Annotated in this window: 53 protein-coding genes (2 of these 53 running past the window's edge); 43 read left to right on the top strand and 10 right to left on the bottom strand. The window is 35.5% G+C overall.

All coding sequences use genetic code 11. The annotated features are described in order from the left end of the window. The 8 genes from E0E32_RS18570 to E0E32_RS18535 form a co-directional block, all read left to right on the top strand. Positions 1–1,267: the 3' portion of a M24 family metallopeptidase gene (locus E0E32_RS18570; protein WP_130860445.1), read on the top strand. 86 nt of this gene lie to the left of the window's left edge; only the last 1,267 of its 1,353 coding nucleotides appear in the window; its start codon lies beyond the left edge, outside the window; its stop codon occupies positions 1,265–1,267. 220 nt (positions 1,268–1,487) lie between these two features. Next, positions 1,488–2,705 (top strand): ROK family protein, encoded by a 1,218-nt coding sequence (locus E0E32_RS18565; protein ID WP_130860444.1) that lies wholly within the window; start codon positions 1,488–1,490, stop codon positions 2,703–2,705. A gap of 22 nt (positions 2,706–2,727) precedes the next feature. Next, on the top strand, positions 2,728–3,603 hold the full coding sequence (locus tag E0E32_RS18560; protein ID WP_130860443.1) for a carbohydrate ABC transporter permease: 876 nt from the start codon (positions 2,728–2,730) through the stop codon (positions 3,601–3,603). A 3-nt stretch (positions 3,604–3,606) separates the two neighbouring features. Next, the gene (locus E0E32_RS18555) at positions 3,607–4,440 is read left to right on the top strand and encodes a carbohydrate ABC transporter permease (protein WP_130860442.1); all 834 of its coding nucleotides are present in this window, start codon (positions 3,607–3,609) and stop codon (positions 4,438–4,440) included. A gap of 29 nt (positions 4,441–4,469) precedes the next feature. Beyond that, positions 4,470–5,744 (top strand): ABC transporter substrate-binding protein, encoded by a 1,275-nt coding sequence (locus tag E0E32_RS18550; RefSeq protein ID WP_434059226.1) that lies wholly within the window; start codon positions 4,470–4,472, stop codon positions 5,742–5,744. A gap of 118 nt (positions 5,745–5,862) precedes the next feature. Continuing rightward, on the top strand, positions 5,863–9,204 hold the full coding sequence (locus E0E32_RS18545) for a glycoside hydrolase family 31 protein (RefSeq protein WP_130860441.1): 3,342 nt from the start codon (positions 5,863–5,865) through the stop codon (positions 9,202–9,204). Between the two features lie 87 nt (positions 9,205–9,291). Beyond that, positions 9,292–10,599 (top strand): sulfatase family protein, encoded by a 1,308-nt coding sequence (locus E0E32_RS18540; protein WP_130860440.1) that lies wholly within the window; start codon positions 9,292–9,294, stop codon positions 10,597–10,599. Between the two features lie 329 nt (positions 10,600–10,928). Further along, positions 10,929–11,228, top strand: a complete 300-nt coding sequence (locus E0E32_RS18535; protein WP_130860439.1) for a hypothetical protein — start codon at positions 10,929–10,931, stop codon at positions 11,226–11,228. On the opposite strand, the gene istB is transcribed toward E0E32_RS18535, so the two are convergent. After that, positions 11,229–11,948, bottom strand: coding sequence for an IS21-like element helper ATPase IstB (istB, locus tag E0E32_RS18530; RefSeq protein ID WP_130859135.1), 720 nt, complete (start codon positions 11,946–11,948; stop codon positions 11,229–11,231). Next, positions 11,945–13,447: an IS21 family transposase gene (gene istA, locus E0E32_RS18525; protein WP_130859134.1), complete on the bottom strand. Its 1,503-nt coding sequence runs from the start codon at positions 13,445–13,447 to the stop codon at positions 11,945–11,947. The genes istB and istA overlap by 4 nt, the downstream gene beginning before the upstream one ends. A gap of 143 nt (positions 13,448–13,590) precedes the next feature. On the opposite strand from istA, the gene E0E32_RS18520 reads away from it, so the two are divergent. The 8 genes from E0E32_RS18520 (at position 13,591) to E0E32_RS22520 (ending at position 20,302) form a co-directional block, all read left to right on the top strand. Beyond that, entirely contained in the window at positions 13,591–14,184 is a 594-nt protein-coding gene (locus tag E0E32_RS18520) for an ABC transporter permease (RefSeq protein ID WP_130860438.1), read from the top strand. Then, the gene (locus E0E32_RS18515) at positions 14,160–14,957 is read left to right on the top strand and encodes an ABC transporter ATP-binding protein (protein WP_130860437.1); all 798 of its coding nucleotides are present in this window, start codon (positions 14,160–14,162) and stop codon (positions 14,955–14,957) included. The genes E0E32_RS18520 and E0E32_RS18515 overlap by 25 nt, the downstream gene beginning before the upstream one ends. Positions 14,958–15,041: 84 nt before the next feature. Further along, positions 15,042–16,064 carry an ABC transporter substrate-binding protein gene (locus E0E32_RS18510; RefSeq protein WP_130860436.1) on the top strand — a complete coding sequence of 341 codons (1,023 nt, stop codon included), beginning with the start codon at positions 15,042–15,044 and terminating at the stop codon, positions 16,062–16,064. A gap of 170 nt (positions 16,065–16,234) precedes the next feature. Next, positions 16,235–17,704, top strand: a complete 1,470-nt coding sequence (locus E0E32_RS18505; protein ID WP_165445079.1) for an ATP-binding protein — start codon at positions 16,235–16,237, stop codon at positions 17,702–17,704. Between the two features lie 5 nt (positions 17,705–17,709). After that, positions 17,710–18,402: a response regulator transcription factor gene (locus tag E0E32_RS18500; protein WP_130860434.1), complete on the top strand. Its 693-nt coding sequence runs from the start codon at positions 17,710–17,712 to the stop codon at positions 18,400–18,402. A gap of 10 nt (positions 18,403–18,412) precedes the next feature. Next, positions 18,413–19,807 (top strand): sulfatase family protein, encoded by a 1,395-nt coding sequence (locus E0E32_RS18495; RefSeq protein ID WP_130860433.1) that lies wholly within the window; start codon positions 18,413–18,415, stop codon positions 19,805–19,807. Positions 19,808–19,904: 97 nt separating this feature from the next. After that, entirely contained in the window at positions 19,905–20,117 is a 213-nt protein-coding gene (locus E0E32_RS22525; RefSeq protein ID WP_207302300.1) for a VOC family protein, read from the top strand. A gap of 47 nt (positions 20,118–20,164) precedes the next feature. Further along, positions 20,165–20,302 carry a hypothetical protein gene (locus tag E0E32_RS22520; protein ID WP_207302299.1) on the top strand — a complete coding sequence of 46 codons (138 nt, stop codon included), beginning with the start codon at positions 20,165–20,167 and terminating at the stop codon, positions 20,300–20,302. A gap of 126 nt (positions 20,303–20,428) precedes the next feature. Here the strand turns inward: E0E32_RS22520 and E0E32_RS18485 are convergent, their stop codons facing one another. Both E0E32_RS18485 and E0E32_RS18480 read right to left on the bottom strand, forming a co-directional pair. Next, entirely contained in the window at positions 20,429–20,884 is a 456-nt protein-coding gene (locus E0E32_RS18485; RefSeq protein WP_130860432.1) for a type II toxin-antitoxin system RnlB family antitoxin, read from the bottom strand. A 21-nt stretch (positions 20,885–20,905) separates the two neighbouring features. Then, the gene (locus E0E32_RS18480; RefSeq protein WP_286172030.1) at positions 20,906–22,480 is read right to left on the bottom strand and encodes a S8 family peptidase; all 1,575 of its coding nucleotides are present in this window, start codon (positions 22,478–22,480) and stop codon (positions 20,906–20,908) included. Between the two features lie 207 nt (positions 22,481–22,687). On the opposite strand from E0E32_RS18480, the gene E0E32_RS18475 reads away from it, so the two are divergent. After that, positions 22,688–23,974: an IS110 family RNA-guided transposase gene (locus tag E0E32_RS18475; RefSeq protein WP_130859896.1), complete on the top strand. Its 1,287-nt coding sequence runs from the start codon at positions 22,688–22,690 to the stop codon at positions 23,972–23,974. A 507-nt stretch (positions 23,975–24,481) separates the two neighbouring features. Here the strand turns inward: E0E32_RS18475 and E0E32_RS18470 are convergent. Both E0E32_RS18470 and E0E32_RS18465 read right to left on the bottom strand, forming a co-directional pair. Next, positions 24,482–25,183, bottom strand: a complete 702-nt coding sequence (locus E0E32_RS18470; protein ID WP_130860430.1) for a hypothetical protein — start codon at positions 25,181–25,183, stop codon at positions 24,482–24,484. Then, complete coding sequence (locus E0E32_RS18465) at positions 25,176–26,276, bottom strand: AAA family ATPase (protein ID WP_130860429.1); 1,101 nt, start codon at positions 26,274–26,276, stop codon at positions 25,176–25,178. The genes E0E32_RS18470 and E0E32_RS18465 overlap by 8 nt, the downstream gene beginning before the upstream one ends. Before the next feature lie 279 nt (positions 26,277–26,555). On the opposite strand from E0E32_RS18465, the gene E0E32_RS18460 reads away from it, so the two are divergent. From E0E32_RS18460 to E0E32_RS22380, 4 genes are all read left to right on the top strand, one after another. Further along, on the top strand, positions 26,556–26,885 hold the full coding sequence (locus tag E0E32_RS18460) for a carbohydrate ABC transporter permease (protein WP_130860428.1): 330 nt from the start codon (positions 26,556–26,558) through the stop codon (positions 26,883–26,885). A 16-nt stretch (positions 26,886–26,901) separates the two neighbouring features. Beyond that, positions 26,902–28,359 carry an arylsulfatase gene (locus E0E32_RS18455; RefSeq protein WP_130860427.1) on the top strand — a complete coding sequence of 486 codons (1,458 nt, stop codon included), beginning with the start codon at positions 26,902–26,904 and terminating at the stop codon, positions 28,357–28,359. 12 nt (positions 28,360–28,371) lie between these two features. After that, the gene (locus tag E0E32_RS18450) at positions 28,372–28,989 is read left to right on the top strand and encodes a YesL family protein (protein ID WP_130860426.1); all 618 of its coding nucleotides are present in this window, start codon (positions 28,372–28,374) and stop codon (positions 28,987–28,989) included. Between the two features lie 277 nt (positions 28,990–29,266). Further along, entirely contained in the window at positions 29,267–29,431 is a 165-nt protein-coding gene (locus E0E32_RS22380) for a hypothetical protein (protein WP_165445078.1), read from the top strand. A gap of 5 nt (positions 29,432–29,436) precedes the next feature. Here the strand turns inward: E0E32_RS22380 and E0E32_RS18445 are convergent, their stop codons facing one another. Next, positions 29,437–29,616 carry a hypothetical protein gene (locus E0E32_RS18445; RefSeq protein ID WP_130860425.1) on the bottom strand — a complete coding sequence of 60 codons (180 nt, stop codon included), beginning with the start codon at positions 29,614–29,616 and terminating at the stop codon, positions 29,437–29,439. A 55-nt stretch (positions 29,617–29,671) separates the two neighbouring features. After that, positions 29,672–30,460: a hypothetical protein gene (locus E0E32_RS18440; RefSeq protein WP_130860424.1), complete on the bottom strand. Its 789-nt coding sequence runs from the start codon at positions 30,458–30,460 to the stop codon at positions 29,672–29,674. A 582-nt stretch (positions 30,461–31,042) separates the two neighbouring features. On the opposite strand from E0E32_RS18440, the gene E0E32_RS18435 reads away from it, so the two are divergent. Further along, a complete protein-coding gene (locus E0E32_RS18435; RefSeq protein ID WP_130860423.1) occupies positions 31,043–32,851 on the top strand; it encodes a glycoside hydrolase family 127 protein in 1,809 nt (602 codons plus the stop codon). 272 nt (positions 32,852–33,123) lie between these two features. Here the strand turns inward: E0E32_RS18435 and E0E32_RS18430 are convergent, their stop codons facing one another. Both E0E32_RS18430 and E0E32_RS18425 read right to left on the bottom strand, forming a co-directional pair. After that, complete coding sequence (locus tag E0E32_RS18430) at positions 33,124–33,972, bottom strand: CvfB family protein (RefSeq protein WP_066190889.1); 849 nt, start codon at positions 33,970–33,972, stop codon at positions 33,124–33,126. Between the two features lie 636 nt (positions 33,973–34,608). Continuing rightward, positions 34,609–35,379: a DeoR/GlpR family DNA-binding transcription regulator gene (locus E0E32_RS18425; RefSeq protein ID WP_165445077.1), complete on the bottom strand. Its 771-nt coding sequence runs from the start codon at positions 35,377–35,379 to the stop codon at positions 34,609–34,611. Between the two features lie 340 nt (positions 35,380–35,719). On the opposite strand from E0E32_RS18425, the gene E0E32_RS18420 reads away from it, so the two are divergent. The 21 genes from E0E32_RS18420 to E0E32_RS18320 form a co-directional block, all read left to right on the top strand. Next, positions 35,720–36,232: an ureidoglycolate lyase gene (locus tag E0E32_RS18420; RefSeq protein ID WP_130860421.1), complete on the top strand. Its 513-nt coding sequence runs from the start codon at positions 35,720–35,722 to the stop codon at positions 36,230–36,232. Between the two features lie 94 nt (positions 36,233–36,326). Further along, entirely contained in the window at positions 36,327–36,914 is a 588-nt protein-coding gene (locus tag E0E32_RS18415; RefSeq protein ID WP_130860420.1) for a hypothetical protein, read from the top strand. 25 nt (positions 36,915–36,939) lie between these two features. Further along, on the top strand, positions 36,940–37,725 hold the full coding sequence (locus tag E0E32_RS18410; protein WP_165445076.1) for an energy-coupling factor transporter transmembrane component T: 786 nt from the start codon (positions 36,940–36,942) through the stop codon (positions 37,723–37,725). Continuing rightward, a complete protein-coding gene (locus E0E32_RS18405) occupies positions 37,722–38,582 on the top strand; it encodes an energy-coupling factor ABC transporter ATP-binding protein (protein ID WP_130860418.1) in 861 nt (286 codons plus the stop codon). Before E0E32_RS18410 ends, E0E32_RS18405 begins: the two co-directional genes overlap by 4 nt. Continuing rightward, positions 38,573–39,373, top strand: a complete 801-nt coding sequence (locus tag E0E32_RS18400) for an energy-coupling factor ABC transporter ATP-binding protein (protein WP_066190909.1) — start codon at positions 38,573–38,575, stop codon at positions 39,371–39,373. Before E0E32_RS18405 ends, E0E32_RS18400 begins: the two co-directional genes overlap by 10 nt. Positions 39,374–39,430: 57 nt before the next feature. Beyond that, a complete protein-coding gene (locus E0E32_RS18395; RefSeq protein WP_078060044.1) occupies positions 39,431–40,399 on the top strand; it encodes a ribokinase in 969 nt (322 codons plus the stop codon). Between the two features lie 197 nt (positions 40,400–40,596). Next, the gene (locus E0E32_RS18390; protein ID WP_066190913.1) at positions 40,597–41,577 is read left to right on the top strand and encodes an IF-2B domain-containing protein; all 981 of its coding nucleotides are present in this window, start codon (positions 40,597–40,599) and stop codon (positions 41,575–41,577) included. A 9-nt stretch (positions 41,578–41,586) separates the two neighbouring features. Continuing rightward, the gene (locus tag E0E32_RS18385) at positions 41,587–42,384 is read left to right on the top strand and encodes a BtpA/SgcQ family protein (protein ID WP_066191310.1); all 798 of its coding nucleotides are present in this window, start codon (positions 41,587–41,589) and stop codon (positions 42,382–42,384) included. Between the two features lie 437 nt (positions 42,385–42,821). Then, complete coding sequence (locus E0E32_RS18380) at positions 42,822–44,093, top strand: four-carbon acid sugar kinase family protein (protein WP_130860417.1); 1,272 nt, start codon at positions 42,822–42,824, stop codon at positions 44,091–44,093. Then, complete coding sequence (gene pdxA, locus E0E32_RS18375) at positions 44,090–45,061, top strand: 4-hydroxythreonine-4-phosphate dehydrogenase PdxA (RefSeq protein WP_130860416.1); 972 nt, start codon at positions 44,090–44,092, stop codon at positions 45,059–45,061. Before E0E32_RS18380 ends, pdxA begins: the two co-directional genes overlap by 4 nt. 130 nt (positions 45,062–45,191) lie before the next feature. After that, positions 45,192–46,757 carry an extracellular solute-binding protein gene (locus E0E32_RS18370; protein WP_130860415.1) on the top strand — a complete coding sequence of 522 codons (1,566 nt, stop codon included), beginning with the start codon at positions 45,192–45,194 and terminating at the stop codon, positions 46,755–46,757. A 102-nt stretch (positions 46,758–46,859) separates the two neighbouring features. After that, entirely contained in the window at positions 46,860–47,798 is a 939-nt protein-coding gene (locus E0E32_RS18365; protein ID WP_130860414.1) for an ABC transporter permease, read from the top strand. Positions 47,799–47,812: 14 nt separating this feature from the next. Next, positions 47,813–48,685, top strand: a complete 873-nt coding sequence (locus E0E32_RS18360; RefSeq protein WP_130860413.1) for a carbohydrate ABC transporter permease — start codon at positions 47,813–47,815, stop codon at positions 48,683–48,685. A 14-nt stretch (positions 48,686–48,699) separates the two neighbouring features. Next, positions 48,700–49,839 (top strand): sialidase family protein, encoded by a 1,140-nt coding sequence (locus E0E32_RS18355; protein ID WP_130860412.1) that lies wholly within the window; start codon positions 48,700–48,702, stop codon positions 49,837–49,839. Beyond that, a complete protein-coding gene (dapA, locus tag E0E32_RS18350; protein WP_130860411.1) occupies positions 49,836–50,714 on the top strand; it encodes a 4-hydroxy-tetrahydrodipicolinate synthase in 879 nt (292 codons plus the stop codon). Before E0E32_RS18355 ends, dapA begins: the two co-directional genes overlap by 4 nt. Positions 50,715–50,744: 30 nt before the next feature. After that, positions 50,745–51,905, top strand: coding sequence for an iron-containing alcohol dehydrogenase (locus E0E32_RS18345; protein ID WP_130860410.1), 1,161 nt, complete (start codon positions 50,745–50,747; stop codon positions 51,903–51,905). 66 nt (positions 51,906–51,971) lie between these two features. After that, complete coding sequence (locus E0E32_RS18340) at positions 51,972–52,850, top strand: AraC family transcriptional regulator (RefSeq protein ID WP_165445075.1); 879 nt, start codon at positions 51,972–51,974, stop codon at positions 52,848–52,850. Between the two features lie 22 nt (positions 52,851–52,872). Further along, complete coding sequence (locus E0E32_RS18335; RefSeq protein ID WP_130860408.1) at positions 52,873–53,568, top strand: DUF624 domain-containing protein; 696 nt, start codon at positions 52,873–52,875, stop codon at positions 53,566–53,568. A gap of 463 nt (positions 53,569–54,031) precedes the next feature. Further along, positions 54,032–54,880: a metallophosphoesterase family protein gene (locus tag E0E32_RS18330; protein ID WP_130860407.1), complete on the top strand. Its 849-nt coding sequence runs from the start codon at positions 54,032–54,034 to the stop codon at positions 54,878–54,880. Positions 54,881–55,625: 745 nt separating this feature from the next. Continuing rightward, complete coding sequence (locus tag E0E32_RS18325; RefSeq protein ID WP_130860406.1) at positions 55,626–57,401, top strand: cache domain-containing sensor histidine kinase; 1,776 nt, start codon at positions 55,626–55,628, stop codon at positions 57,399–57,401. A 31-nt stretch (positions 57,402–57,432) separates the two neighbouring features. After that, on the top strand, positions 57,433–57,671 hold the beginning of the coding sequence (locus E0E32_RS18320) for a response regulator (RefSeq protein WP_130860405.1). It continues 1,306 nt past the right edge of the window; the window shows 239 of its 1,545 coding nt (coding positions 1–239); its start codon is at positions 57,433–57,435; its stop codon lies beyond the right edge, outside the window.

The raw sequence follows: 57,671 nt of genomic DNA, 5'->3' as shown, positions 1-57,671 counted from the left end.
GAGATGTCGCGAATTTTACACTAAGGCAGGATGTGATTGGCTTGTAGTTTATGCAGATCGAGAACATTTCGCCAATATTCATTATTTATCTGCCTTTGATCCAAGGTTTGAAGAAGCTTTACTATTATTAGGTCCGAACCAAAAGAAATATTTATTATTAGGAAATGAATGTGTAGATTACGCACCTGTAAATAAAATAAACGCCGAGGTAGTGTTGTACCAATCCTTTGGGCTGTTGGGACAAGATCGTACGCAAGCGCCACGATTGGATCATATCTTAAAAGATATTGGTATGACAGCTGCGGATAAAGTAGGAGTTTGTGGTTGGAAGTATTTCGAGGAAAATGAAAAGATTCCGTCATCTTCAAATCTATTTATCCCGGCTTTCATAGTTGATTGTCTGCAAAATCTTGTGAATACAGTATTAGTCGATGTAACAGAATTACTATTGCATCCTACGAAAGGTATGCGTGTTTATAATGAAGCAGAGAATCTAGCGTACTTTGAATGGGGAGCTGCCCGATCTTCTAATGCAGTCGATCAAATAGTGCGAAACGTAGAAGTTGGTATGACAGAACATGAAGCTGTATCCAATATGCAATTTGCAGGAGAAATATTAACTGCTCACGTGATGTTTTCAGCCGACAAGGAAAAAATTATTGGCTTATCTAGTCCTTCCTCCAAAGCAATCGAGTTTGGTGATGGAGTCACAACAGGAGTTGGTTACTGGGGAGGATTAAGCTGTCGAGCAGGGGTTATCGATAAGCAAAATGATAAGTATTTAAATGATTTAGCGAAGCCTTATTTTAAAGCAATTGCTGCTTGGTATCAAAAGGCAACTATTGGTGCAACGGGTGGAGAAATTTGGAATGAGATAGTCTCTATCCTTGATCAAGCAGGGTTGAAGTCAGCTTTAAACCCAGGACATCAAGTAAGTACAGATGAATGGATGAATACCATTATGAAGCCTGGTTCAAAAGAGAAAATTGCCTCTGGTATGGCTTTCCAGTGTGATATTATCCCAACTCCTTTGCCAGATGGCATTGGCTTGAATTGTGAGGACAGTGTATTCTTCGCGGACGAGGAGTTGCGTGCAGAAATCAAACAAAAGTATCCTTCTTTATGGGAGCGCATTCAAAGAAGGCAACAGTTTATTAGAGAGGAAATTGGCATTCTAATCCATGATGATTTACTGCCATTATCTAATAACTGCGCATACTTTAGTCCGTTTTGGTTAACACCGGATAAGGTTTTGGTGGTGGTGTAAAGGGTGTTTAATTAAATAAATATGATAAATAACGACTTAACACTTTTGTTGAGTCGTTATTAAGTTAGAAATGAGAAATAGACGGATCAGAAAAAAAGAAGTAAGAAATCAAAAAAAAGTTTTCAAAAAAGGTTCTTGAATTTTTTTTATAATTCAAGTATTATATAAATAACTTATTTCATTCAATGAAAAAATAAAGTTATGTAATGGAGTGTTCAGTTTGAAAACTTTAAGAAATGGTAGTAAAGAACTGATTAAAGAAATAAATCGTTTTAAGGTGCTAAATATGATTAGGAAGAGACATCCAATCAGACGTTCGGATATATCAAATGAATATAACTTAGGCGCTTCAACATTAAAATATATCATTGAAGACTTAATGAATGTAGGTTATGTAGTCGAAATTGGAGAATCATCGTCAACAGGAGGAAGACGGGCGAAGCTTTTAGAATTCAACAAAGAATATGGCTATACCGCTAGTGTGAAAATTGAAGAACATCAACTATTGTTTGCTTTAACAAACATGGAAGCGGAAATTATTGATTCAGGTTCTGTTAATTTTGAAAAAAAAATTTTGCCTGAAACGATTGTTGGAATAATTGAGAAAAAAATAAATAGCTTGCTTGAAAATAACGGGATTAACCAGAAGAAACTTTTAGGAATTGGTATTCTTTCTTCAGGGCTGGTGAATCGTAAACATGGCATCATTATTCGATCCTCAATGTTGGGTTGGAAGAACGTACCTATCACAAAAATGGTGAAAGAACGGTTTGAAGCAGTTCGTGTATATGTGGATAATAACATAAATGGTTATACTCTTGCAGAGCTTTGGAATGGTTCAGGCAAAGGCTATACTAATTTTCTAGTAGTTTCAATAGGTGCTGGAATTGGTTTGTCAGTAGTTATAGATAGAAAAATATATTATGGCACTGTTGGAGGGGCTGGAGAATTTGGTCATACGACATTAGTAGTTGATGGCTATCAATGTCACTGTGGTCAAAAAGGATGTATCGAAATGTATGCTTCTGAATTTTACTTTAAAAACAAAGGAAATACGTTATTGTCTGATTTTCCTGATTCAAAATTAAAAAACTTCTCGTTTGATGAAGTGGCACAAAAAGCAATGGAAGACGATCGTTTAGCAATCCAACTTTTTAAAGAAATGAGTAATTATCTAGGACATGGGTTAAGAAATTTAATTAATACCTTTAATCCAGAACAAATTATATTAGCTGGTGAAGGAATGCGCTATAGTGATTTATTTTTCAATGATGTGAAACATATTGCGAATAGTAATTTCTTTTCTAAAGTGGAAATTGAAACTAAGATTGTTAAATCTAATTTAGATGATACCTCATGGCTAATTGGCGGGGCCCTCTTGGCAATTGACCAAATTTTTCAAGAACCCATATATGAAAAAGAGCGAGTCTCAAAGTGAAAAAGGAAGGAGTTTATATCTCATGGTCGGAATGAAAAAAAGAAATACATATCTTTGGTTAATAGTTTTTTTGCTACCTAATTTACTAGGTTTTCTTTTATTTATTGGTTTTCCTATTATTTCCTCATTGGGGCTGAGTTTTACACAGTGGGATTTACTAGGAACAATAAACTTTGCTGGATTTGATAATTATATTCGCATGGTACAAGATCCTGAATTTTGGAGAGCTTTTCGAAATACTTTTTTATTTATTTTTGGATATTTGCCTTTAGTAATGGTGTTTGGGCTCGCTTGTGCCTTGTTGTTAAATAAACAAATGAAATTAAGGGCTTTTTTTAGAGCCTCTTACTTTCTTCCGGTAGTAACAAGCTGGGTAGCTGTATCATTAGTTTGGAAATGGCTGTATAACCCTAATTATGGTTTGATAAATTATTTTCTATCCTTAATTGGAATTGAGGGGCCACAATGGCTTCACGATCCATCAACTGCGATGATTGGTATTATCATTGCAAGTGCGTGGAAAGATATAGGCTTTGTTATGGTGTTATTTTTGGGAGGGTTACAGAACATATCTCCTTCTTATTATGAGGCAGCTTCCATAGATGGTGCTGGTAAATTTAGAATGCTTTTAAGAATTACTATTCCTTTATTAGGACCAACAACTTTTTTTGTAACCGTTATTTCTTTAATCAATTCATTTCAGGTGTTTGATCAAGTGATGATTATGACTGAAGGTGGACCGAGCGGTTCTACTACGGTAATGGTTCAAAATATTTACAACTACGCCTTTAAATACTATGAAATGGGTTATGCGTCAGCAATGAGTTGGGCCTTATTTATAGTCATCTTTATCTTCACATGGATTCAGATGAAATTTCAAGATAAGGGGGCAAATTAACTTATGAAATCTAAGAAAAAAGGGTTATTCAAAAAACTATTATTTTATTTCTTATTAGTAACTGGAGCACTTATCATGCTAGGTCCTTTTCTTTGGATGATTTCTACCTCTTTAAAAGGGGATGGGGCAGTTATGGTGTTTCCTCCAGAGTTTATTCCAAAGAACGTGACATTATCAAATTATCAAGAAGTAATCGAAAAGTTTCCAATGATGAAATTTTTGTGGAATTCATTGGTTGTGGCATTTTTAACTACGATAGGTCAGATTATTTTTAGTTCGATGGCAGGGTATGCTTTTGGTCGTATGCACTTTAAAGGCAGAGACAAATTATTCTTACTCTATTTAGCTACAATGATGGTGCCGACACAAGTTACCATGATACCACAATTTATTTTAATTAGGGAGTTAGGGTGGTTAGATTCTTATCAAGGTTTAATTATACCTACCATGTTTGGTGTGTTTGGTACTTTCCTAATGAGACAAGCGATGCTATCAATTCCAAGGGAATTAGAAGAAGCGGCCTTTATGGATGGAGCAAATCATTTGAGAGTTTTTTGGCATGTATGTATGCCATTGCTAAAACCAATGATAGCAACACTAGGTATATTTTCGTTTATGCAGTCTTGGAATAATTTTTTATGGCCATTAATCGTAATTAGTTCTAATGAATTAGCAACACTTCCATTGGGGTTATCTTTATTACAAGGTCGTTGGAGTACTGACTGGGGTCTTATGATGTCAGGAGTGGTTATAAGTGTTGTTCCTATACTAATCGTTTATCTTTTTGCTCAAAAGTACTTTATACAAGGAATGACTATGAGTGGAATGAAAGAATAAAACATATTAAAAGAGGAGAGGTTAAGATGATTAAAAAAAGAATAGGATTATTATTTTTGTTCATGTTTTTGTTTCTATCATTGATAGCATGCTCATCATCAGATGAAGGAGAACAAGCGTCTAGTAATGATCAAGCAGGAGAAGTAGAAATTAGTTATTATAGCTTTTCTGCATCACCAGAGTATGAGGAAGAACTAGATCAAATTATAGAGGCTTTTGAAGAAGAAAATCCAGACATTACTGTAGACAAGGAGTTAGCAGCATATGATGATTATTTTACAAAGTTACAAACACAAATAGCTGGTGGAAATGCACCTGATGTATTTGAATTAAATTATGAAAACTTTGTTCAATATGCGTCTAGAGGTACTTTAGCAGACTTAACATCATTTATAGGAGAAGATAATGCATTTGACCCAAGTCAGTTAAATCAACAAGCGTTTGAAGCCTATCAATATGATGGGAAGCAGTATGGGATGGTAGAAAGTTTTTCTAACGTGCTTACATTTTATAACAAAGATTTGTTTGATGAAGCTGGAGTAGATTATCCTACTGCTGATTGGACGTGGAAAGATGAGTTAGAAGCAGCTAAGAAGTTAACCAATCCAAACGAAAATGTATGGGGAACTTATTCGCCGACTACTATGAATGAATTTTATAAAGTTGCTGCTCAAAACGGCGGGGAAATCTTCAATGATGACGGATCTGTAGCTATCAACTCAGAAGAAAATGAAGAAGCACTAGCATATATGGTGGATAAAGTAACAGAGTATGATGTTACTCCATCTCCAGCTGATATGTCGGGACAATTGCCTGAAGATCTATTCGTAAATGGTCAACTTGCTATTCTTCATACAGGAATTTGGATGTTTGGCACATTTGCAGATGCGCCTTTTGAATGGGATGTAGAATTGGAAGCTGGTAATACTCAGAAAGCCCATCATTTCTTTGCAAATGGCTTGGCGGTTTCAGCTGATTCTGATAAGCAAGAGGCTGCTTACAAATTTGCAGCATTTATGAGCGCAAGTGAAGAAGTAGCAAACATTCGCCTGGATTCTTCTTGGGAACTTCCTGCTATATCGGACGAGGAAGTGTTAGCTCCTTATCTAGAGCAGACATCTCCAGAGAATAGACAAGCAGTATTTGATGCACTAGATACACTTGTAATGCCCCCAGTTGTTGAAAATTGGAGTAGAATTAGTGATGTAACAGATGAGGAACTTGAAAAAGCATTGTTTGGAGAACAAACACCGAAGGAAGTATTAGAAATTTTAGAAAATGAGTATAACAATATTTTAAATTAACAAAACAAAGGATATATGGTCACTTAGGTGCATATATCCTTTCCTTTAAAAAAGTATTTTTTATAAAGGTGAAATTAACTTCACCATATATTAGATGAAAAAGGAGTTATGCTACAAAATGAAATCTTGCCAATCATTCTCATCATTATTATATATATATTTATTGCAACTTAAGAATGGATCAAAGCATGAAATTAATTTATTACTACAGGAATCGCGACCAACATTAATAGAAGATTCTTTTTACAATATTGCGACTTGGTTATGGCTGTATCAGAGAGAAAAAAATTATGGTTCATTAAGTGATGATATAGAGAACATAGATATTGAAAATTACATAACCTATATAGAAGATAATTGGGACAAAGAACATGAAAATGTGCTTGCATTAAGCAGTAAAGATGTTTTTCTGACGAATTTGTCCATGGCGTATGCTGCTTTGTTAGAAAGTAAAAACACTGGCGAACATTCAAAAGTTCAGAGAGTGATGACTAAAATTCGTGATTATGTATTTGAACACTTATTAAGTGGAGGGCTTGTTTTAAATGGTAATCAATCCAGAAGAGTATCAGTTGATCAAACATTAGCTGTATTGCCTTTTGGTTTGTTCTCTCCAGAAGATTTAGTTATAGTAGAAGCTACTAATAAAATGACATCAGAATTATCTCGAGAAACAGGTTTTGTTACTTATACAGGATCATCTGATGCAACTGCAGAGGCTACGATTCTAATGGCGCTTTACCATTTGGAAAAATCAGAAAAAGAAATTGCTAAAAAATACTATGAAAAGGCGTTATTACTACCAAAGAACGATTTATCAGAAGTGTTAACAAAGATATATGAACATTTCGAAAAATCAAATTCGAAAGAAAAAGAGATATTTCTTCATGAGCCATTTGGAAATGAGAATGTATATCAAAAGAAACCCACTGAACGAACACCTCATTATCCTAGCTTAGATGACCCTATAATTATGATTTGCGAAGTGAATATAGAAGAAGTACAGGAAGTAAATGTTCATATCAGTAAGGTTTCTGATGATTGGGAAAAAACTTATCCTATGAAGAAAAAGAATGATCTATATAAATGCTGGGTACAGAAGTTGCCTAGCTTCACTGATTACTATTATTATTTTTCCGCAAAAACCCATAATGGTGATATTGTATTTTCTAAAAATTATCCTTTGAAAATGGTAAACCAATATGTTATCGATTCATTTTATGTAGTGGAAAAATTAGGGGATAAGTTAATATGTGAATCTGACCAAGATAATCATGTATTCACTTTTGAGTTATGTTTAAACGATTTAGGCGCGGAGATTAAATTATTACCAGCAATTAAAACTTATAATTCCTCTAATAGAAAATATGAAAATATTCATTTAGAGTATAAGTTGAATCGTATAGAGATTGCTAGTGAACATGGGAAAATTAAAATAACTAATGGAGACAATAGTATTATCGCTTCACATCCATTACTGCCTTTTATGGAGTATTCCTTAGATACTGAAAGAGTAATAAGGGATGTTAAAGTAAATTGGTATTCTCCTAATTCAGAATCATTTTTTGGATTTGGCGAAAGATATAATTCGACGAACCAAAAAGGAAATGTCATCGACTGTTATGTATATAACCAGTATCGAGATCAGCAAACGAAAACGTATATGCCGATCCCGTTCTATCTAACTAATCAATCTTATGGTTGTTTTGTAAATACTAATGCTTACACATCTTTTGATTTAGGATCCGAATTATATGATAAACACTCTATGCTAATTGACTTTACCAATATAACGGAAGAAATAAGTATCCATTTGTTCATTGGTAATTTAAAAAAACAAATACAAAAATATATGGAGGTTACTGGAAAACCAAAGATGCTTCCTTCCTGGGCTTTAGGCCCATGGATGTCTAGTAATAATTGGGATAGGCAATCTATTGTTGAGAAAGAAGTTAAGTTAACCAATAAATACAATATTCCAGCCACAGTAATAGTGTTAGAACAATGGAGTGATGAAGCAACCTATTACATGTTTAATGATGCAGAATATCCATTAAAAACACCAGGATATGTTCATCAATATAATGAAATGCATTTTCCAAAATGGGGAAGATGGCCAGATCCGCAGCAAATGGTATATGATTTACATGAGCAAGATTTAAAATTGATACTTTGGCAAATTCCTATTCAAAAGTATTTGAATAAACAAAAACATCCGTTAAAAGATCAAGATGAAGAATATATGATAAATAACGGTTATGTAGTTGAAAATGTAGATGGAAGTCCTTATAGAATTCCAGAAAATTGGTTTACTAACAGTTTAATCATGGATTTTACCAATGAAGAGGCAAAACAATGGTGGTTTGCCAAAAGACAGTACTTATTAGATATAGGAGTAGACGGTTTTAAAACGGATGGCGGTGAATTTGTATTTGGTAAAAATTTAGTTTTTGCTAACGGTTCTACGGGTAGTGAAATGCGTAATAAATATCCAAATGATTATATAGAAGCATATTATCAGTTTGCTCAACGAAATGAAGGTATTACATTTAGTCGCGCGGGATATATAGGTGCTCAAAACTTTCCAGCACATTGGGCTGGTGATGAGAGATCGACGTTTGATGCGTTTAAAAGATCTTTAATTGCAGGTATAAATTCAGGATTAAGCGGTATTACTTTTTGGGGATGGGATTTAGCTGGATTCAATGGTGATATTCCAACATCAGAATTATTTATGCGATCTTCTGCAATGGCGGCTTTTTGCCCAATTATGCAGTATCATGCAGAAAGCAAGGCGGAATTTAATCAGGATCGTACGCCATGGAATATAGCGGAACGAACTGGAGTATCAGAAGTAATTGATGTATACCGTTTTTTTGCTAATATCAGAATGAATATGATGCCATATTTATATCAAGAAGCACAAAAATCCAGTACTTCTGGAATTCCAATGATGCGAGCATTAATGCTTGATTATGAGAATGATCCGAGAGTTTATTCGATTTATGATCAATATATGTTTGGCGATTATTTATTAGTAGCACCCATAATTGAAGAAGGAGAAATACTTCGTCAAGTGTACTTGCCAGAGGGGGCATGGACAAATCTCTGGTCTAATGAAACAATCAAAGGGCCCAAATTATTTAAGGTGACAGCAAATGTAGACGAGATCCCTGTATTTGTGAAAAACAATAGTATACTTCTTTTTAATATAGGAGAAACAAAACAACTTGGTTCATCTGTCGGAAACAAACTAGATGGTTTCCAAATGCCGTTATGCAAAATTTATTATGATTCAGACTTTTCCCAAACATTAACTGATCATTTAGATAATAAAATGGATATATTAGTGTATGAAAAATCAGACTATATTAATGTAGAAGTAACGAATCCAATTAAAGACATTGAATTTGAACTGATTGGAACTGATAAAGAATTAAGAATTATTAAAAGAGTTTAATATCTAAGTGGTATGGGTGTGAACAGGTTTGCAATATTGCAATTTTTTAAACTGTGCGGTTAAAGAATAACAGGAGGTTTTATTTTAATGAAGAAACCCAATATCATTATGGTTATATCACACGATACGGGAAGATACATGGAGAATTACGGTCAGCATATTGAAACGCCAAACTTAAAAGCATTGGCTGAACAAGGTATTCAATTTAATCAATATTATTGTTCCCAGCCTCAATGCAGCCCAAGCAGGGGAAGTATTTTAACTGGGATGTACAGTCATAATCATGGCATGATGGGGCTTGCTCACATGGGACATTCGATGACAAAGGAAGTTACCACCATTCCATCTGCGTTACAAAGAGTGAACTATGAAACTTGGTTATTTGGATTCTCTCATGAAGCGATAGATGGGGGAAAGCCTGGGCGTCATTTAGGCTATCAGCATATAACGGAAGTTCATGGAAATGCAGCAAAAGAAGTCACGGTTAAATTAGAATCATTTTTAGAGAAACAGACCGAAGAAGGTAATGATAAACCATTTTTTGCCTCGGTAGGGTTTGAAGAAACGCATTTACCGGTTGACCATTTTGAGCCAGATCCGCTTGGATCAGTGGAGCCGCTTGATTACTTACCTGCTGCAGAAGGAGTCTTAAATGATCTGGCTCATTTCCATGGCTCCGTAAAATCATTGGATCGAGCGGTTGGAGATATCATGACGAAAATGCGGAAGACCGGTCTTGATAAAAATACCGTGCTTATCTACACTACAGATCATGGCATTCCTTTTCCACGGGCTAAAGGCACATTGTTTGATGCAGGTTTAGAAACGGCGTTAATGATGAAATTTCCAGATGGAACATTGAAACAGGGAAGGGAGATCAACGAATTATTATGTAATATTGACTTAATGCCTACTTTATTAGAATTGGCAGGAGCAGATATTCCAGAACATATAGATGGTTCTAGTTTTTTATCCTTACTAAAAGAAGAGAAGTACAAGGAAAGGGATAGTTTTTTCTGTGAACAAACATGGCATGACCGCTATCACCCAATGCGAGGTATTCGAACGAAGGAGTATAAGTATATCCGGAATTTTGAAGATGGTCCTAAGGTTTATTTACCGTTAGACATACATCAAAGTAAAGCAGGACAAGCGGTTAGAGAAGAATTCTATGTACCTAATGCAAAAGAGGAGTTATATGACCTGAAGAAGGATCCATTGGAAAAAGACAATCTGATAGAAGATCCAGATTATGAAGCGGTTGTCAATCAGTTAAGGGAGAAAGTGGATAATTGGATGAAGCAGACACAAGATCCGCTGTTAGAAGGTAAAGTGCCTGGGTTTGAGGCGGAAGAATGGGAGATGGAGAGAAAAGGGGAATTATTTGAGTTTTGAGAGAGTGGGATTTTTTGCAGGGAAAGTCCGTTCCTGACATTGAAAAAAACTGGTTGTGATTTGAACTAAATATACAAAAGACTAAATTTAAACTCTTAATACATGAAGCCTCCCCAAACAGTGACCTGATCAGTGTTTTGGGGAGGTTATTGTACTTTGACTTGCATTCCTCATTACTTCCTTCTATTTCGTATTAGAATGTTTTTAATTCATATTTAGGGTTCATTCTGTCCCAAATAATAAAAGGGTGTAAAAAATTTCATACTACAAGTAATCGCTTTCGTAAGATAACATGAAATTATAATAAATGATGCAAGGTGGTTATATAGATGGGAGTACAGACAACAGTAAATACGGAAAAAAAATCAGGTATTAACACAAGGGGGTGGGTAGATAAAATTTCGAGTAAGGGTTGGGTTGCGATTTCGTTAATAGTTGCCATTATATTTTGGACGATATTATCTTTTATACCTGTAACATCTAGAAGTTTTCCAAACATAATAGTTACAACAGAATCGATTAGTACCATGATAAATAGAGGGGTTTTTTGGAGAGATATTGCAATGTATTTGGCAAGTAAAAAATGTATGAAATGGCATTTAAATTTGTATGCCACTTGCCACCTCTAATTACTCATGTAATAAAGATTCTTTGTAACGGAAACTGTCTCCGGTAAAAAGCAATAAATGCGAGTGATGAATCAATCGGTCGATAACCGCCTCTGTCAGTATTGGGTCGCCAAAAACATGATTCCATTGGCCAAACTGCAGGTTAGTTGTGATGATAATACTTTTATTTTCGTAACACATAGAGATGACTTGAAATAAAAGCTCTGCCCCCTCCTTATTGAGGGGAATATAGCCAAGTTCATCCAATACTAATAAATCCAGCTTCTCAATCTGTTTCATTAGTTTCGTAAGGTTTCCCTGCTGATTAGCGTCGATTAATTTATTCACCAAGGATGCCACAGTGTAAAATCTGACCCGACTGCCAAACCTATGTATGGCATTTAAGCTGATTAACGATGCCAAATAGGTTTTCCCAGTCCCAACCCCGCCATACAAAATAAGGTTTTCCTTTTCACTAATGAAGTCTCCGTTCAAAACTCCCGCTCGGTCAATGCCCTGTGGAATTTGAATATGCTCCCACTGGTAAGGGTTGCTACCTGTCTTGGGTAGTCCAGCTTGCTTTAGTAGTAAGTTTATTTTCCTTTCCTCACGGTTCTGTACTTCATTCTCAAATAACTTCAGGAGGTATTCCTGATCACTATCAGCCTCTACATTGCTGTAGTTCTCTCTAATCCAACTCAGCTTTAAACGTTTGGCGTAAGCTTCTATTTGATCATTCATTGACTGATCCCTCCCTTCTGGAAGAAGGAATCATAATGGGATAACCCTCTTGTCGCATTTGGCACATTAGGTATAGACACCTTTGGTGTAATGGCGGTATGGGCATCGTTTTGGTTAAGTAATGAATAGAAACAATGCTTAATTTGATCAGTATCTGGGTGGCCATGTGTAGAGGCCAATTGTAAAGCCTCATTCAACAATGAAAAGTCATCATTCTTTAAAAGCCCTCCCAATAACCGCAAGGCACTCTTTTGTTCTTCCTCCGTACAATCAAGTAGGTATTCTGTCCAAATTGGCGGGAACTGCTCATAAATCCCTGAATACTTAATTGCCCTAGGGCGTTTCGATAGTAGATTCAAATAAGGCTGCCACACCATTGATTTTCTCTTTATGCCATATAATCTTGGATGTTTTACGATAACCTCATTATTCTCCTCCAAGATGGTTATATCGTTATATGTGATGCATACACGCACGTTCTGTTTGGCGAATCGAGGAGAAGTAGAGTATTGCTTCTTGTCTATTGAAATGAATCCGTATTTGTCTGATTTTATCTCCTCATATCGTGCGCATTCAAATCTTTTCTCAGGTAAGAGAAGCCAATTTTCTTGATCCTCCTTAAATAGTTCTGATTGAAGGATACCTTTCTCATAATGCAAACGATCGCGGTCCTGCTCTGCCATTTCCCAGAGTGTTTCATTGAATGGATCCAGTTCTAAAATTGTATTCTCTGGTAATAAAAAGTTATTTCTCACATATTTAACCATTGCTTCAACATGACCTTTTTCATTACCTTTACCAGGGTTACAAAACTCGTATGTAAAACCATAATGCAGAACAAATCTATCAAAGGTCTCCGTTAACTCACGCTCTCCTTTTGCCCGAACTTTCTTTACTGCTGGTGATAAATTATCAAATCGAATCGTTTTGGGAACCCCTCCCATATGCTGGAACATGCGTTGTAACCCTTCCAGTAAACACTCTGTATTTTCCGAAGGAAAAACCTGAAAGTAAAAAGTATTACTGTTTGGAAAGGATATTACCAGATAAGGAAGATCAATCACTTCGGTATGGTACTTAAATGGTGCTGTCCCAAAGTCAACTTGTGCCGTACCCGGAATTGACTCAAGAGGCAATGCTGCGCTCTCCATATTCTCTTTTAATTCTCGTTTACGTTCTGAAACATAGTTGCGAACAGTACGGTAGGATCCTTTGAAACTATGGAATTTCTCTAGTTCCTGAAACATTCTTTTTGCTGTTCTATGATACTTCCTTTTCTTTTTTAAATCTTCCTTGATCCATTTATCCAAAATTGGCTTCACGGGATCCATGACTGGTGATTTACGTTGTTGCTTTTCTTTCTTCGTGAATTCCTCTTGATTGGCATACTTAGTTACTGTGCGGGGGTCAATTCCCATCCGTCTCCCCACACTGGCGTATGTTTCACCTTTTTGATTTACTTCATGTCTGATATAATCAACTTGTGCCACTGCTAACATCTCCTAATATCCTCCTGTTAAACGTTGTTGGTCCAACGAGGAGTTTAAAGTTATTTGGAGAGGTTGGCAAGTGGCCATTTAATTTATGCAGGGCCCTGCATAAATTAAATGCCAATCCCTACATAATTAGTTTGCCATAAACAATTGCAAGTAGTTTAACGTCTGTTCTATCTGGTTTTGGTATTGGTTTCATCTTATCTTTACCAGTAGCAATCTTGATGGCATGGTATCGACCAGTTCAATATATTTTAGAACCTTGGATTCAATTTATTCGTAATATCCCTCCTTTAGCGTATGTTCCATTAGTGGTAATTTCTGCTGGTGTTGGAAAAACACCACAAATCATTGTTATTACCATTGCTACTTTTTTAACCATGTCTATTACAATTTATCAAGGTGTAAAAAATATTGATCCTACACTTATAAAGGCAGCAAGGGTATTAGGTGCCAGAGATCGAGACATTTTTTTAAAAGTCATTGCTCCAGCTTCATTACCATTTATTTTGACAGCAATTCGATTAGGAACCGCAATTGGTTTAACCTCCTTAATTGCTGCAGAATCTACAGGTGCTTCAGATGGTTTAGGAATGCGTATACGAGCGTTAAATAACACATTTGAGTCTTCGCCCATGTTAATGTATATCATTATCATTGGTATTATCGGATTGATTTTTGAAAAATGCATTAAATTATTAGAACGGAGGTTAACTGGATGGCAAGAGAAGAGAGAAGGGTAAAGGTTAGTATGCAAGATGTAATCAAAACATTTGATTCTCGAAATGGTGAGGTAGTCGCTTTAAATGGAATTAATTTAGATATTATGGAAAATGAATTTATCGCTGTAGTAGGACCATCAGGATGTGGTAAATCTACATTATTAAATATTATTGCGGGATTAGAAAAGCCGACAAGTGGGCAAGTATTGTGTGATGGAAAACACATAGAAGGTACAGGACAAGAAAGAGGTGTTGTGTTTCAACAATATGCACTTTTTCCATGGTTAACAGTAAAAGGGAATGTTGAATTTGCGTGTAAGATACAAAGCAAACAAAAAAGCAAGGCTGAAATAGAACAATTAGCATTGAAATATATCAAAATGGTAGATTTGGAAGACTTTATTAATCATTATCCGAAAGAATTATCAGGAGGAATGAAACAACGAGTAGCTATTGCACGAGCATACGCTGCAAACCCTTCTGTGTTATTGATGGATGAACCATTTGGAGCTTTAGATGCTCAGACAAGAACGCAATTGCAAGAGGAATTATTGGAAACATGGGATAAAGAGAAGAAAACATGCTTTTTTATTACACACGATGTAGATGAAGCCATTGTATTAGGACAAAAAGTGATGATTATGAGTGCTAGGCCAGGAAGAATAAAGGAAATTGTTGATGTGAATATACCATACCCCCGCAATCAGGAAACAAAGATTTCTCAAGATTTTATGGATATAAAAAATCATATTTGGAGTCAAGTATACAAAGAATATTTAGCAGTGAGAAAATAATCTATAGTAATCGGCAAACAAGAAAAATGCAATAGAAGTTTCTCAAAAGAGGATTAACAAATTTATACGAGGAGGAAAGTTCTGATGAAAAAAATAGTGTGGCTTAGTTTTATGATAGGGTTTATGTTAATTGTTAGTGCTTGTTCAGATGATACATCTACAGGTGCGGAAAATAGTGAAGCAGGTTCTGGAGAAAAAACAACAGTATCAGTAGGCTATATGCCAAACTTTGCAAGTGTTAATACTGTAGTAGCTGGTATGCGTACGGGCGCTTTTGAAGAGCAAGACATTGAAGTAGAGTTAGTCGAATTTGCTGATGGGCCAACCATTATAGCTGCATTAGAATCGGGTAATTTAGATATTGGTTATATTGGTCCAGGAGCTCATGTTTTACCAATCCAAGGTAATTCCGTTATTTTTGCGTTTTCACAATTAGGTAATGCGGATGAAGTGATAGGCAATACGTCTGCTGGTGTAGAGACTATCGAAGATTTAGAAGGGAAAACGGTTGCAGTTGCTGCTGGAACTTCAAGTGAAACCATATTAGATTTAACTTTAGCCGAAGTTGGTTTAACAACAGATGATGTGGAATTAGTGAATATGGATGCTTCTGCAATTGTTACTGCTATGACATCAGGTAGTGTAGATGCAGCAGCAACATGGTCTCCAAACACCAATACGATAAAAAATGAATTAGGCGATAAGGCGATTATGCTATCCAATAATTCCCGTTATGCAGATATTTCACCATCCATTTCATCATGGGTAGTTAGTCCAGCTTATGCAGAGGAAAATAGAGATATCCTTTTACGTTATACAAAGGGTTTATTCAATGCAGCAGACTATAGAAAAGATCATTTAGATGAAGTAGCAGGCTGGGTTGCGGAAGAAATTGCTGTAAGTGAAGATTCTGTTTTAGAACAAACAGATGATGGAGAATGGCTCGGTAAAAACGAGATTTTAGAAATAATTGAAGAGGGTACAATGCAAGATTACTACCAAACTCAAAAAGAAAACTTCATTGAAGCAGGGAGTTTAACAGAAGAAGAAACATTATCTGTAGAAGATTACGTGTTATTTGATCTCATGACAGAAGCGGCTCAATGATAGGAGGTGTATTTGAATTACGATATTATATAAATATACGGATTATGATTACTATGAAATGTCTCTTTTTATTGTGAAATGAATTCTTCTTTAGTAATGTTATTATAAGGGTAAATTTGTAGAACAAGAGACGGATGGTTTGTATGCTTCTCATATTAATGCTATTTTTCATGATTATTTCAATAGTTATCTTAATTTTAAAACGAAATTTGGAAGCGTTTTTTGTGACAGGTATGACTTTTAGTCTATCTTTCATGATCATAGGTGTTTTTATTTATATTGCGAAAAAGGGGGGATTGCGAAGCGAAGCAATTGAATTCTTTTATATCAATGATCCAATAAGAATTTTTCTACAATATTATTTAATTGCCTTAGATGATCTTGGTTTTATGATGGCTCTTGGACGAATATTATTTCCGTTGTTTTTTTTATATGCGGCAACACGTTATGCAAAAAAATATAATGATAAGCCATGGAAAATTATCAATTGTATTATATGGATACCTCCTGTGCTATCACTATTAGGGTATTATCCCTCAATATTCACTGAATTTATTAGTAGTCGAACACTTTTAGAGCCATTATTGGTATTTTTTACGTTTGGATGGGTACTAATATATATCGGATTAGGTTTTTATTTATTATTTTCTGAACTAGTAAAAATACGTTTGAAAATTTTCCGAAAAGACTTTTCGTTCATTATCATGTTTTTTGTTTCAATCACTTGTATGTATCTACTATATTTCATACAAGATCCAATCCAAGTTTACCAATTTTATTCCATGAATGTGTATTGGATCAATGATATTTATTATATGACATCTGTACTTCCAGTAACTATATATCGAATCATAGTTGCGCTGAATATAATTTTCTCCATTTTAGGGTTCTATAGTATTTTACGCTATACAAGTGATATATTTGTAAATGACCAACAGCAAATCATCATTGAGAAAAAATTTGAAGCAGTAAATGATGGAACGTCCCTGTTTGTGCATAGTATTAAAAATCAATTATTGACGAATCGGATCTTAATAAAACGATTAAATGTTAATATTCAAGTAAATGATGAAGCAAGTTTATTAAAAACTGCTGAACAATTAAAAAATCAAAATGAGAATATGCTGCGACGGATGGAAGAACTTTATGATACTGTGAAATCTAAGGCGATTAGTTTAGTACCAGTTGGAGTAAAAGAAATACTAGAACAAGCCCTTGTCCGAACAAAAAATAAATATTCTTTAGAAATGGTTGATTTGGATATTCCAGAAGATATCACTATCTTTGCTGATCAAAAATATTTAAGCGAAGCTATATATAATCTCATTTTAAACGCTTACGAAGCTATTGAACAAACTGGTTCGAAAAATGGAAAAATAAGAATTAGCAGTTATCAAATCAAGAATGATACAGTTATCCAAGTAAAAGATAATGGAATTGGTATCAGAAAAACAAATCAAAAAGTGATAATGGATCCATATTTTTCTAGTAAAAATTCTAATCATAATTGGGGAATGGGTTTATATTATGTTAATTCCGTAATTAAAGATCATTTTGGACATTTAAAATATGAAAGTAGGTATGGGGAAGGAAGTACTTTCTATATATTACTCCCCAAATATAAGCCTCAAAAGAAGTGATATGTATGAATAACATAATAAGAATAATGATAGCTGAAGATTTTTCGGTGTTGTTAGAGGATTTAAAAGAAATCATAGAATCAACCAATGATATGCAAGTAGTAGCACTTGCTTCTAGTGGTGACGAAGCTATTAAACTAGCCAAAGAAGTATCATTCGATTTGGTGTTAATGGATATTGAGATGGAACATGCTCATGCAGGGGTTTGGGCTGCAGAGTGTATTCAAAAAATTAAACCAGATACAAAGGTTATTTTTCTAACAGCGCATGAGACGAAGGATATAATCTTAACAGCGATGGGAACGGGCGCCATAGACTATATGGTGAAGGGCCTGAATGATGAAGAAATGCTTGAACATATTCGTAAAGCTTATTATGGAAATCCGATGTTAGACAGCAAAATTCAACATCTAGTTTTTAGGGAATATCAAAGGTTACAAAAATCTGAGAAAAGCTTACTCTATTTTATTAATAATATTGCATCTTTAACACCTACAGAAAAGGAATTGATTGGATACTTGTTGGATGGGAATAAAATTAAAGAAATTGCGAATATAAGAGCGGTTGAAGTTGTGACAATAAAATCTCAGATTAATCGATTATTAAAAAAGTTAGATGTATCGAGGACAAAAGAGATTGTAAAAACCATAAATGAATTAAACCTACAACATTTATTCAAAGATACATTATTTAAATAGGAGGATATATATGTCTGAACAACAACCCAATATTGTATTTATAATGAGTGATGACCATGCTTCACATGCTATGAGCTGCTATGGCAGCCGCATTAATGAGACACCGCAACTCGACAGGATTGCAAATGAAGGAATGCGATTAGATAATTGTTTTTGTACGAATGCTATCTGTACACCAAGTCGAGCAAGCATCTTGACAGGTAAATATAATCATAAAAATGGTGTAAAAACACTAGGAGACGATTTTGATGGCCGGCAAATGTCTGTACAGGAGCTCTTAAAAAATAATAGTTACCAAACTGCGATGATTGGAAAGTGGCATTTAGGGCATGGAGGGCATGCCGATCCAAAACATTTTGATTATTGGACCGTGTTTCCTGGGCAAGGTGATTACCACGATCCAACTATGATTGAGATGGGAGAAGAGAAAAAAGTAAAAGGCTATGCAACAGATATTGTGACAGATAAATCGATGAAATGGCTTGATGAACGTGACACCAATAAGCCTTTTTTCTTAATGTGTCATCATAAAGCCCCGCATAGACCTTGGGATCCAGATGAGAAGCATCTTCACATGTATGAAGATATAGATATTCCAGAACCGGAAACATTTAATGATACGTATGAAGGGAAGGCAGAAGCTGTAAAGGAAGCAACGATGCGAATTGATCGTGACCTGCTTGAAAGAGATGTGAAAGGTACGCCGCCAGAAGGATTAAGCGAACAAGAAAGAAAAAGTTGGTTGTATCAACGATATATCAAAGATTATTTAAGGTGTGTTGCATCCATTGATGATAATGTAGGAAGGTTATTAGATTATTTGGATGAACACAATTTAACCGAGAACACGATCATTATTTATACTTCCGATCAAGGTTTTTTTCTAGGGGATCATGGCTGGTATGATAAACGTTTTATGTACGAGGAATCATTACGTATGCCTTTTATCATTCGTTATCCGAAATCTATTCCACAAGGAACCGTTTCCAAAGACTTTGCGCTTAATGTAGATTTTGCAGAAACGTTTCTGGATTACGCAGGTATTGATATCCCAGAAGAAATGCAAGGTAGAAGTTTGCGGCCCATTCTCGAACAGCATAGACCTGAGAATTGGCAGACTTCTATGTATTATCGCTATTGGGAGCATTTAAGTGTGGAACATCATGTGGGAGCGCATTACGGGATTCGAAATCATGATTATAAATTGATTTATTATTATGGTGAAGCATTAGGTGCAAGTAAAGCAATCGAGGAATATCGGGAACCGGAATGGGAGTTATTTGATTTAAATAAAGATCCATACGAAATGAATAATGTCTATCATGAGAAAAGCTATCAGCGAGTTGTAACAAAATTAAAGGAAGAGCTACAGCAATTGAAAGAACGTGTGGAAGATTTTGAATAGAATGGGCTTATGAAGATTCTTCGTAAGTGATCAATACTCGAGTATATATAAAAATCCCTCCAACACTGCGATAAACTATTCTAGAAAGGAGTACCAAATGACGAATATCAAAGATAAGATAACAGGCTTACAACATGTCGGGATACCAACCCAACGCTTGCAGGGCTCTATCGATTTTTATGAGAGTCTGGGATTTGAGTGTATTCATTCTGTCGAAAGTGGAGCGGATCATCCTACTGTGGTCTTTATGCAATTAAATGCTCTGATGATTGAATTGTACGAAGAGCCAAGCGAGGCGAAAGGTGCTTGATTGATCACATTGCTTTGAATGTGAAGGAGATAGGGTCTCTGTGGGAGATGATGAAAGCGAAGGGGTTTAAGATGATAACGGATGATATCGCGTATTTACCGTTTTGGGAGAATGGGATTCGTTATTTTATTGTTGAAGGGGTTAACGGGGAGAAGGTTGAGTTTTGTGAAGTGTTGGGGGAGTGAGGGGTGAATTTCGGAGGCTGTAAGGACTTTTGGTGAATTGCTTGAATGAAAAGAAAGAGGCGCAACTTTTGTATTCGTTGCGTCTCTTTCATAAGTTATACAATATGTCTAAAGTAGTGAAATGCACTAAGAAATAATTAAATTATCGTTGATTAAATTGTTTCTTATAAGATATTTTTGAGCATCTGGCAAAATACAGTTCTCAAGGTATTCCGGGTGTTCATAAAAATGCTTATAAATATCTTTTAATAAATTCTCTGAAACGTCAGGCAAAACCTCGACAGATTGTGTAATAACCTGTTGTCCATCGAATTCCATCTTCAAGAACCGATTGCTTGCAAAACCGTTACTCAAGAGTAGATCAAATACTAGTTCGCCTTTGTACTGGCTTGACTTGAGCTCATTTGCAATTAAGAATAATTTACTGAGAGGACTGATATAAGAAGTTGAAACTACTACCAGTTGATTGTCGCTGGGGAAATTCACTATATCATAACACTTCATAATAAGTACCTCCAATTTTTTAAGTGGCTGATCTAATGTATGGGTTTCAACACCGTTAAGCAAATCATTTTCAATCATATGTAGGTAAATAATTAAACCTTAATTATCCACATCAATTTCAACTTCTGTATTCAATGATACCTCATCATACACAAAACCATTGCTTTCTAATTGGTGAATTGTCCGATTATAGATATTTTCCTTTTGATCAGGATCATAGATTGTAATAAATACACAAAATTCTGTTTCTAGTTCTTTTTTTTCTCGCATATTTTCTTTTAAAATGTAATCTCTATATTGACTGTTTAGATATAAAAACCAATGCTTGTCATTGTTAATATGTTTTTTATTCGCCTCTGTAAACTCATTCAAGTCACAAGCATATTTTTTTACTGGATAGTATTTATCACCATATTTAATTAACGTTCTTTCATAATTGTAGCCTTCGTTCTCTTTTTGTTTTACTTTGGAATATAGACTTTCTAACAATATATTTTGAGAACCCTTTCTTTTTATTGGGTTAAAAATTGCTCTCTGCCCTTCAGCATCTTCTTTTTCATCAAAAGTTCCAAATTTTAATTCCATATTTGATTGACCATACTCAGACCCTAAGTCTTTTCTTAAATGTGGATCATAAACTAAAGTCACAATCATTCTTCCTTTAAAATATCCATCTTCAACTAAATTAGAAGGGTAAGGAAAATCCATGATATCAATCAATGTTCCTTTTCTTAGTGTTTCTCGAAGCATTAATGTTATGGAATGGTCATTTGGTTCATTAATAATTTGATATGCAGTACTTGGTTTGCCAAATCCCATCTTCTGCAAACAAGTTTCATCGTCTATATTTATTAATTCGCTATATCTAGCCGAATGGATGAGCATGGCCTTAAGCATCAATAGATCTTCTGATTCCGTTAGGCTTTTTAACTCAGAAATATTCTTGGCTATTTTAGGAGTAGAAAAGCTGGTTCCTGGTTCTTGCATTTTTTCACCATTAACTGATATTCCGATGCTATCAACCGTTTCATATTCTTCTCTACCTCTAGGTTCTTCATTTAATGCAAATAAATCTCCGCCATAGTGTACTACTTCTGGTTTGATGATATAAGATGGCCCTCTTCCAATTCTCGAATAGGGAGCAGGATGATCTTTCTTCGTTATATTAAACTTGTCAGTATTTCTATTTAGTGAACCTACTGTTATTGCTCTAACTGAATCAGCACCAATGCTCAATTTTCCGGGTTCACCACCAGTTAAGAACGCAATATCATTACCTGCAGATTTACAAATCAATACATTATAATGTTTTTGTATTCTATCTAATTCTATCGCAAAAGTTGAAAATTCATTCTCCTTAATTTCTCCTTGTATACTAATGGAAAGATTCCATATTTTTATCTCAGGGTTTTTTTCAATGGCCTTTTCTATATTATCTATTAAAATTTTTTCATCAATGTTCCAACTAGGAATTATTGGGACATCCATTATCTTACAACCTTCTAAAGAAAAATCTTCTGTCTTGTTAAGTTTATCTCCATGAACTAATAATGATGCTATATATGTTCCGTGTGCTTTATTTAATTCATCTTCATCATAAGTGCTTCCATTACCTTGAATTACCCAATCTTTAGTGTACTTATTTATTTCAACTCCTGAGTCCAGAAGGCCAATTAATGGATATTTTTTGGATTTATCAAAAGAAACTAAATTTGAAGAATCTAGATGAAATTTATCTACATCCAGAAAGCATTCCTGTATATAAAAAAATATGAAGGTAAGTGGGGCTAGAATCGATTGTACAAAAATAGAGCCCTCTTGGTACGATAGAGAGTGTCATCGCGATGACCTCGAAATTAGATACCAAGGAGGACTCCTACCATGGATTCTACACAAAATAATCGCTTAGAGCAAATCACAGACAAGACACTTATTATCGGAATAGACGTGGCCAAGGACAAACATGTCGCGCGTGCCATAGATGATCGTGGACGCGACCTGGCTAAACGATTGGTGTTTGAAAATAGTCTAACAGGTTTTCAATCATTGTTGGATTGGGCAGAGCATCTTGCTGAGCAACAACAGCGCCCCCATTTTATGTTTGGGATGGAACCAACAGGACATTACTGGCTCAACCTGGCTTATCATTTAAAGGCACAAGGGTTGCACGCTGTGGTTGTTAACCCAACGAAAGTCAAACGCACCAAAGAGTTGGATGATGACTCGCCAACGAAAAACGATACAAAAGATGCGAAAGTAATAGCACAGGTAGTGCGGGCAGGACGCTTTCATGAACCGATTTTACTGGAAGGTCTTTATGCTGAATTGCGGGAAGGGATGAAACTCCATGACATAATGGAGAAAGATTTGACATCTATAAAAGCGCAGGTACAGAATGCGCTAGATCGCTATTTCCCGGAGTTTACAACTGTTTTTAAAGACTGGACGAAGAAAACACCGATCCATTTCTTGAAAAAAGGTTATCTTCCCGTTGATATCGCCTCCTGTTCAGAAGAGGCTTTACTGGCGGAAATCAAAGAAGCGGCGAAGCGTGGCGTTGGAATCAAGCAAGCTCGATCCCTGAAACATGCGGCTGAAACGAGTGTAGGTATGACCGTTGGACTGACCATGGCACGAGAGGAAATCAGCTATTTAATCGATCAATATGTAGCTATAAAGGGACGTATCGAGGCTCATGAAGCACGATTGGAAGAACTTGTTCTCCAGGTGCCCGGTGCCCGTCAAATGATCGCGATAAAAGGGGTTGGTGTCATGACCGTTGCCGGGTTTTTCGCTGAAGTAGGAGATTTATCCAATTATCAAGATCCACGCCAAATCATTAAATTAGCGGGACTTAATCTGCAGCTGAACCAATCGGGCAAATTCAAGGGTCAAACAACGATTACGAAACGTGGTCGCCGTCGATTAAGATCTATACTGTACCTTGCCGCACGCCCTTTATCAGCTAATAACGAAGGTTTCAAACAGCTGCATCATTATTATAGAAATCGCCCGGACCATCCACTGACAGGCAAAGAATCGTTCGTAGCACTTGGCCGAAAGCTTATCAAGATCTTTTATGTCATGGGTACGCGCAACTGTGCATTCGATGGAGAACGCATGATGAGGGATATCCCTTCATTGAGATCCCTGCAGAAAGTAGCTTGATGAGACAGATTGCAGACAGAAACGCGTGAATGCTTGATACAGGCGAATGTAGGATAGCTTGTATAACAGGCTATGCCTCCACCAAAACCAAATAATGCATGATATACAGGAATGTGGCGTGATACAACAGAAAATACGCTGTCTATTTGTTTAAATTCGATGACATCGGAAGCACGGATTAGCCGGTCGGTATCTACTCCGTTAGGGCATAGACCCACTTAGAAAGCATATCCGGCATCCACACATGGTAAGGTTGAACAAAGGAATCTACGCGCACGACGCCGAGAAACATGGGAGGATCCACCGCCATGTTGAATGTGGAGATCCAAAGGTGCAATCATACGGTATATTTTACTTAGTTTTCATAAATATGGATGCTAAGTTCGTGAGGGGCTACTTATTATTTCCATACTTAACCCCCCGGGCGTATACTTTCCTTCACCTTAACCAGATAGCTTCACCAAATGTGGTAGAAAAAGATAGAAAAACAGCGATATTTTAAGGAAATCAAAATAAATTGAGGGAGGGAGACTCCGTTTCTTTTGTAGATTCAATGGATTTAACAGGTAGCTTTTTAATGAATTCCAATTTATCCACGGTGGTTTTTGGTATTTCTAAAACTTGAGTTCCCTTGCCGTAACTTGAACGCTTGAATTTGATGTTTTTTTCATTTAATTTTTGTTGAATCAAATTCCTAACCCTCATATTTACGTTTTCATCTAAAAAGTCCCAAAAAGTAACGTTGTACGTATTACTATCACTTTTTATTAATGTTGGTTCATATCTTTTAATATCCTCTATACCGGATATTGGAATATCGTTTTCACTAAACGAAGAAAAATTTTTAACTGCTTCATCCATTTGATCTAATGAATTTATTTGGACAACAATGTCATCAGACATGCTCATACCAATTTGAGTCGAGTGAGTGTAGTTATTAAACATATTAATTATTTTTTCTTGATGACTTTTTGCCTTAGCTTTGTCAATATAAGAAACTTGAAGAATTCTAGGCGCTTCATTAATTACTTCATCATTCCAATTTTTTTTCAGAGTGCCTAATTGGTTTAAAAGGAATTTTCCATGTTCAACTAAGTCTTCTCCAGATAGAGTGAAACTAGGCTTTTTCTTATTTCCTCCTCCAGGGACTTTAGCATTATCTTGATCCCTCTGACTGAAATTAATAATTGGATATTCATTATTATACATGTTCTTGCACTCCTTTCACTACATTTCTAACTTGTCTTAATGATACATCAAGGATTTCTGAAACTTCTTTTTGTGTTACGTTATATTTTAACATATCAGAAATCAACGCTTCTTTTTTTATATTTATCGTGGACTTACTTATTACTTGATAAACTATCTGAGAATACAGTAATTCATTTCTATTTGTAATCAATGCCTTTTTTGCTACCTTTTGTATCACATTTTTTATATCTGCGGGAGAAAAACCATCCATGATATTAGCGAGTTCTCTCATTTTTCTTTCATTATCAGTATAGTCACTTGGGAGTATCGATGAATACGCAATTATCATTTCTTTTCTTAAATCAAAATCAGGTTCTGTTAGAGATATTATTGTATCAAATCGTCTCCAAACGGCTTCATCCAGTAATTTAGAATGATTGGTTGCAGCGATAATAACACTATCGTCACTAAAAGCGTCTATATTTTGAAGGAGACTGTTTACTACTCTTTTTAATTCGCCAAGTTCATTTTTATCGTCTCTGACTTTAGCTAATACATCAAACTCATCTAAAAATAATATGCAAGATTGTTTGGCTGCAAATTCAAATACTTTTCTAATGTTTTTAGCTGTATTTCCCAACAAAGAGGAGATCATTGCGTCTAAACGGACGGTTATTAAAGGTAAATTAGTTTGCAAACTGATATATTTGGCTAATGATGTTTTTCCAGTTCCGGGTGGTCCGTGTAGCAATAGCCTATTATCTATTTCTAAACCGACCTCTAAAAAATCTTCCTTATTTTGAATAGATAACAAAAAAGTTTCTATTTCTTTTTCAATAATTGAATCAAAAAAAAGCACTTCTCTCGATTCTGTGGGAATGGTCACTTCAACCATTTCTAATTTACTATCTTTGTCAAATGGTTTGGCAGTTAAACTATCTAATGAACTCAATCTAGTGTTATTCGCAGTTAGAATACGATTTATTTTGTTTGAAATATTAATTTGACCTTCATTTTTTAATATTTCTGCAAGTTTATTGGAGTAGTTAATTACTTTTTGACTGTTATTATTTACTCCGCCTTCAATTAATTTTAATAACTCAGCGTACATTTTTTTCACCTCTTCGTTTCATTTTACGACATTTTCGTTATAATTCAAAGCATTTACAATACCTTTATAATGTAAAGATCACATTTTATATGGAGGATAATACCTTTATAATGTTGAAAAATACTTTTAAAATGTTGAAGTTAAAGGCAAGAGGGGCAGATATAAAGATAACAGGGGGCGCAACATATTGAGCTGCCACTAAACGGTTGTGTATATGCTTCGATTTTTATCGTGGTCTATGATTGGAGTGAAAGGACGAGCTTTTGGTGTGCAACATTTATGAACAGGTCTTTACATATGGACGGCTGTTCCTATCCTAGAATATACTGGAGTATATATATGCCTTTAACGATACCTGGTTTAGTTTCCTTGGCCATTTTCGTCGCAGTAGCGTCTTGGAATGATTTCTTGTGGCCGTTAATTATGACGAGTTCATCTGATTTACAAGTGGTGTCTATTGCTATTTCTAGTTTTGTTGGGGAGTATAATACCAATTATTCTTTGATGATGGCTGGGGCGGTTATATCGATTTTGCCTTTGATTATATTGTATTTAATTCTACAAAGATATTTTATTGAAGGTATCGCTTTAACAGGAGTAAAAGGCTAGTGAAAGGAGTAGAACAATGAATCAACCGAATGTTGTACTAATCATGACCGATCAACAAAGATGGGATGCGCTGGGCTGTTATGGTAATGAAGTGATCGAGACACCGAATTTAGATTGGCTGGCGTCACAAGGGACGATTTTTGAAAATGCTTACACACCTAGTCCATCTTGTGTGCCGGCAAGAGCTTCCCTGCTAACCGGTATGGATCCATGGAACACAGGAATTTTAGGAATGGGGATGGGACAAGGACCGATGGGTGTCAACTTTTCTCATACCTTACCTGGTGAACTAGCCAACGCGGGTTATCATACGCAGGGTATTGGGAAAATGCATTTTGATCCACAGCGATCCTTAAATGGCTTCCATCAGACAGTGCTGGATGAATCAGGAAGAGAATTTGACCCTGGCTTTCGCTCGGATTATAAACAGTGGTTTGATAAACATAAAACAGGAGATTATGGCATTACGGATCACGGTATTGGCTGGAATTCATGGATGGCCAGGCCCTATCATGCGCCGGAGTTCTTACATCCTACGAATTGGACCATTAATGAATCGATCCATTTTCTCGAACAGCGTCGTGACCCCAGCAAGCCTTTTTTCCTAAAGACATCATTCGCACGACCGCATTCTCCCTATGATGCACCAGCGTACTATTTTGATTTATATGCAAACAACGATGCTATACCTAAAGCAAAAGTTGGCAGTTGGGCTTCGAGACATGATGTAAAAGAAGAGGCTATGAATCCGGAGGCATGGCGGGGTGTGAGGAGCGAGCGTGATATTCATCGAGCAAGAGCTGGCTATTATGGTTCCATTCATCATATCGATCACCAGATTGGTAGACTACTAACTTATCTTAAGGAAAAGAACCTCTTTGACAATACGATGATTATTTTTCTTTCCGACCATGGCGATATGCTAGGTGATCACAATCTGTGGCGAAAAACCTATGCCTATGAGGGGTCTGCTCATATTCCGCTAATGATTAAATTGCCTGGACAAGCAGGAGCTACTGAAAAATCAGTAAGCGAACCTGTCCTGCTTCAGGATATTATGCCTACCATATTAGAGACGTTGTCATTAGAAGTGCCCGATACAGTGGACGGGCAAAGCTTATTGTCGTTAATGAAGGGCGAGCAAACAAATGGGCGGGAGTATGTGCATGGTGAACACAGCACGTGTTATGCCGAAGAGCAGGAGATGCAATATCTAACAGATGGAAGCATGAAGTATATTTGGTTCCCAAGAATAGGGGAGGAGCAGCTTTTCAACCTTGATGACGACCCTTATGAATTAGTTGATTTATCAGAAGTGGATGAGGCTCAAGTTACCTTAAGAGAATGGCGAAAGCGATTGGTTCACATTTTGGAGAAAAGAGATAAGGGATTGACGGAGAATGGCGAACTAGTATGTCAACAAGGCAGGCCTTTTTTAACCTCGCCTCATTATCAAGCAAGAATAGAGAGGTAGGTGAGAGACATCATGGTGATCAATGGTTGGGCGGGAACAGTCTATAAAATCACATCATACATTATGAAAGCAGCGTATGTAAATTTATTATGGATTCTTTTTTCGCTGCTAGGTTTGCTGATAGCAGGGATATTTCCTGCGACCATTGCTTTATTTACAGTGATGCGGAAGCTGATTTCGGGTGAAGATGTCCATATTCTAGCGGTATTTTGGCAAACTTACAAGTCTGTGCTGATGGAGGGTAATATGCTGGGCTATGCTTTGAGTGGTATCGGCGTCTTGCTGGTCGCTGATTTGTGGTTTCTCAGCCTGCAGAGTTCTGCATGGTCCAGTGTGCTTTATTATATATTAGTCGTATTGTTTGGCCTATATTTGTTGTTGCTAGTGAGCTTCTTTCCAGTGTATGTTCATTATGATTTAAGGCTGTTTGGCTATATTAAACAGGCGTTGTTTCTTGTGATACTGCGTCCGCTGCATTCATTATTAATGCTGTGTTCCTTAGTCGCAGTTTGGGTGATGATGTATTTTTCTCCTGGGCTTATTCTGTTTTTTGGGGTAAGTGCTTCGGCATATTTGTTGATGTTCGTGGCGCTTGGGAATTTTTCGGCTTTGAGGAGGAAGGTTTTGTAGGGGGGCATGACGAAATAGGGATTCTTATAGAGGTGTTTGCTTAGAATTTTTCCAAATGGAGAGACAATGAGCAAGAAGGTGAAGCAGTCGAATGTTTTGTTCGGCTGCTTTTTGGAGTAGGAATGATATTGTTTTATTGAATAAAGGCTATAAAAGATGGTAAAAAAAAGCAACCCTACAGGTACAGGATACAGATAAAATAACATACTTATCATGGTATACAAATCTGGGGAACTGCATAATATAAACTAACTTAAACAGTGGAGGTTGCAGCCTTATGAATAAAGAAGAATGGCGAAAATCTTGGATAGACAATATTAAACATACAAATTGGGAAGAAAAGTCCTTTTTGGTCAATAAGGTACAATTTGATGGTCCGATAAACACCCTGCATCGATTAGCTCCAGAGGTTCTACGAATAATAAAAAAACCTATCAAATAGGTTTTTTATTTGTACATATATTTTTTCAGCTTTGTCATGATTAAGTCATTGTTAAAGTCTTCTTTTTCAACCTTGAAATTCTTTTGCGCAGCCTCCCGATAAGACTGCATTAACTCTTGTTTACGCTTATTTCTATATTGATTATCCATCGATTGTTCTGAACGTTCTTTTAAGGATTGTACCATAGTAATCACACTCCTTTTATTTCATTATATTACAAAGTTAAATTATTGTAAATGCTCACGTTTGATCAGGAGGAATCATCGATATGCTATCACAAATAATACGAGCTATTTCTAACAATGATTGGATGATTTTTACGTCAAAATCTGTAAATTCGTATTCTGAGCTGCTTAATAGGATGTATAACTCTGCTCCTAGTTCCAGTTCTTCTTGATACAACATTAGAATATTACTGCCAAATATAGTCCTATTCCTGATTAGTACGTTATCATTTTCCTGGGTTTTAAGAGTATCCATTAAACGCTTTAGTCGTTTATCGTCAAAGTTTTCCCCATTTCCAGCGTCTATCCATTCAAAATGGAGATTCGTTTTTAATTCGTCGTTAAAGAATACTTCATAGGAATGGAAAAGATGCTCAATAACCTCCCTATAGGGTATCCCGTCTTTTTGGTGGAATTTACCTATAAAGTAGTTATCCTCTTTAAGTACATTTTCTAGGAAGTGCAATTGATTGAATTGCTTATCTTGTATCTTAGCAATCTCTGTAGCTTTTTCCGCGAATTCTATTTCAAATTGCATCACTTTAACCCTTCGCAAAGGAATAGCAATGATGATCGTGGCTAAAAAGAGACCAAAACAAACTACCATTAAAAAGCGTATAATCGCTAACACGAAAGGAGTGAAAATGACACTGAGTAAATCATTTCCACTTTTTATCTGACCCATATCTTGATGATAGTAATATCCTTTAATGGCGTATATTAATCCCATAATAATAAATAATGTGATCAAACTGTAGTAGATAATATTTCTGTTTTTGGTGAAATATTGTATGATTTTCTTCAAATTATCTCCGCATTTCTTTTATATTCTTCAGTTACATGAAATAGAGGCTATGGGATAAGCTTTGTTTCAATGGCCCAATGATAATGTATCATCTAGTTAGAGCTACAGCATTAACAGCTATGATTACAGATTTAATTACATTATTTCCTTACCCAATTTTTTGAGTTATATATAATGCTGTCAAATGATAAGTAATTCACACTTGTCTGATTCTATTTTTGTAACGTAATTATACAATGAATGAATCAATATTCCTATGCATTCGACAAAAATAGTGCTTTTTCGATAGTGCAAACCTTGTTGTAGACATCGTTTGGGTTGAAAATAAGCAGAGCTATATAGTTGGTGAAATAGTGGAGGATGCTACTTTATATTTGTTTTTTTCAAAATCAACAAAAAATAACATGCTGTAAAAGAAAACGAAAATAGTTTATCCTTAAAAAAGGTTTGTACTATTTTTCGCTTAGTTTCTATTGGAACCATCCACTAGTCGCGCCAACCCCATTCTTAAAACATCCTTATGAAGAGATTGTTTAAAAATTGTTGAAGTAACTCCATAAAAACAGGAAGGTGTTGATATTCATGCAAAAACAAGCGTTACCCTTTACACAAGTAAAAATAACCGATCCATTTTGGCAGCCCAGACTACAGACCTTTAAGGATATTACCTTACAGGCTTGTATAGAAAAGTGTGAAAGTACAGGCAGAATAGCTAATTTTTCAAAAGCTGCTGGTCATGAGAGTGGGGAATTTGAGGGGATCTTTTTTAATGATTCGGATGTATATAAGGTGTTAGAAGGTGCGTCTTATTCCTTAATGAATCATCCCGATGAACAGCTTGAACAGAAAGTAGACCAAATAGTGGATGAAATCGCCGCAGCGCAGCAAGAAGATGGTTACTTATTATGCTATTTCATTTTAAATCATCAAGACCAGCGCTGGACGGATATGGATAAGCATGAAATGTATTGTGGTGGACATCTCATAGAGGCGGCGGTTGCTTACTACCAAGCAACAGGAAAAAGTAAACTGTTAGATGTGGCGTGTAAATTAGCGGATCATTATGATCACACGTTTGGTCCAGGGAAACGGAATTGGGTACCAGGCCATCCAGAGATTGAGTTGGCGCTAGTGAGACTGTATCAATTAACAGAAGAAGACCGATATTGGAAGTTAGCATACTGGCTATTGGAACAAAGAGGGCATGGTTACGGAGAAGGTGCTATTTGGGATCGGGAAGATTGGGGACCGGCTTATTGTCAGGATGATAAGCCAGTGCGGGAAATAACAGAGGTCAAGGGACATGCGGTAAGGGCTATGTACTTATACACCGCTATGGCCGATGTGGCAAAAGTAACGAAAGATTCGGATTATTTACGCAGTATGGATGCTGTATGGCATAGTATTGTCGATCGGAACATGTATATTACAGGTGGAATTGGACCATCTCGGCATAATGAAGGTTTTACGGAAGATTATGACTTACCAAATGAAAGCGCTTATTGCGAAACGTGTGCGTCTGTTGGGATGGTATTTTGGAATCACCGCATGCATTTATTACACGGTGATAGTAAATATATAGATGTGCTGGAAAGAGCGATGTATAACGGAGCACTAGCTGGCTATTCTTTGTCGGGGGATACATTTTTCTATGAAAATCCACTAGAATCAGATGGCAGTCATCATCGTGTGGCATGGTTTGATACCTCTTGTTGTCCAACGCAAATATCTCGGTTTATTCCTTCAATCGGTCAGTATGTTTATACATACGCAGAGAAGGAGGTTTGGGTGAATCTATTTATGGAAAGTAAAAGCACCATTCCATTACCAGAAGGATCCCTCCGTTTACATCAGAAAACGAGTTATCCATGGGATGAAAAAGTGGAAATTAGTATAGAAACACAACAACCATGTGACATAAGCCTAAATATCCGTGTTCCGGGCTGGTGTAGGACCTTGAAGTTATTTTACAATGATCAGCTAGTGGATGATTATGTCATGGAGAAAGGCTATATTTCATTAAATCGTCATTGGCAGAACGGAGATAAGCTAACGATCTATTTTGATATGCCTGTAGAAACAATGAAGGCACATCCTTTAGTGAAAGAGAATGTTGGAAAAATAGCACTCCAGAGAGGACCGTTGGTATATTGCGTAGAACAGACGGATAATCAGCTGCCTGTCGAGAACATCGCCGTTCAGGAAGATACTAGTTACGTACTAGAGGATAAGTTGGAATGGTTAAATGGGGGCGTTTTGTTGAAGGGGATAAATAAGAATTCAGGAGTATCCTTCAGCGCTATTCCTTATTATGCTTGGGATAACCGAGAGGCGGGTTCTATGAAGGTTTGGTTGCCTTGTGTGGAAGGGGAGAAGTTGTATGGGAGGTAGTGGTGAAGCGAAGAGTAAAATGAGTTTTAGGGATCGAGAATCTATCTACAGCTTGGATTAAAGTGACATTTTATTATATGTAATGGAAAACTTTTTAAAAGAAATAGCTAACACTTCTATGTCTCACAAGAACAGTTTAGTGAAGTGTTGGTTTTATATACTTTTTGAGTATTAGATACAAAAATCGGTCAATCATTTATTATGGATGATGGACCGAAATAGCATGTGCATTATATGTGAAAGAAATTGTAGGGGCCAAATAAGAAATAGTCTTACTTTGCCTTCAAGTAAGTTTTCCCGTCAAGCTGTTCTACTTTCTTCTCTTTCATCAGTTTACCAAGAGCACGTTTGAATGCTGCTTTACTGATGTGAAATGTGTCACGGATATCTTCAGGGTCACTTTTGTCGGAAAACGGAATCACGCCATCGCTTTTCTCTAGTCGCGCCAATATCATATCGGCATCTTCACCCATGCTGTATTTTTTTAATGGTCGGAGAGATACATTTACTGTGCCATCAGGTTTCACTTCAATAACACGGCCTTGCACTCGTTCACCTAAACGTGGCTCTTCTTTTCGTTCCGTGTGATGGATGAATCCACGGTATCCCTCATCCGTTATACATGCAGCACCTTCTCTATCTGTGCGATAGATGCGGCCATGGATGGTCGCATTCAATAGGTCATCGGGTGCTAACTCAAATATTCTTGAGAGAATGCTTTCTGTTGCAGGGAGGGCAAGAAGGCGTCCTTTCCGGTCTTTGCCTAATGAAACGTAAAGTTTATCACCAATGATGGGCCAGACGTTTTCGAACAATGGCAAATCATCTTTTGATACAAGGATTTCTTTTGCAATACCAATGTTCACAAATACACCTAGGTGTGGCAGGACTTCTACTACTTCAGCCCAGCCATACCTATCGATTTGAATCGTTGGTAATTGTGTCGTTGCCACGGTCTGTCCTTTTTTATCCTGATAAAGAAAAACATCAACAGATTGTTCAGCCTCAAGTTCTGCGTCCGTTTCATTATGGTGCAGGAGGATGTCGTTTTCTAAAACATAACCAGTATCGATTTGTCGTAGTACCTCTAGTGTTTGGATGGTACCTATGTGCTCATTCATAGTAAGACCTTCTTTCATATGTATTGGAAAAGGGGTACTCTTGCGATAAGAGTACCCCTTTGATTGATAAAGCAACACATAAGATTTATGATTTTATTTATATCCCGAATCATTCGGGTGGGAAATTTTATTAATAGAATTTCACTTTACCGCGGTAATTATCCCACTGGGATTTTCTAACTTAAGCAACGTAAGCCCTACCTGCTCTTACGTCCTTGCGACCCCTTAGTCGCGCCAGTGTGAATAAGTATTTTCAAAAATATGAGTAGAATACCAGCTACACTTATTTGTTACTTTAGTTTGTTAACTTTGTTATCATCTCATATATGGAGAGGGATGTCAAGGGGGCTCTATGTGGTGGAGAGGCCTGGAAGAGTTTATAGATAATAATCCACCTTGTATTATTGCTGTATTTTATTTTTGAATAGGATAGGAGAAGAAACTTAAAAGAATGACATTCCATCAGGAGTTGGAATGTCATTCTGTTTAATTATGTAGTTTAGAGTGATATGAACGAAGAGGTTTTTTTCTTATCAGACCTTGTTCAAATAAGTCCACTTATCGTGGTGTTTTCATAGCCAATTAAGATGCTTTATTACTTACATAAAGAATTCTTCTGAAAAAAATGTCTACCTGTCAATCATCCGTCAAAATCACTTCCACATTCTCTTCCTTACAAGTGTTCAAGAATTCCTCGTCTATATCACTATTGGTAATCACCGTATCGATTTCACTTACATGACATAACTCTAAGAAATCTGGCTCGCCTACTTTGGAGCTATCTACTAATACAATCACTTTTTTAGCTTTTTTAATTACGGATTTTTTAATCATTAGTTCATCAACACTAGAGGTAGTTAGAATGCCATTAGGTGTTATTTTGGGGACGCCGATAAAGGCAACGTCAAAATTCATTGAGTTGATCATTAATTCGGCAAAATGCCCTTTACTTGTACCAGTCTCTTTTTCTAAGTCACCACCAATAAACACGACTTGCAAGTTTGGTCGGTTGTTTAATTCAACAGCTGTGGATAATGTACCAGTAACAATTAATAGTCTTTTTTCGTTTGGGATGGAATGGGCAAGGCAATAACCAGTAGTACTGGAATCAATGAATATCTTATTTCCATCACTAATAAAAGAGAGTCCGGCTTCGGCAATTTTTTCTTTTTTTTCTCGATTCATTAATATTCTTAATTCATAGGGGCGTTCAGCGAGTATTTTATCCGAGTGTATGATGGCTCCTCCATGTGACCTGATAGCGATTTGTTTAGTGGCTAATTCGTCTAAATCCCTTCGGACTGTCATTTCTGTCACATTAAACATTCTTGATAAATTGCTTACTTCCACTCTTCCTTTTTCATGTAATATTCTTTCTATTTCTTTTAATCTCTCTTCTCGTAACATTAAGATTCCTCCCAGAATACTCGATCTTATTATCATTATAGCTATTAATAAAGATATTCACAACAATTATGTTTTAAATTGTTCGTTTATGTTTATTTAAAAAATAATATATTGACACAAACGAAAATATACTTTACTATAATGAATAATAAATAGTATAAAGCTTCAAAAAAAGGAGGTTGATTGTATATGTCGTTAAAGTGGTTTTATTAGTTTTTTGTGCATAGAGGTAACGTTTATGAATGAAGAAGATGAAAAGCAAACAGTTATTGCATATTAAGTAAGCGTTTTATTCCTTGAGCTAATTGAAAGAAATTATTATTTATAAGGAGTGGCATATATGTCTAATTATTCAATGGTGAAAGATATTAATTCTGCTGAATTTGAAAGATTCGGAAAGGTCATTGAGATTCCAAACACATCCCCACCCAAAACAGGGGATGGTTGGGATTGTTGGAATTACATTGCGATGTTGGATGTTTCAGAACCTATCGGAATGGGATTAGTTAATACCAAAGAACGGGAACTTTTAGTAGATTCCATGGAACGTCATGTCAGCAGGGAAGAGTTATTAATTGCTTTAGATAATGAAATAATACAACCTGTAGCTATTTGTCAGGATATTAATGATCCAGATGAAGAGCCTGATGTCGCGACCGTTCAATGTTTTCGGATTAAACCTGGACAAGGCATAGTCATTAATAAAGGAGTTTGGCATAGTCCTGCTTATCCAGCCAATAAAGATTGTACGTATCTATTTGCGATTGAAAAGAAACCAGATAAATTTGGGGATGAAATGGTGAATCCTTGGGTTCCTTTTATGGATGGAAAGACGGTAGAAATGAAATTTTAACAGTCGAATACAAGAGAGGTATCCAGCCTCTCTTCACATTTTACAACACAAAATGCCATGCAATCATAACTATATAAAGGGAGGAATACGTGTTATGAAGAATCGAAACATGGGTTTACTAATATTTTTAATTCCGATAGGTGTTGCTGTCAATTTTGTTGGTGGTCAAATTGCCGTATTACTTAAGTTGCCTCTATTTTTAGATACGATAGGAACATTTACAATCGGAGCTATTGCTGGACCTATCCCGGGTATCATTGTTGGTTTGCTTACTTGTTTGAGTATCTCGATTACGAATCCACAATCTTTATTTTACGTCATTAATTTTATGTTAATGGGGTTTTTAGCGGGATACTTGGGTAGAAAGGGGTTTTTTACTACCATTCCAAAAACCATTGGAGCTGGAGCAATCATGGGAATGCTTGTTGGAATATCAGGAAGCTTGATTTCTTATTTCTTATTTAATGGATTTGGTGTCAGTGGAACAGGTGTATTCGGAGGAATTTTGATGGGATCTGGAGTACCAGTATGGGCTAGTGCTTTTATATCAAATATGTCTGTAGATATTATTGATAAGGCTCCTACTGCTTTGGTGGCTTATTTAATCATTAGGAATATACCACAGAAAACACTTGTTAAGCTTCCAAACGGTAATGTCTTTTTAAATGCTTACAAAAAATAAAATGCCTGTTCAGGAGGAATGCAAGATGGACGAGACATTTATAAATTCTTATAGGAGTCCACAATTAAGTAATAATTGGCTTTTGAATGTAAATCCTTTGAACAAAATGAATATCTATGTGGCTTTAGGGTTGGTTACATTATTCTTTCAACATTGGCAAGTAAATGTTGGTATTACGCTCGTGTTTGTTATGTTAGCGATTGCTTCAGGTCGTTTCAAAAATTTTATTGGTCCATTTCTGAAGCTTGGTTTGGTCATTGGTCCTTTTTTCTTCATTGTTCGTGCCATCTTTTGGCCAGGTGAAAATATGATATTTCAATATGCCATTATTAATATTACACAGGAAGGAATCGATTTAGGCATTCAATATGCAACGATTATGTTAGTCGTATGTGGAATACTGGTTCTTTGCACAGTTACGATAAAAGCAGAAGATTTAACATACTCCTTGGAAAAAGTCGGTGTACCGCACAATATCAGCTTTATGATTTTATCATCGTTACAGTTAATTATCGATTTAAAGGATAAAATGAAAGTGATTATGGATTCTCAAAGGTCAAGAGGAATAGAGACAGAAGGTAATGTATTTGTACGAATCAAAGCTTTTGTTCCCGTCTTAAGCCCGCTATTCTTGGGGGCGATTTCTGGAGCAGAAGAAAAGTCAATTGCTATGGATGCTAGAGCATTTTCATCTACCAATCCTAATACGCATTTGCGATTTCTTCGTCCTACACCAGTTGTTGAGAAAGTAGTGGTGATACTAGTGGACATTCTTATTCTAGGTCTCATTATTTGGGGGATAACATTATGAGTTATATGGAATTGAAAAACGTATCTTATCGATATCCACTTGCGGAAGAAGATGCGTTAAAAAGTATTAATTACCATTTTGAAGAAGGTAAGTTATATGGCATTATCGGTGAAAATGGCGGTGGAAAAACAACATTTTGTGATTTAATAAAAGGGCTCATTCCTAGTTTTTATGGAGGGGATTTGACAGGAGAAGTTTTTATTAAAGGGAAAGAGATTCGCGACTGGGAAAGCAGTGCGTTGGCTTCAACCATTGGGTATATTTTTCAGAATCCTTTCACTCAAATCAGTGGAATAAAAGAGACCGTTTTTGAAGAAATAGCATTAGGATTAGAAAATTTAGGTGTGGACAGAGAAGAAATTATTGAAAGAGTCACCAAAGTTGTTAAGCAACTAAAAATAGAGCACTTGATTAAAAATAATCCCAATAAGCTTTCTGGCGGACAACGTCAAAGGGTTGCGTTTGCTTCCATTATTGCAATGGGGACGGATATTCTTGTGATAGATGAACCTACTTCGCAGTTGGATCCTAAAGGTACGTCAGATATCTTTGAGATTATTCATTTGTTAAAAGAACAAGGAAAAACGATTCTTCTTGTTGAACACAAAATTGATCTAATAGCTGAATATGCAGATGAAGTGTTGGTTATTAAACAAGGAGAATTAATTACAAGTGGAACAGCGAGTGAGGTTTTCTCTGATGTGGATTTATTAAATAAGGGCGTTAATATTCCGCAAATTGCGTTGCTCAGTAATGATATGAAAGAGCAGGGACAACCCTTCGGAACCTTTGCTATCACTAAATCACAGGCGATGGATCAAATTTTGAAAAAAGGTAGTGAAAAGATATGTCAATAGAAGTTAAAAATGTTTCATTTGCTTATCCTAATGGATATGTTGCAAATGAAGAACTTAATTTCACTATTGCAAAAGGGGAGCGAGTGGCAATTGTCGGGCAAAATGGCGCAGGTAAAACAACGGCAGTAAAGTTGTTGAATGGTCTGCATAAGCCCACCACAGGAGATGTATTAGTAGATGGTATTAATACTAAAGAGAAGACGGTTGCTCAAATTTCTAAACACGTAGGTTATATTTTTCAAAACCCGGATGATCAAATCTTTAATAACACGGTTAAGGCGGAATTGAAATATTCCTTTAAACACTCCAATCTAACAGATGAAGAGATTAATAGTCGAGTGGAACGTGCAGCTGGATTAACAGGGATACAAAAATATTTGGATATGAAGCCCTTTGATATTCCATATTCCATTAGAAAGTTCGTCACTATCGCTGTCTTTGTCGCATTGGACACGCCTTATTTAATCTTGGACGAGCCGACTGCTGGACAAGATATTAATGGTATACAACGGCTTGCTGAATTGTTGAACATATTGCAGGAGGAAGGAAGAAGTGTGATTACCATTACGCATGATATGGAATTTGTCGCTGATAACTTTTCAAGAGTGATAGCGATGGCTAACAAGCGTATTATTGCCGATGATTCAGCAAGGAATATTTTTTGGAATAATGACATTGTGGCAGAATCTAATATTAGCAAACCTCAAATAGGTGAATTAGCAGAAGGTATAGGTAGTGATAAAAAGATCTTATATAGACATGAGTTACTTGAATACCTTACTCAATCATAGAGATTTTTCCTACTGGAAGTTGCTAGTATAAATACCTTATCTTATACGCAAAAGGGAATGAAAAAAATGGAAAATAAATATGACTTGATTGTTTATGGAAGCTTGAATATGGATTATGTTGGTTACGTGGACAAATTACCGGAACCTGGTGAAACGGTTGCCTCTAGTTCTTTTAATATCGGTCCAGGTGGAAAAGCAGCAAATCAGGTGATTACAGCGGCTAAATTAAAAGCAAAAACGGCAATGGTTGGTCGAGTAGGGGATGATCATATTGGAGAAGTGATGAAAAATGAACTTGCTCTAGCTGGCGTCGATGATGATAACGTATTGATTTCATCAGGTATTCAAACGGGCATTGCAATGGTAAGTGTGGATCAAGCTGGTCATAATTCCATTGTTACCTACAAAGGTGCAAATGCAGTGATAACCGAAGAAGACGTTACGCAATCGTTAGAAAAATTGAAGCGATCAGAAGGGGCGGTTCTTCAGCTGGAGATGGATAAACAAGTAGGAGAACACATTATTCAAACCGCTTCTAATCTTGGAAAAAAAATCATTCTCAATTTAGCCCCAATTGTAGAAATTGATGCTGAAATTCTAAAATTGGTTGATTTATTAGTGGTTAATGAACCAGAGTCTTCTTTTTTAGCAGGAATGGATGTAAACTCTGTTGATTCGGCTAAGAAAGCTCTAGAAATCATTTCTAATATAGGAATCGACAATATTGTCATAACTTTGGGTGGGGAAGGTGCCGTTTTTAAGACAGGAGAGGTAGTCAAACACTATTCTGCTCCAAAAGTAAATGTAGTAGATACAACGGGGGCTGGAGACTGTTTTGTAGGAGCGGTATCTTTTTTATGGATCAGGAGCGGTGATTTAGATATAGCGGTAAAACATGCAGTAAATATAGCTGCTCTTTCTGTGATGAAACAAGGAGCGATCACATCTTTGCCTTCTCTAGAGGAGTACAAGGAATCTATTCATTCAAATGAACTCGATTGGAATGAACTCAATTTTATGGGATAATACAAAGTTTTTGAATAGGGTGCTTTACTAGCAAAAAAAGCATAAAAGAAAAGAGTACTAGGGGGTGGGGCAACCAGATTTGGAACGCCTGCCTCACTTATAAGGTTTCCGATCATTAAGTAACCATAGAAAATACGGAGTGCAAGCTTTCATCATATTTTTGTGCTCGACGCATAGGGAAAGGAATGAATATAAGTATGATAGAAGTAGATGAAGCTAGAAACGTGTTAGATGATGAACAAAGTATTCAAGCATTTGATGATATCGTTTTTCAAAGAGTATTGGGAGCTAGTAAGCATATAAGTATGATAGGCGATATGATTGAGTCTATTGCATGGAATGGAAAGAAAAATAATTTATCCGTGCAAAGTGTAATAGATAGGATCTTAACTATTTCTCAATTCTTTATTGAGACGAGAGGCTCAGCAAGTCAGGCGATTAGTAATGCGATTAATATTATGATCAAAAATATTGAGGAAGTTAGAAATTTAGATAGGGAAGAAGCGACAAGAATTATTATCCAAAAGAAGAACGATTATCTTATGCAATCACAACAAGCAATAGATAAAGTAGTGAAATACGGGACTAAAGTTGCCTCATCTATGAAAACAATCTTGGTTTTTGATTATTCAAGTACGGTAAATAAATGGCTTCAAAACTTAGAAAAAGAGAATAAAACTTATACAGTCATTATACCAGAAAGTAGAATAATTAATGGTGGTTATCCATTTGTACAAACCTGTCAAGACGCTGGTCATCGTATTAAGTTTATACCAGATGCAGCGATTATGTATTATTTAAAGAATTGTGATGGCGCCTTTTTTGGTGCTGAGACATTTTATCCAGATGGAACAGCCTTTAATACGACCGGTTCAGATATCGTCGGGTTAGTATGTAAAGAATTTAATATCCCATTATATGTGCTGACACCGATGATAAAAATGGATATTAGAGCGATGTATGGATATAAAAAAGAATTAAAGATTAATGATTTAACAGAAGAATTAGCTTCCGATTGGGATAAGAATATAAAAAGTAAAATCGATTTTGATTGTCCAGAACTACTAGGCGTTGAATCGAAATATATAACCGCAATTATTACGGAAGAAGGAATCATTCCTGCTAATCAATTATTTGAAAGCAGTAAGAGATTCCATGATCGTTTGAAGGGGGAATAACAATTGAGTATGATACATTCGAATGGTGTAGCTTTATCCATGGTACAACCTGATCCTTTACCAGGTAGTTACCGACATACCAATAAAAAAATAGCTGAGATTATCGACCAAACATTAAAGGAAACCGAAATGGTGTTGGAAAATGGTTTTGACGGTATCGTGCTGCAAAATATGAATGATATGCCTATCAAGCAATTCTCTTCACCAGAGGCTATTGCGTATATGACTAGAATAGGGGAAGCGATAAAAAGAGAATTCCCTAATCAAATATTAGGTGTATTAATGAATTGGGATGGCGTAGCAGGTTTATCGGTGGCAGATGCGATTGGAGCAGACTTTGTAAGAGTAGAACATTTATTTACTGGTGTGGAAGTAACAAGTGCCGGGCTACTAGAAGCACAATGTGTAGAAATTAATGAACTTAGAAAAAGAATTAAAAGCAATATTCCTGTATTTGCTGATGTATATGAAGTACATGGAGTGCCGTTAGGTAAAAAGCCTATTCAAGATGCTGCTTGGGAATCAGTGCATGAGGCATTTGCAGATGGCTTATTTATTGCTGGTAAAAATCCGAGTGAAAGCTTAGACTTAGTCAAACAGGCAAGAACGAAAGTGAAAGACACACCAATCTTTTTAGGTGGAGGCGCAACAGGAGAGAATGTATATGAGCTTTTGCAACAATATGATGGTGTATGTGTTGCAACATGGATTAAAAATGGAGACATGAAAAATCCAATAGACCCTGAACGCGCCAAGATATTTATGGATGAAGTCAAGCGTGCAAGAGAAGTAGTGAGTAGGGTGTAGGTTAAGAGAGCTTAGTTTGATATTTTTATAAATGCGCGGCAAAAAAGTCGGAAAACCATAAGTGTTAATAGAATTTATCTTGAGCCGATGTTGAAAGAACTCATTGCTTGCATTGCTACAATTTTAATTGATTCATTGAGCATATCAAAAAAAGTAACAATTATCCCGTCAAAAAGGGCTAATTGTTACTTTTTGTATTAGGGAAATAAAGAGTAGACTTAGTTCAGTGTGTATTTCCATATAAATGTAGACATTATATAAAATCTATCTCTATAGATGATTAATTTCTTCATATCCCCTTCCAGATTATTTCGACATTATTATACAAAATTCCAGATAAAGAGCACAAAATTTTATGTATCTCTGATGGATTTCTCCTTATAATTTAACTACATTGTGCAGCGCAAAATAATTCCAGCAGTTGGAGATGAGACAAAATGAAGACATTATTAATTGCAGATGATTTAACAGGAGCGCTAGATTCAGGTGTTCAATTTTCTAAAAAAAAAATATCTACCACGGTCTATTTAGGGATAGAAGAAAGCATTAATTCCTACTCTGAGGTTGTCATAATTAACTCAAATAGTCGTCACGACAATCCACAAATAGCTTATAACAAAGTAGCAAATATACTAGAAAAACATGCCAATCAATTTGATTTAATCTTTTTGAAAACGGATTCTGGTTTGAGAGGGAATATATCTGCCACGCTTAAAGCAGGAATTGATGTATTGCAAGAAACATTAGCCTTTGTTCCAGCATATCCATCTGTTAATCGAAAAACAATTGATGGAACTCATTATATAAATGGACAATTGCTACAGCATTCTATCTTTAAAAATGACTTATCTCGATTATCTTCAAGCCATGTCATAGATATTATAAATCAAGATTATCAAGTTCCTGCACAGTTGATTGGTAAGAATGAAGTATACAGCTATTTAGTACAAGGTCAAGGGAAAAATCTAGTGAATGTTTATGATTGTGATAGCTTGAGCCATTTAGAATCTATTGTGAAAACATTACAAACCAAAGGTCGTTTAACCTTTATCGCCGGTTGTGCAGATTTAGCGCATATTATTTCAGAAAAAATATATGCCAATATTGCCAATCGTGAAATAGTTGGCAATGTTCTCAATGGACCGATGCTGTTAATCAATGGAAGTATTAATCAGGTTTCCTTATCACAGATAAACAAGGCAAAAGTGCAAGGTAAAGCCATTATTAAAGTAAATAGTGATCTGCTGTTTCATAAAGATATTAGTATACCTTTTAAAAAACTTAAAGATGAGTTGGTTAACGAATTAAGACAAAGCAAATTTGTACTACTAACTTCCGTAATGAATGAGAAAGATATAATTCAATTGAAACAGTTGGCTGAAAGCTATCATATATCAGGCAGAGATTTGGCTGCGAATATTCAGAAAAAAATAAATATGATTGTAAAAAGTGTTTATTCAGAAATCTTTATTGAAAAACTAGTGATTTTTGGTGGGGAAACAGCAATGGGAGTCTTAGAGACCTTAGAAATCAAGGATTTAATTCCTATAGGAGAAGTTAGCATGGGTATACCCTACGCCATAGCAATGCATGGTGAAAATAAAATTCGAATCATCACAAAATCGGGAGCACTGGGAGAAGAAGATATTATAAATGATATTGAACAGTATCTTAATCAATTCTCCAGCTTTATGGAGGGGACGATATGATAGGAATCACAATGGGGGATGCAAATGGTATTGGTCCAGAAATTATTCTTAAGGCTTATCAAAATAAGCAGTTATCAGGTGAATTTATAGTGATAGGAGATTTTACTGCTTTAGAGTATTGTAATAAGCGATTGAACTATCAGCAATCTCTTCATTTGATCGATCATGTGGGCGATTATCGACCAAATGCACTGAATATACTGGATATGAATCTATTAAGGGAACGAGATATTAAACCAGGAGAGTTATCTAGAAAAGTGGCAGCTGCCTCAAAAGAATATATTATCAAAGCTGTTCACTTGGCATTGGCAAATTATTTGAATGCAATAGTTACTCTACCTGTTAACAAAGAGGCTGTTCGCTTAAGTGATCCATATTTTACAGGGCATACAGAATTAATTGCTTTTATATGTCAAAAAGATAGCTACACGATGATGTTAGTTTCTGATAAATTAATCGTCACTCACGTTAATACCCATATTTCGATGAAAGATTCGATTAAAAATATAACAAGGCAGAAGGTTGGTGAGGTTATAAAGTTAACTTATGAGGCTATCAAGCAGATGAAGGAAAAACCCAAAATAGCAGTAGCGGGCCTTAATCCCCATGCAGGTGAGGGAGGAGCATTTGGAAAAGAGGAGATAGAAGAAATTCGACCAGCAGTGGAAGAATGTAATAGAAATGGTACGCCAGTTGAAGGGCCTATCTCACCAGATACCGTTTTTCACAAAGCAGTCAAAGGTGAATTTGACGCAGTTGTATGTATGTACCATGATCAGGGCCATATACCGATGAAGCTATTATCCTTTGATACAGGCGTCAATGTGACGCTGGGTCTTCAAGTGCTGCGAACAAGTGTAGACCATGGGACAGCATTTGATATTGCGTATCAAGGGAAAGCTGATACAAATAGTTTAATGCATGCATATAGGTATGCAGAACATATAAAAACTAAAGGGGGTGAGTAAGCATTCATTATTTTTGGATTTAATAAGTTAGTATAACAAACTAAGAATGTTTAAATGAAAGAAAAGGGGTTCAATGTAAGCGATTTCTGTTGAATAGAGTAAATAAAAAAAGTTTTAACGGGAGGAAAATATGAAAAAATATATGAAATTTTGGGCAATGTTAATACTGATTTCAAGTATATTGATTATTACAGGTTGTAATTCTGATTCAACGGATTCGGATAATTCATCTGCTGAAGAGTCTAGTGAAAACGAAGGTTTTTCTTATCTAATGCATGATAAGTTTATAGACTGGCTACAAGAGAATAATTGGTATGAACACGCAATAGAAGCAACAGATGCTGACATTGAATTTGTAGCAGGTGGATCTAATGATGATGAGTACTATTCTTCGGTAGATCAACAAATCATTAGTGGTAGCTTCCCTGACTCTGGAATCGTTACAGTAAATCAGGCAACTGTCTATGGAACGGAAGGTGCTTTTTTGGACTTAAAACCCTTTATAGAAGAGCATGCTCCGAATATAAAACAGTATATTGCAGATCATCCCAACTATGAGAATCTAATTACTACAGATGAAGGTGCGATTTATGGTGTGGTAGCAGAAGCGCCAAAGTTTGCAGATTTCCTTTTTTATCGAGCGGATCATTTTGAGAAAGCAGGAATTACGGAAGAACCTCAAACGATTGAAGAATTTACCGATGCGTTACGACAATTAAAGGAATTTTATGGGGAAGATAATCCAAACTATTATCCTATGATTGGCAGAGAAGGATTTATTCGATTTCAAAGTGTTTTTAACGCCACTGCCAATTTTGAAGATGGAGTATTTTCAGGTATTTATGGTAATGCCAAGACAGGAACAGATCTGTATTCGGAAGGATACAAACAAATGGTTGAATGGTATCACACATTATATGACGAAGGATTGATTGATCCAGAGTGGGTGGCTGGTGCATCGACAGAGGAATCCTGGGAATCAAAAATGCTAACAGGTAGTGGAAGTATCGGTTATGATCACTATACACGTCCATCATGGTTTATGGATAATGGAGGTCCTGATAATGATCCGGACTATGATATTCAAATTATGTCGTATTTACAGGATGTTAATGGCAAACCATCTGTTCAGCCTACTGAAACACAATATAATGCCCTTAGATCTATGGTTATCAATAAAGATAGTGAAGACAAAGCAGAAACTATTATTAAATTTTTAGACTATTTCTTTTCTGAAGAAGGACAAGAATTGGTTTCATGGGGAGTAGAAGGTGAAAGTTTTGAAGAGGTAGATGGAAAAAAACAATTTATAGTAGATTTTTCAGAAGAAGAAACGACTCCAGCAGGTGAACCAAGATGGTCTTTTCTAAATGATCGATTAACATTTGTTAAGCCAATTGATAATAACGCCTTTTACCAATGGAATACAGATTTGGTACGTGAAGCTGCATTGGATTTGTTTACTGATGAGAATTTGGAAGTTGGTATCAATATTACTTATACGGCAGAACAGTCGCAACAGATTGCCAATCTATCTGCTACTGTAAATGAAGCAGTAATAGCAGGGGTTACCAAGTTTGTGACTGGAGAGAGAGATTTAAGTGAATGGGATGATTTTTTGGCTGAAATGGAAGAAGCAGGATACCAACAAATTGTGGGTATTCAACAAGAAGCCTATGATGCACTTTATAAATAGAATGGCATTGGAGCACAATTTTTCTCAAAAGATAGAAGACTCGGTGAATAGCCGGGTCCATTCTATCCATCAGAATAAAACAATAGAATGGTGGTGTGAAGGATGAGATCCGGATCTGTTACATTTGTTAAAAGCACATGGAGCTACTTAAATAAGAACAAAATGTTAATCTTTATGTTACTGCCTGGGCTAGTAATGCTGATTTTATTTAAAGTTGCGCCCTTAGGGGGAATGATGATTGCATTTCAAGATTTTAGTGCCTTTCAAGGTGTGTTAGGGAGTCCTTTTGTAGGATTAAAGCATTTTCAACAAATGTTTGAAGATCCCTATATTTGGACTTTATTTAAGAATACCGTTTTGCTAGCATTTTATACACTAATTATCTCGTTTCCCATTCCAATTATTTTTTCTCTATTATTAAATGAATTGCGGATTAAATATATTAAAAATGCAGTGCAATCACTTAGTTTTTTACCTTATTTTATTTCAGCTGCTGTAATGGTGAGTATTGCTTACACATTATTATCGCCATCTAATGGGTTAGTAAATATGATCTTAACATCTTTTGGTATGGAATCTATCTTTTTTATGGCAGAACCAGGGTGGTTCCGAACTAATTATGTCACACTTCATGTATGGCAAACATTTGGATACTCTGCCATTGTTTATATAGCCGCTATGTCTTCAATAGATCCTGGGTTATATGAATCGGCTTCTTTAGATGGTGCCAATCGATTACAGAAAATTATTCATGTAACGCTGCCATCTATCAAACCAACAATATTTGTCATGTTAATAATCAGCGTTGGTGAAATCTTGACAGTTGATTTGGATAGAATTTTATTAATGTATAACCAAAGTGTTTATGAAACAGCTGATGTAATTCAAACCTATGTATATAGAATTGTTTTTGAAAATACAGGGTTTCCAGAATATAGTTATGGAACAGCCGTTAATCTATTAAAATCTGTTATTGCATTTATTTTAGTGGTTGGAACAAATAAACTTTCTACTAAATACTCAGATTCAAGGTTGTTCTGACTGAGAGGTGAATCATGAAAAAAGTAAACTATTTTGATCTGTTTAATCATATTTTGTTGTCGTTGGTAGCGTTACTCTGTATTTTCCCTTTTTTACACATTCTTTTCCTGTCTATTAGTGATGGTAAATTTATAGCAAACGGACAGGTTACTTTTTTTCCAAAGAATCTTAATATCGAAGCCTATAAATATGTCTTAACGGACTCAAAGTTAAATATATTGCAAGGTCTTACCAACTCCGTCATATACACATTTTTTGGAACCCTACTAGCCATTATTGTTACGTATATGACAGCTTATGTATTATCAAGAAAACAGTTTAAAGGTCGTTTTTTCATTATGAGTTTGTTTATTTTTACGTGGGTATTCGAGGCAGGGATTATTCCACAGTACATTGTCTTTGAGAAATTAGGTTTTGTGAATAACCCATTAGTCATAATTATACCGAGTGCAATTGGTGTGCAGTATTTGATTATAACCAAAGCATTCTTGGAAGGTCTGCCATATGAGTTAGAAGAAGCAGCTTATATTGATGGAGCCAATGATTTTCAAATAATGTGGAAGGTGTTTCTCCCTATTTCCAAACCAATTTTAGCAACAGTAGGAGTATTTTATGCGGTATTTATTTGGAACCAATATTTAATACCTCAAATCTACTTGCAAAACCCAGATTTACAGACTATTCAAGTTCTGCTTAAAAAATTAGTAATTAGTTCAGGGGATTCAAATACTGCATTTCAAACCATTATTCAAAATGGAATTATGCTAAATCCATCAAATTTAAAAGCAGCTGCGGTATTTCTAGCAATGATTCCAATTGTATGTGTGTACCCTTTTGTACAGAAATATTTTAAAAAGGGTATATTGATAGGTTCAGTAAAACAATAATAGGAGGTTGTATCATGGAAAACAAAAATTTAATTACGTTACCAGATATAAAAATGGATGGGAATTTATATAAGAACGAGCGATTGAATATAGTGGAATCTTTACTTCCCAGTTCTTTTGATTCTAATCATGCATGTGATTTATTGGAACTATCGAATGGTGATTTACTTTGTGCTTGGTTTGCTGGATCAGACGAGGGAAATGCAGACATTAGTATTGTATTATCAAGGTTAAATAAGGGAGAAAACCAATGGTCTGACCCTGTTATCATATCTGATAATAATGGATACAGTGAACAAAATCCTTCACTGTTCTTACATCCAAATGGAGAAATATGGGCAATGTATACTGCGCAAGTTTCAAAAGAATCAGCTGAGGGGGTAAGGTTTAATCTACAATACACCTCAAAAATTTATCGAAAAATATCTACTGATAATGGATACACTTGGGGTTCAGCAGAAGTCATGTTTGATCGTGAAGGTTCATTTTGCAGACAAAAAATACAAGTGCTTGCTAATGGAAGGTGGTTATTTGAGAATTGGATTTGTTTTGATGATGATAGTCACAACGGAAGTGATATCACGATAGTCAATATATCAGACGATGAAGGTAAGTCATGGAAGGCAGTAAAAATCCCAAATAGTCGAGGGCGAGTACATTGTAATGTTTTGGAAGTAGAAAAGGGACATGTCATCGGATTATTTAGAAGTAGGGCAGCCGATAATATTTATTTTGCCCAATCTTTCGATAATGGAGATACGTGGACGGAACCAATTCGAACGGAGTTGCCTAATAATAATTCTAGTATCTCAGCGATTAAACTGCAAAGCGGTAATTTAGCTTTGATCTATAACCATTTACGTTTTAATGATTTACAGGATATTACGGTGTGGCCTTTTGAGAGATGCCCTGTTACAGTAGCGATTTCTGAAGACAATGGTAGAAGCTGGCCTTATAGAAGACATATTGAAATAGGTGAAGGATATTGCGGTAATAAAAACCGATCACAGAACAGACGATATGAATACCCGTGTATTATGCAAGACAAAAATGGTTTGATTCATGCAGCATATTCGTTCGGTAATCGAGAAACAATGAAGCATATTGTATTTACTGAAAATTGGGTGACTGGAGAGGAGCAGGGAGTTAAATGATCAAAATTCAAGGCATTATTCCTGCTATTGTAACACCACTATATACGGATGAATCGATTAACGAAGAAGCATTAAGAATTCAGATTAATCGTCAAATTGCCAGCAATGTTTCAGCTATTTTTTGTTTAGGAACGAATGGTGAATTCTACGCCTTTACTTATGAGGAAAAATTGCAAATCATATCAATTGTAATAGACGAAGTAAGGGGAAGAATACCTGTTATAGTTGGAACAGGATGTATTACGACTCAGGAAACTATCACATTAACCAATTATGCTCAAGAGGCAGGAGCAGACGCGGTATCAATTATTGCACCGTATTTTGCTGAAGCTTCTCAAGCACAGCTGCATGCTCATTTTTCACATGTTGCGCAGCATTGTAAGATACCAATTATTCTTTATAATATTCCTGCTCGAACAGGCATTAATATTCATTATCAAACAGTGGTTTTACTAGCTAAACATAAGAATATTGTAGGAATAAAGGACAGCAGCGGTAATTTTGACAATACACTAAGATACATTGAAGAGACAGATCAGGAATTCATCGTTCTATGTGGTAATGACTCGCTAATTTTATGGACATTATTAGCAGGTGGAAATGGTGGTATTTCAGGGGTGTGCAATTTATTTCCTGAGAAAATGGTAAGTATTTATGAGAAATACCAAAATAGTAATATATCGAAGGCAAAGGAAATACAGGATAGTATAAGGCCTATCAGAGACACATTTACCTTGGGGAACCCTAATTCCGTTATTAAACGTGCACTTAACTTATTAGGTGAATCAGTTGGGCCGGCAAGATCCCCATTTAATATAGAAAGTGATGAAACAGATAGAGTCATTATGCAAGCGTTAAATCAATTGATGGAGTAATTTAGAGAGAATGGAGAGAGGAATAAATCTATGAGCGAAATGTTAAATTATAGCGTGCTATTTCCAAACAAAGTTTTTTTTGGCGAAAATAGCATGAATGACATAGCAAAAATACTAACATATGAACAAGCAAAGCGTGTATGTATATTGACTGGTCAAGGAATGTGGGAAGCAGGTTTTATCAACAATGCTATACGTTTAATAGAAAAAAATGATTGTGCTGTTCAAGTTTATCGTCAAGTGCCACCAGAGCCAACAATTGATGATATCAAAAAAATACATGTAGATATCAAAACATTTGAACCTGACATTATCGTTGCTATTGGTGGCGGAAGCGTAATGGACACGGCAAAAATTATGAGTTTGACCTTGAAAAATCCATCCTTGTTATATGATTTACAGTTACTTGAAGCTGATGATTATACAACGATAAAAACAGTTATGATACCTACCACATCTGGAACGGGAGCAGAAGCTACTGCTAATGCCATTGTATTATTTCCGGAAGAAGATTTAAAAATCGGTATTATTCATCAGCAATTCACACCAAACTATGTAATATTGGATCCAAAATTAACAGTTTCGTTACCAAAAAAATTAACTGCCTCGACAGGAATCGATGCATTGTGTCATGCTTTAGAATCATATATTTCTTTAAAGAATAATCCATTTTCAGAATTAATGGCAATGGAAGCGATTAGGCTGATTTGTGGGAATATTAAGCAAGCATACCATCGTGGAAATGATATGGAAGCAAGGTTGAATATGCAACTTGGCGCTTTTTATGCGGGAATGTGCTTGGCTACATCTTCTACGGTTGCTGTACATGCATTATCTTATCCACTAGGTGGAAAATTTAAGATCCCACATGGTGTATCTAACGCGATATTGCTACCTCATGTGATGGAAATGAATAAAGATGCTATTAGAGAGCAGTTGAAAAAGGTAGCTCCATATATGCTTCATGAGAAAAGGTATGAGGAAAATAATGCCCCAGAGAAGGTTATTGAATATTTATATGAGTTAATGGAGGATTTGGGCATTCCTAAGACACTTACTTCATTTGGCGTGAGGGATTATGATATTGATTTTTTAGTGAGAAATGCAGCAAAAGTAACACGGTTATTAGATCAAAATCCTAAAAAATTATCATCTAAAGATATTTATGAGGTGTATAATCGTATTTTATAAACTTGGGTATCAGTACCATAGATTTAAATGACCAGTAAACGTATTATTTTAATATAAACAGTATTGTTGGCAAACGTTAAGACACATCGAGGTGATAGTGTGGAGGAGTATATTGTTCAATATTTTCATTCACCTTCTCGAAAACAGAAGGAACATTCGAGTTATATCACATGGGCAGGTCACAGAAAATGCAATCATAATCATGTGGTAGGTCCAAGGGTATTAGAAAACTACAAAATGGTTTTTGTAGTAAATGGAAAGGGTTATTTAACACAAGGAAAGTGTACCAATAAATTAATCAGCACTGGTGATATGTTTGTTCTATTTCCCAGAGAAAAACATTATTATTTTGCCGATCAGGATGATCCATGGGAGATAATATGGGTTTCATTCAACGGGGATCAATTTGCTTATTTATTAGATATTCTAGGATTGGATTTGCAGCATTGCAATATTCATAATGTTATAACACATGATATAACGAATAAATTATTGCTGTTAATTAATGAACTAGCAAATGACGATGATGCACAATTTCTTTGTCTGGGTTATTTTCTGCAATTATTGCATCATATCTCACAAATTGTTTCATCTAACGGAAATAAGGTTAAAACCCTGGAAATTCAGGATATGGTTCAGAAGGCATTATTATTTATTGAACAAAATTACTACATGAATTTAAATGTAGACATGCTATGCACACACGTGAGTTATAGTCGTTCTTACTTGTCTAGACAATTTAAGAAGGAAACAGGCATGAGTATTCCGGAATATGTTAGTAAAATTCGGATTCAAAACGCTTTGGTATTACTGCAGGAGACAAATCTATCGATCCAAGAAGTTGCTGCCTCAGTTGGAGTGCTTGATCCATTTTATTTTTCGAAAATATTTAAAAAAATAACTGGGCTTTCTCCTAACGCCTACAAAGAAAAATTACGAAATTAAAGAAAACGATAAGGAGATTAATATGACTAGAGTGAATACTGCAGAATTAAACCGTTGGAACAGCACCATTATATCGATTTGTTCTTTTGTTAGCTGTATGTTTTATGCTAATTTTAGTTTCTTGATGACCAACAGTTTATTAATATATTACGTACTCCTACAAGGGTTTAATCTAGGTGAACCAACTGGCTTTTGGTTTGTTATCTGTTGTATCCCGCTTGGCCCCTCTCTTGTTGCTTTATTTAGTACGATGAAAATCTTTATTGATACAAAAGAATTTAGCTTTACACAATATTGGAAAAGTTATTTTCAGAATTTTAAACAAAGTCTCTTAGCTTGGTTTTGCTTACTGTTTATTATCTGTTTTTTATATAAAGATATTGAATTCTTCCAAGAAAGCATTATGGGCAGCTATATTGTGCCATTCTTTTGGTTTCTTTTTATAATTTGTCTTTTGAGCATGTTATACTTTTTTCCTTTGCTTGCTATGTTTCACTTAAAGACATGGGATCTCATGAAATATTGTTTTTCATGTGTAATCACTTATTGGAAAACAACTATTGTATTGATTTTTACGATCGTTTTGGCTGTGAATCTTACCTATCTATTTCCAAGTTATATGACTCTATTTGTATTCAGTCTTACGTCTTATACCATTTTATTGTTGTTGAGAGAAGTACAAATGGATACTCGAAAGAAAATAAAGGAAGAAAATTAATTTGACGAATAATAATCTGTTATTTTTCCCTGTACTAAAAATAGGTATACTCATTCAATTATTCAAACTGTTGATAAACTGTACATCGGCAGTTTGAATAATATTTGGAAGTAAAATTAATAACTAAGTGTATAAATTTGGAAATGAATGTGTTTGAATAAGTATACACTATGTTTATGAAATTTTAATCCCCCGAATTAACAAGCTTATAAAAAGTAAATGTGATAGGTGCTATTTCATACTCTCTAGCCTCCTACCTCCATAAAACTGTTTTTACTTATCAGTCAATTTCCTGTCCTATTTGTGGTTAACTATCTAACGTCAAAAGTATAAGAATCACTGTACAACCTATCCCCTACCATCAAGACAAAAATTGTTACAAGACCTATTGCAGGTACACAATTTATTCCATACGATAAATATACGCATGGTTATAAACTACAATAGATGGAGGTTAATAGTGATGTTAAAAAATAAAGATAGCTTTAAAGTTTTACAATTAACTGATTTACACATAGGGGAAACCCCTTTAAATGCAGATGACCAGAAAACATTTGATCTGATCAAGTCTACAGTTAAAGAAATCGATCCTGATTTAATTGTGGTGACAGGAGATTTAATCTGGTCTGAGGGTGTAACCGATCCTGAAAAGAGTTTTCATGAACTAATTGAAGTATTTAATAGTATAGAGAAACCGATTGCAGTCACATATGGTAACCATGATACCGAAGAAGGAATTACTAGATCTGACTTAAGAATATTAGAACGTAAACTATTACATGCCGTTGAAAAGAAACATAGTTTTATTGTGGAAGACCGAGAATCTTATTGTGTGGAAATAAGGGAGCAAAACGGAGATCTAGCGCATGTCCTTTATATAGTAGATAGTGGCGCCAATGATCCACTTGAAATTGGTACTTACGAATTTGTTCATCCCAAACAAGTGAATTGGTTTTATGATGTATCAGGCCTTTATCAGCAGGAGAAAAAGCAAGCAACAGAAGATCTATTATTCCTCCATATTCCACTCCCTGAATATCATGAAGCCTGGAAAAATGGTAAAGCATACGGTTATAAATATGAAGAAGTCTCTTCGCCAGCAGTAAATACAGGCTTATTTACCTCTTTACTATTAAACAAACAAGTGAAAGGTGTGTTCTGCGGGCATGATCATGATAATGATTTCGAAGGGAGTTACCATGGAATAAAGTTATGCTTTGGAAGAATTACAGGTTTTAACTGCTATGGTGATCTGCCACGTGGTGGAAGAGTAATTGAATTACAGATTAATCAGTCTGGTAGTCCTAAATAAATTTAGTAAATCTATTCGTCGAAAGAATAAGGATATGGTGTGTCGAATTTTGTGCTTGAAAGAACAGAATATACCAGATTTTATGGAACAAATAAGTTCCCAGGATATTCATATTCATAAATATTCTGTTACCAACGAGACACCTGAGTTACGGAGGATAAATATTCATGTTGATGGAATAAATAAGAAAAGGTTTTCTGAGTTATTTAGATTACTATCAAACAATGAGGAAGTGAAGGAAATGGAGTTGGTTTATAAAGATTGAGAATAAATTTATGAGATGCATTACTAAACAATAGTATGATGGGTTGCGTAAACTAGTAAATATTAAAAATATTAAAAAGCATGCAGGGACAAAAAGTCTTTCCTGCATGCTTAGGTAAATTTAGAAATAAATTCTCTCTCATTCATTTTTATACATTCGTTATTCGCCCGCCTCCCCACTCCTATTATTATAATTTCTCACCCGATTTTTTCCTTTATTATACAATATATAAAACTAGCTTGCTTTCTTATGAAGGTCATATATAATAATTATAATTCACCTGTCCCTTATAACTAAAGTAACATAACAGTTCTTAAAAAGGCTGTCTTTTTTTATCGAATGTAAAACAGCTGATATGTTATGAAGAAGGTGATTACTGTTAAGTAAAAAGGAAATAGCTATACATTTTTGAAAGCGCTATCTCATCGAAGGGGGGGATGCTTTTATTAAGTAAACGATTTTGCACAACGGGGAGGACATATGAAATCGAAACGTTTACAAAAAAATAATAACACCAGTTTGAAATCTATTCTACTTATTAGTTTTATTTGTATTGCTATCATACCAGTTATATTCATATCTGTTGTGATGTATATGAAGAGTTCCCAAATAATCAATCAAAATGCTTCAAAATATGTAACTCAAATATTACAACAGACCAATCAGGAGATTGATTCCAAGCTAAAACAATTTGCTGAAGATTCTATTCCGGTATTAACGAACAATGAAATACAAGAAAGTTTAAACCCACAAAATATTCAAGCTGCCGATTATAGTACAAGAGAAGATTTAAGAAAAGTGCTGACGGGTTTCATCATAGATAATAGTAATATAACATCTGCCTCCATCTATCTTAATGATGGCAGTCTTTTGGTTACTACTGAAAATAAGCCAAATGAGTTACAGTTATCGCCTGATAAGATAGACCAGTTGGATCAGTATAAGGGTAAGGTAATATGGAGCTATGCAAATTCAAACCCTTCTTCACTTCAGAAAAATTTGGTTGTAGGGCGTCGTGCTATCAAGAATGTATTAGGTCCCTCTACTGAACCAATTGGCTATTTATCATTTACCATATCAGAAAATTTAATCTTTGATTTAATAGCAGAATTAGAGATGGGTCAGACTGGAAGTACATTCATTTTGGACCAAACGGGAACAATCCTTACTAGTCAGTTGAGAGGAAGTATAGGAACGAAATTAGATGAAAAAATATTCGAAAACGTATCAGATAGATACCAGGAAAATACGGATAGTGTGATTGAGAAAATTGGCAGTACGGATTATTTTATTGCATTCGATCAATCAGAGGAAACGGGCTGGAGTGTAGTGGGTTTAGTCCCAGCTGATGAAATTACAGAAGGATTATGGGAAGTTCAAAAAATCCTCCTAATCATCGTTATCGTCTGGGTGATCCTGACCATTTTTTTATCGTCTAAAATAACGAAGAGTGTAACCGATCCTTTGATGGAATTGATAACTACCATGAAAACAGTAGAGAAAGGCGATTTTTCGGTACGTGTGAATTTAAAACAAAATAGAGAGATTCAATCGATAAGCAATAGTTTTAATCGAATGATTTACAAGATTAATGAATTGATTAAACAGGTATATGAGCGAGAAATGAAAGAAAAACAAGCAGAATTAAAAGCCCTGCAAGCTCAGATTAATCCTCATTTTCTTTATAATACATTGGATACTTTGTATTGGATGTTATATGTAAAAGGGGAGGAGAAAATCGGGGGGTTGATTGTATCCCTATCTAGTATGCTTCGCTACAGCATTGGTAATGAAAGTTCACTTGTCTTACTGAAACAAGAAGTTGACAACATGCAAAACTATATTAATTTACAATCTGCTAGGACAGGAGACAGTATAGATTTTGAATTTCATATGGAGGAAAGACTTGAACATGCCAAGGTGCTTAAACTGATGTTACAACCAATTGTAGAAAATGCCGTCCATCATGGGCTTGAAGAAAGGGATGGAAAAGGAAGGATAGTTATATCCATCAGAGAGGAACAAGGAAATCTAATCTTGATAGTGGAGGATAATGGCATCGGTATTGCGAAAACACAAATCGAGTCTTTTCAAAAGGAACAGCAAATCAATGGTGGTATTGGGCTGCATAATGTAGACGAACGGATTAAACTTACCTTTGGTTCCGCTTATGGTATCAATATAGAAAGCCGGCTAGGTGAAGGAACCAAGGTTACTATTAGGTTACCTCTTTATTTTCAAAACAAAAATTTGTAAGAAACGGAGCTACGAAAAGGAGTGAAATCATTTGTACAGTCATAAATTGCTACTAGTTGATGATGAATATATGGTTCGGACAGGATTGAAGAAGGTCATTGAAAACTTGGATGGGAATTGGCAATTAGTCGGGGAGGCGACAAACGGTGAAGAGGGTCTCATGCTTATCAAACAGTATCAGCCTGACTTAATTATTTCAGACATTCGTATGCCGAAAATGGATGGCTTAACCCTTTTACAAAAGAGTAAAGAATTGCATCCTGAAAGTAT

The sequence above is a fragment of the Gracilibacillus phocaeensis genome, assembly GCF_900626275.1.
GTDB classification, from domain to species: domain Bacteria; phylum Bacillota; class Bacilli; order Bacillales; family Amphibacillaceae; genus Gracilibacillus; species Gracilibacillus timonensis.
This window is presented reverse-complemented; position numbering and strand designations above follow the sequence as displayed.

Excerpts from the sequence above, each read along its gene's own strand:
- istB (WP_130859135.1), bottom strand. The coding sequence starts at position 11,948 with ATGAATGATCAAATAGAAGCTTACGCCAAACGTTTAAAGCTGAGTTGG.
- E0E32_RS18390 (WP_066190913.1), top strand. The coding sequence starts at position 40,597 with ATGATAGAAGTAGATGAAGCTAGAAACGTGTTAGATGATGAACAAAGT.
- E0E32_RS18500 (WP_130860434.1), top strand. The coding sequence starts at position 17,710 with ATGAATAACATAATAAGAATAATGATAGCTGAAGATTTTTCGGTGTTG.
- E0E32_RS18420 (WP_130860421.1), top strand. The coding sequence starts at position 35,720 with ATGTCTAATTATTCAATGGTGAAAGATATTAATTCTGCTGAATTTGAA.
- E0E32_RS18380 (WP_130860417.1), top strand. The coding sequence starts at position 42,822 with ATGAAGACATTATTAATTGCAGATGATTTAACAGGAGCGCTAGATTCA.
- E0E32_RS18385 (WP_066191310.1), top strand. The coding sequence starts at position 41,587 with ATGATACATTCGAATGGTGTAGCTTTATCCATGGTACAACCTGATCCT.
- E0E32_RS18395 (WP_078060044.1), top strand. The coding sequence starts at position 39,431 with ATGAAAAAAATGGAAAATAAATATGACTTGATTGTTTATGGAAGCTTG.
- E0E32_RS18400 (WP_066190909.1), top strand. The coding sequence starts at position 38,573 with ATGTCAATAGAAGTTAAAAATGTTTCATTTGCTTATCCTAATGGATAT.
- E0E32_RS18355 (WP_130860412.1), top strand. The coding sequence starts at position 48,700 with ATGGAAAACAAAAATTTAATTACGTTACCAGATATAAAAATGGATGGG.
- E0E32_RS18430 (WP_066190889.1), bottom strand. The coding sequence starts at position 33,972 with ATGAATGAGCACATAGGTACCATCCAAACACTAGAGGTACTACGACAA.
- istA (WP_130859134.1), bottom strand. The coding sequence starts at position 13,447 with ATGTTAGCAGTGGCACAAGTTGATTATATCAGACATGAAGTAAATCAA.
- E0E32_RS18540 (WP_130860440.1), top strand. The coding sequence starts at position 9,292 with ATGAAGAAACCCAATATCATTATGGTTATATCACACGATACGGGAAGA.
- E0E32_RS18445 (WP_130860425.1), bottom strand. The coding sequence starts at position 29,616 with ATGGTACAATCCTTAAAAGAACGTTCAGAACAATCGATGGATAATCAA.
- E0E32_RS18455 (WP_130860427.1), top strand. The coding sequence starts at position 26,902 with ATGAATCAACCGAATGTTGTACTAATCATGACCGATCAACAAAGATGG.
- E0E32_RS18510 (WP_130860436.1), top strand. The coding sequence starts at position 15,042 with ATGAAAAAAATAGTGTGGCTTAGTTTTATGATAGGGTTTATGTTAATT.
- pdxA (WP_130860416.1), top strand. The coding sequence starts at position 44,090 with ATGATAGGAATCACAATGGGGGATGCAAATGGTATTGGTCCAGAAATT.
- E0E32_RS18555 (WP_130860442.1), top strand. The coding sequence starts at position 3,607 with ATGAAATCTAAGAAAAAAGGGTTATTCAAAAAACTATTATTTTATTTC.
- E0E32_RS18535 (WP_130860439.1), top strand. The coding sequence starts at position 10,929 with ATGGGAGTACAGACAACAGTAAATACGGAAAAAAAATCAGGTATTAAC.
- E0E32_RS18335 (WP_130860408.1), top strand. The coding sequence starts at position 52,873 with ATGACTAGAGTGAATACTGCAGAATTAAACCGTTGGAACAGCACCATT.
- E0E32_RS18425 (WP_165445077.1), bottom strand. The coding sequence starts at position 35,379 with ATGTTACGAGAAGAGAGATTAAAAGAAATAGAAAGAATATTACATGAA.
- E0E32_RS18405 (WP_130860418.1), top strand. The coding sequence starts at position 37,722 with ATGAGTTATATGGAATTGAAAAACGTATCTTATCGATATCCACTTGCG.
- E0E32_RS18460 (WP_130860428.1), top strand. The coding sequence starts at position 26,556 with ATGAACAGGTCTTTACATATGGACGGCTGTTCCTATCCTAGAATATAC.
- E0E32_RS18545 (WP_130860441.1), top strand. The coding sequence starts at position 5,863 with ATGAAATCTTGCCAATCATTCTCATCATTATTATATATATATTTATTG.
- E0E32_RS18410 (WP_165445076.1), top strand. The coding sequence starts at position 36,940 with ATGGACGAGACATTTATAAATTCTTATAGGAGTCCACAATTAAGTAAT.
- E0E32_RS18370 (WP_130860415.1), top strand. The coding sequence starts at position 45,192 with ATGAAAAAATATATGAAATTTTGGGCAATGTTAATACTGATTTCAAGT.
- E0E32_RS18475 (WP_130859896.1), top strand. The coding sequence starts at position 22,688 with ATGGATTCTACACAAAATAATCGCTTAGAGCAAATCACAGACAAGACA.
- E0E32_RS18345 (WP_130860410.1), top strand. The coding sequence starts at position 50,745 with ATGAGCGAAATGTTAAATTATAGCGTGCTATTTCCAAACAAAGTTTTT.
- E0E32_RS18450 (WP_130860426.1), top strand. The coding sequence starts at position 28,372 with ATGGTGATCAATGGTTGGGCGGGAACAGTCTATAAAATCACATCATAC.
- E0E32_RS18495 (WP_130860433.1), top strand. The coding sequence starts at position 18,413 with ATGTCTGAACAACAACCCAATATTGTATTTATAATGAGTGATGACCAT.
- dapA (WP_130860411.1), top strand. The coding sequence starts at position 49,836 with ATGATCAAAATTCAAGGCATTATTCCTGCTATTGTAACACCACTATAT.
- E0E32_RS18330 (WP_130860407.1), top strand. The coding sequence starts at position 54,032 with ATGTTAAAAAATAAAGATAGCTTTAAAGTTTTACAATTAACTGATTTA.
- E0E32_RS22380 (WP_165445078.1), top strand. The coding sequence starts at position 29,267 with ATGAATAAAGAAGAATGGCGAAAATCTTGGATAGACAATATTAAACAT.
- E0E32_RS22525 (WP_207302300.1), top strand. The coding sequence starts at position 19,905 with ATGACGAATATCAAAGATAAGATAACAGGCTTACAACATGTCGGGATA.
- E0E32_RS18485 (WP_130860432.1), bottom strand. The coding sequence starts at position 20,884 with ATGATTGAAAATGATTTGCTTAACGGTGTTGAAACCCATACATTAGAT.
- E0E32_RS18365 (WP_130860414.1), top strand. The coding sequence starts at position 46,860 with ATGAGATCCGGATCTGTTACATTTGTTAAAAGCACATGGAGCTACTTA.
- E0E32_RS18325 (WP_130860406.1), top strand. The coding sequence starts at position 55,626 with ATGAAATCGAAACGTTTACAAAAAAATAATAACACCAGTTTGAAATCT.
- E0E32_RS18435 (WP_130860423.1), top strand. The coding sequence starts at position 31,043 with ATGCAAAAACAAGCGTTACCCTTTACACAAGTAAAAATAACCGATCCA.
- E0E32_RS18505 (WP_165445079.1), top strand. The coding sequence starts at position 16,235 with ATGATTATTTCAATAGTTATCTTAATTTTAAAACGAAATTTGGAAGCG.
- E0E32_RS18515 (WP_130860437.1), top strand. The coding sequence starts at position 14,160 with ATGGCAAGAGAAGAGAGAAGGGTAAAGGTTAGTATGCAAGATGTAATC.
- E0E32_RS18360 (WP_130860413.1), top strand. The coding sequence starts at position 47,813 with ATGAAAAAAGTAAACTATTTTGATCTGTTTAATCATATTTTGTTGTCG.
- E0E32_RS18560 (WP_130860443.1), top strand. The coding sequence starts at position 2,728 with ATGGTCGGAATGAAAAAAAGAAATACATATCTTTGGTTAATAGTTTTT.
- E0E32_RS22520 (WP_207302299.1), top strand. The coding sequence starts at position 20,165 with ATGATGAAAGCGAAGGGGTTTAAGATGATAACGGATGATATCGCGTAT.
- E0E32_RS18465 (WP_130860429.1), bottom strand. The coding sequence starts at position 26,276 with ATGTACGCTGAGTTATTAAAATTAATTGAAGGCGGAGTAAATAATAAC.
- E0E32_RS18415 (WP_130860420.1), top strand. The coding sequence starts at position 36,327 with ATGAAGAATCGAAACATGGGTTTACTAATATTTTTAATTCCGATAGGT.
- E0E32_RS18470 (WP_130860430.1), bottom strand. The coding sequence starts at position 25,183 with ATGTATAATAATGAATATCCAATTATTAATTTCAGTCAGAGGGATCAA.